54 protein-coding genes and 1 other RNA gene (2 of these 55 cut by a window edge) are annotated in these 55,008 nt (G+C 60.4%); 28 read left to right on the plus strand and 27 right to left on the minus strand.

Going from position 1 to position 55,008, the window contains the following annotated elements; genetic code table 11:
• The 5 genes from PseAD21_RS05470 to rsd form a co-directional block, all read left to right on the plus strand.
• A protein-coding gene (locus PseAD21_RS05470; protein ID WP_102354809.1) for a uroporphyrinogen-III synthase crosses the window boundary here: on the plus strand, position 1 shows a 1-nt sliver of it. The gene continues 767 nt to the left of window position 1, outside the view; just 1 of its 768 coding nucleotides falls inside the window; its start codon lies beyond the left edge, outside the window; the stop codon is cut by the window's left edge — 1 of its three bases falls inside, at position 1.
• A gap of 16 nt (positions 2-17) precedes the next feature.
• On the plus strand, positions 18-1,160 hold the full coding sequence (locus PseAD21_RS05475) for a uroporphyrinogen-III C-methyltransferase (RefSeq protein ID WP_102354810.1): 1,143 nt from the start codon (positions 18-20) through the stop codon (positions 1,158-1,160).
• Positions 1,157-2,395 (plus strand): heme biosynthesis protein HemY, encoded by a 1,239-nt coding sequence (locus PseAD21_RS05480; protein WP_102354811.1) that lies wholly within the window; start codon positions 1,157-1,159, stop codon positions 2,393-2,395. The genes PseAD21_RS05475 and PseAD21_RS05480 overlap by 4 nt, the downstream gene beginning before the upstream one ends.
• A gap of 218 nt (positions 2,396-2,613) precedes the next feature.
• Positions 2,614-3,165, plus strand: a complete 552-nt coding sequence (locus PseAD21_RS05485) for a disulfide bond formation protein B (protein ID WP_102354812.1) — start codon at positions 2,614-2,616, stop codon at positions 3,163-3,165.
• Positions 3,166-3,351: 186 nt separating this feature from the next.
• The gene (rsd, locus tag PseAD21_RS05490; protein WP_102354813.1) at positions 3,352-3,810 is read left to right on the plus strand and encodes a sigma D regulator; all 459 of its coding nucleotides are present in this window, start codon (positions 3,352-3,354) and stop codon (positions 3,808-3,810) included.
• 75 nt (positions 3,811-3,885) lie between these two features.
• Here the strand turns inward: rsd and PseAD21_RS05495 are convergent, their stop codons facing one another.
• Positions 3,886-4,551: an FKBP-type peptidyl-prolyl cis-trans isomerase gene (locus PseAD21_RS05495; RefSeq protein ID WP_102354814.1), complete on the minus strand. Its 666-nt coding sequence runs from the start codon at positions 4,549-4,551 to the stop codon at positions 3,886-3,888.
• A gap of 192 nt (positions 4,552-4,743) precedes the next feature.
• Between PseAD21_RS05495 and PseAD21_RS05500 the strand changes: the two genes are divergently transcribed.
• A complete protein-coding gene (locus PseAD21_RS05500; RefSeq protein WP_102354815.1) occupies positions 4,744-5,892 on the plus strand; it encodes an AlgP family protein in 1,149 nt (382 codons plus the stop codon).
• Here PseAD21_RS05500 and PseAD21_RS05505 read toward each other — a convergent pair.
• Positions 5,889-6,353 carry a TIGR02444 family protein gene (locus tag PseAD21_RS05505; protein ID WP_102354816.1) on the minus strand — a complete coding sequence of 155 codons (465 nt, stop codon included), beginning with the start codon at positions 6,351-6,353 and terminating at the stop codon, positions 5,889-5,891. The genes PseAD21_RS05500 and PseAD21_RS05505 overlap by 4 nt on opposite strands.
• Before the next feature lie 50 nt (positions 6,354-6,403).
• On the opposite strand from PseAD21_RS05505, the gene PseAD21_RS05510 reads away from it, so the two are divergent.
• The 3 genes from PseAD21_RS05510 (at position 6,404) to PseAD21_RS05520 (ending at position 9,749) form a co-directional block, all read left to right on the plus strand.
• Positions 6,404-8,314, plus strand: coding sequence for an ATP-binding cassette domain-containing protein (locus PseAD21_RS05510; RefSeq protein ID WP_102354817.1), 1,911 nt, complete (start codon positions 6,404-6,406; stop codon positions 8,312-8,314).
• On the plus strand, positions 8,314-8,895 hold the full coding sequence (locus tag PseAD21_RS05515) for a mechanosensitive ion channel family protein (protein ID WP_102354818.1): 582 nt from the start codon (positions 8,314-8,316) through the stop codon (positions 8,893-8,895). Before PseAD21_RS05510 ends, PseAD21_RS05515 begins: the two co-directional genes overlap by 1 nt.
• Positions 8,896-9,116: 221 nt before the next feature.
• A complete protein-coding gene (locus PseAD21_RS05520; RefSeq protein WP_102354819.1) occupies positions 9,117-9,749 on the plus strand; it encodes a LysE family transporter in 633 nt (210 codons plus the stop codon).
• Between the two features lie 202 nt (positions 9,750-9,951).
• Here the strand turns inward: PseAD21_RS05520 and PseAD21_RS05525 are convergent, their stop codons facing one another.
• From PseAD21_RS05525 to PseAD21_RS05545, 5 genes are all read right to left on the minus strand, one after another.
• Complete coding sequence (locus PseAD21_RS05525; RefSeq protein WP_102354820.1) at positions 9,952-10,695, minus strand: penicillin-binding protein activator LpoB; 744 nt, start codon at positions 10,693-10,695, stop codon at positions 9,952-9,954.
• Positions 10,696-10,698: 3 nt separating this feature from the next.
• Positions 10,699-11,286, minus strand: a complete 588-nt coding sequence (lpoB, locus tag PseAD21_RS05530) for a penicillin-binding protein activator LpoB (RefSeq protein ID WP_102354821.1) — start codon at positions 11,284-11,286, stop codon at positions 10,699-10,701.
• Between the two features lie 36 nt (positions 11,287-11,322).
• Positions 11,323-11,697, minus strand: a complete 375-nt coding sequence (locus tag PseAD21_RS05535; protein ID WP_025113270.1) for a YcfL family protein — start codon at positions 11,695-11,697, stop codon at positions 11,323-11,325.
• Between the two features lie 15 nt (positions 11,698-11,712).
• Positions 11,713-13,107 (minus strand): COG3014 family protein, encoded by a 1,395-nt coding sequence (locus tag PseAD21_RS05540; RefSeq protein WP_102354822.1) that lies wholly within the window; start codon positions 13,105-13,107, stop codon positions 11,713-11,715.
• Between the two features lie 196 nt (positions 13,108-13,303).
• Positions 13,304-14,713, minus strand: coding sequence for a COG3014 family protein (locus PseAD21_RS05545; protein ID WP_102354823.1), 1,410 nt, complete (start codon positions 14,711-14,713; stop codon positions 13,304-13,306).
• A 194-nt stretch (positions 14,714-14,907) separates the two neighbouring features.
• Between PseAD21_RS05545 and PseAD21_RS05550 the strand changes: the two genes are divergently transcribed.
• From PseAD21_RS05550 to PseAD21_RS05560, 3 genes are all read left to right on the plus strand, one after another.
• Entirely contained in the window at positions 14,908-15,807 is a 900-nt protein-coding gene (locus tag PseAD21_RS05550; protein WP_102354824.1) for a LysR family transcriptional regulator, read from the plus strand.
• Positions 15,808-15,891: 84 nt separating this feature from the next.
• A complete protein-coding gene (locus tag PseAD21_RS05555) occupies positions 15,892-17,787 on the plus strand; it encodes an FTR1 family protein (protein WP_102354825.1) in 1,896 nt (631 codons plus the stop codon).
• A 106-nt stretch (positions 17,788-17,893) separates the two neighbouring features.
• Positions 17,894-18,349 (plus strand): YaiI/YqxD family protein, encoded by a 456-nt coding sequence (locus PseAD21_RS05560; RefSeq protein ID WP_025113275.1) that lies wholly within the window; start codon positions 17,894-17,896, stop codon positions 18,347-18,349.
• Between the two features lie 130 nt (positions 18,350-18,479).
• Here PseAD21_RS05560 and elbB read toward each other — a convergent pair whose 3' ends face one another.
• On the minus strand, positions 18,480-19,148 hold the full coding sequence (elbB, locus tag PseAD21_RS05565) for an isoprenoid biosynthesis glyoxalase ElbB (protein ID WP_102354826.1): 669 nt from the start codon (positions 19,146-19,148) through the stop codon (positions 18,480-18,482).
• Between the two features lie 114 nt (positions 19,149-19,262).
• Here elbB and PseAD21_RS05570 point away from each other — a divergent pair, with 114 nt between their 5' ends.
• A complete protein-coding gene (locus PseAD21_RS05570) occupies positions 19,263-20,498 on the plus strand; it encodes a sterol desaturase family protein (RefSeq protein WP_102354827.1) in 1,236 nt (411 codons plus the stop codon).
• Here the strand turns inward: PseAD21_RS05570 and PseAD21_RS05575 are convergent.
• Positions 20,479-21,126, minus strand: a complete 648-nt coding sequence (locus PseAD21_RS05575) for a DedA family protein (RefSeq protein ID WP_102354828.1) — start codon at positions 21,124-21,126, stop codon at positions 20,479-20,481. The two genes, PseAD21_RS05570 and PseAD21_RS05575, sit on opposite strands and share 20 nt — an antisense overlap.
• Positions 21,127-21,334: 208 nt before the next feature.
• Here PseAD21_RS05575 and hemB point away from each other — a divergent pair, with 208 nt between their 5' ends.
• Both hemB and ppk1 read left to right on the plus strand, forming a co-directional pair.
• The gene (gene hemB, locus PseAD21_RS05580) at positions 21,335-22,348 is read left to right on the plus strand and encodes a porphobilinogen synthase (RefSeq protein WP_102354829.1); all 1,014 of its coding nucleotides are present in this window, start codon (positions 21,335-21,337) and stop codon (positions 22,346-22,348) included.
• Positions 22,349-22,366: 18 nt separating this feature from the next.
• Complete coding sequence (ppk1, locus tag PseAD21_RS05585) at positions 22,367-24,592, plus strand: polyphosphate kinase 1 (protein ID WP_102354830.1); 2,226 nt, start codon at positions 22,367-22,369, stop codon at positions 24,590-24,592.
• A 247-nt stretch (positions 24,593-24,839) separates the two neighbouring features.
• Here ppk1 and ppx read toward each other — a convergent pair whose 3' ends face one another.
• The 5 genes from ppx to PseAD21_RS05610 all read right to left on the minus strand — a co-directional run bounded on the left by ppx (position 24,840) and on the right by PseAD21_RS05610 (position 29,409).
• The gene (gene ppx, locus PseAD21_RS05590; protein WP_102354831.1) at positions 24,840-26,342 is read right to left on the minus strand and encodes an exopolyphosphatase; all 1,503 of its coding nucleotides are present in this window, start codon (positions 26,340-26,342) and stop codon (positions 24,840-24,842) included.
• A gap of 220 nt (positions 26,343-26,562) precedes the next feature.
• Positions 26,563-27,300, minus strand: a complete 738-nt coding sequence (locus tag PseAD21_RS05595; RefSeq protein ID WP_102354832.1) for an amino acid ABC transporter ATP-binding protein — start codon at positions 27,298-27,300, stop codon at positions 26,563-26,565.
• Positions 27,287-27,937 (minus strand): amino acid ABC transporter permease, encoded by a 651-nt coding sequence (locus PseAD21_RS05600; RefSeq protein ID WP_102354833.1) that lies wholly within the window; start codon positions 27,935-27,937, stop codon positions 27,287-27,289. Before PseAD21_RS05600 ends, PseAD21_RS05595 begins: the two co-directional genes overlap by 14 nt.
• Positions 27,934-28,602 carry an amino acid ABC transporter permease gene (locus tag PseAD21_RS05605; protein WP_102354834.1) on the minus strand — a complete coding sequence of 223 codons (669 nt, stop codon included), beginning with the start codon at positions 28,600-28,602 and terminating at the stop codon, positions 27,934-27,936. The genes PseAD21_RS05600 and PseAD21_RS05605 overlap by 4 nt, the downstream gene beginning before the upstream one ends.
• A gap of 21 nt (positions 28,603-28,623) precedes the next feature.
• Positions 28,624-29,409: a transporter substrate-binding domain-containing protein gene (locus PseAD21_RS05610; RefSeq protein WP_102354835.1), complete on the minus strand. Its 786-nt coding sequence runs from the start codon at positions 29,407-29,409 to the stop codon at positions 28,624-28,626.
• Between the two features lie 256 nt (positions 29,410-29,665).
• Here PseAD21_RS05610 and PseAD21_RS05615 point away from each other — a divergent pair, with 256 nt between their 5' ends.
• The 6 genes from PseAD21_RS05615 (at position 29,666) to PseAD21_RS05640 (ending at position 37,022) form a co-directional block, all read left to right on the plus strand.
• Positions 29,666-30,373: a FadR/GntR family transcriptional regulator gene (locus tag PseAD21_RS05615; protein ID WP_102354836.1), complete on the plus strand. Its 708-nt coding sequence runs from the start codon at positions 29,666-29,668 to the stop codon at positions 30,371-30,373.
• A 120-nt stretch (positions 30,374-30,493) separates the two neighbouring features.
• Entirely contained in the window at positions 30,494-30,823 is a 330-nt protein-coding gene (trxA, locus tag PseAD21_RS05620; protein ID WP_003206727.1) for a thioredoxin TrxA, read from the plus strand.
• 248 nt (positions 30,824-31,071) lie between these two features.
• Entirely contained in the window at positions 31,072-32,331 is a 1,260-nt protein-coding gene (gene rho / locus PseAD21_RS05625; RefSeq protein ID WP_003229334.1) for a transcription termination factor Rho, read from the plus strand.
• Between the two features lie 186 nt (positions 32,332-32,517).
• On the plus strand, positions 32,518-34,518 hold the full coding sequence (locus PseAD21_RS05630; protein WP_102354837.1) for an acyltransferase family protein: 2,001 nt from the start codon (positions 32,518-32,520) through the stop codon (positions 34,516-34,518).
• 69 nt (positions 34,519-34,587) lie between these two features.
• Positions 34,588-36,054, plus strand: coding sequence for a 4-hydroxy-3-polyprenylbenzoate decarboxylase (gene ubiD, locus PseAD21_RS05635; RefSeq protein ID WP_102354838.1), 1,467 nt, complete (start codon positions 34,588-34,590; stop codon positions 36,052-36,054).
• The gene (locus PseAD21_RS05640) at positions 36,054-37,022 is read left to right on the plus strand and encodes a CDP-6-deoxy-delta-3,4-glucoseen reductase (protein WP_102354839.1); all 969 of its coding nucleotides are present in this window, start codon (positions 36,054-36,056) and stop codon (positions 37,020-37,022) included. Before ubiD ends, PseAD21_RS05640 begins: the two co-directional genes overlap by 1 nt.
• Positions 37,023-37,056: 34 nt before the next feature.
• On the opposite strand, the gene PseAD21_RS05645 is transcribed toward PseAD21_RS05640, so the two are convergent.
• Positions 37,057-37,533 (minus strand): sn-glycerol-3-phosphate transporter, encoded by a 477-nt coding sequence (locus PseAD21_RS05645; RefSeq protein ID WP_102354840.1) that lies wholly within the window; start codon positions 37,531-37,533, stop codon positions 37,057-37,059.
• A gap of 354 nt (positions 37,534-37,887) precedes the next feature.
• On the opposite strand from PseAD21_RS05645, the gene PseAD21_RS05650 reads away from it, so the two are divergent.
• Complete coding sequence (locus tag PseAD21_RS05650) at positions 37,888-38,556, plus strand: gamma-glutamylcyclotransferase (RefSeq protein WP_102354841.1); 669 nt, start codon at positions 37,888-37,890, stop codon at positions 38,554-38,556.
• Here the strand turns inward: PseAD21_RS05650 and glpT are convergent.
• Positions 38,532-39,881, minus strand: a complete 1,350-nt coding sequence (gene glpT, locus PseAD21_RS05655) for a glycerol-3-phosphate transporter (RefSeq protein WP_102354842.1) — start codon at positions 39,879-39,881, stop codon at positions 38,532-38,534. The genes PseAD21_RS05650 and glpT overlap by 25 nt on opposite strands.
• A 226-nt stretch (positions 39,882-40,107) precedes the next feature.
• Here glpT and PseAD21_RS05660 point away from each other — a divergent pair, with 226 nt between their 5' ends.
• On the plus strand, positions 40,108-40,737 hold the full coding sequence (locus PseAD21_RS05660; RefSeq protein WP_102354843.1) for a flagellar basal body-associated protein FliL: 630 nt from the start codon (positions 40,108-40,110) through the stop codon (positions 40,735-40,737).
• 178 nt (positions 40,738-40,915) lie between these two features.
• Positions 40,916-41,530, plus strand: a complete 615-nt coding sequence (locus PseAD21_RS05665; RefSeq protein ID WP_102354844.1) for an energy transducer TonB — start codon at positions 40,916-40,918, stop codon at positions 41,528-41,530.
• A gap of 45 nt (positions 41,531-41,575) precedes the next feature.
• Here PseAD21_RS05665 and PseAD21_RS05670 read toward each other — a convergent pair whose 3' ends face one another.
• From PseAD21_RS05670 to PseAD21_RS05680, 3 genes are all read right to left on the minus strand, one after another.
• Complete coding sequence (locus PseAD21_RS05670; protein ID WP_102354845.1) at positions 41,576-41,851, minus strand: bacteriocin immunity protein; 276 nt, start codon at positions 41,849-41,851, stop codon at positions 41,576-41,578.
• On the minus strand, positions 41,848-44,148 hold the full coding sequence (locus PseAD21_RS05675; protein WP_102354846.1) for an S-type pyocin domain-containing protein: 2,301 nt from the start codon (positions 44,146-44,148) through the stop codon (positions 41,848-41,850). Before PseAD21_RS05675 ends, PseAD21_RS05670 begins: the two co-directional genes overlap by 4 nt.
• Before the next feature lie 173 nt (positions 44,149-44,321).
• Positions 44,322-45,299 (minus strand): NADPH:quinone oxidoreductase family protein, encoded by a 978-nt coding sequence (locus PseAD21_RS05680; RefSeq protein WP_102354847.1) that lies wholly within the window; start codon positions 45,297-45,299, stop codon positions 44,322-44,324.
• Between the two features lie 150 nt (positions 45,300-45,449).
• Between PseAD21_RS05680 and PseAD21_RS05685 the strand changes: the two genes are divergently transcribed.
• Positions 45,450-45,857, plus strand: coding sequence for a flagellar basal body-associated protein FliL (locus tag PseAD21_RS05685; RefSeq protein WP_027610485.1), 408 nt, complete (start codon positions 45,450-45,452; stop codon positions 45,855-45,857).
• A 16-nt stretch (positions 45,858-45,873) separates the two neighbouring features.
• Here PseAD21_RS05685 and PseAD21_RS05690 read toward each other — a convergent pair whose 3' ends face one another.
• The 4 genes from PseAD21_RS05690 to PseAD21_RS05705 form a co-directional block, all read right to left on the minus strand.
• Entirely contained in the window at positions 45,874-46,992 is a 1,119-nt protein-coding gene (locus PseAD21_RS05690; protein WP_102354848.1) for an ABC transporter permease, read from the minus strand.
• Positions 46,992-49,715: a ribosome-associated ATPase/putative transporter RbbA gene (gene rbbA / locus PseAD21_RS05695; RefSeq protein ID WP_102354849.1), complete on the minus strand. Its 2,724-nt coding sequence runs from the start codon at positions 49,713-49,715 to the stop codon at positions 46,992-46,994. The genes PseAD21_RS05690 and rbbA overlap by 1 nt, the downstream gene beginning before the upstream one ends.
• Positions 49,712-50,677: an HlyD family secretion protein gene (locus PseAD21_RS05700; protein WP_102354850.1), complete on the minus strand. Its 966-nt coding sequence runs from the start codon at positions 50,675-50,677 to the stop codon at positions 49,712-49,714. Before PseAD21_RS05700 ends, rbbA begins: the two co-directional genes overlap by 4 nt.
• 123 nt (positions 50,678-50,800) lie before the next feature.
• The gene (locus PseAD21_RS05705) at positions 50,801-51,250 is read right to left on the minus strand and encodes an EVE domain-containing protein (RefSeq protein ID WP_102354851.1); all 450 of its coding nucleotides are present in this window, start codon (positions 51,248-51,250) and stop codon (positions 50,801-50,803) included.
• Positions 51,251-51,447: 197 nt separating this feature from the next.
• On the opposite strand from PseAD21_RS05705, the gene PseAD21_RS29720 reads away from it, so the two are divergent.
• A complete protein-coding gene (locus PseAD21_RS29720) occupies positions 51,448-51,603 on the plus strand; it encodes a hypothetical protein (protein ID WP_003229308.1) in 156 nt (51 codons plus the stop codon).
• Positions 51,604-51,638: 35 nt separating this feature from the next.
• Here PseAD21_RS29720 and PseAD21_RS05710 read toward each other — a convergent pair whose 3' ends face one another.
• The 4 genes from PseAD21_RS05710 to PseAD21_RS05725 form a co-directional block, all read right to left on the minus strand.
• On the minus strand, positions 51,639-52,244 hold the full coding sequence (locus tag PseAD21_RS05710; protein ID WP_102354852.1) for a 5-formyltetrahydrofolate cyclo-ligase: 606 nt from the start codon (positions 52,242-52,244) through the stop codon (positions 51,639-51,641).
• An 80-nt stretch (positions 52,245-52,324) separates the two neighbouring features.
• A non-coding RNA gene (gene ssrS, locus PseAD21_RS05715) (6S RNA) lies at positions 52,325-52,503 on the minus strand.
• A gap of 30 nt (positions 52,504-52,533) precedes the next feature.
• On the minus strand, positions 52,534-52,851 hold the full coding sequence (locus PseAD21_RS05720) for a cell division protein ZapA (RefSeq protein WP_008055229.1): 318 nt from the start codon (positions 52,849-52,851) through the stop codon (positions 52,534-52,536).
• The gene (locus PseAD21_RS05725) at positions 52,848-53,057 is read right to left on the minus strand and encodes a TIGR02449 family protein (protein WP_007911197.1); all 210 of its coding nucleotides are present in this window, start codon (positions 53,055-53,057) and stop codon (positions 52,848-52,850) included. Before PseAD21_RS05725 ends, PseAD21_RS05720 begins: the two co-directional genes overlap by 4 nt.
• A 125-nt stretch (positions 53,058-53,182) precedes the next feature.
• Between PseAD21_RS05725 and PseAD21_RS05730 the strand changes: the two genes are divergently transcribed.
• Entirely contained in the window at positions 53,183-53,743 is a 561-nt protein-coding gene (locus PseAD21_RS05730) for a YecA family protein (protein ID WP_102354853.1), read from the plus strand.
• A 27-nt stretch (positions 53,744-53,770) separates the two neighbouring features.
• Positions 53,771-55,008, plus strand: partial view of a Xaa-Pro aminopeptidase gene (gene pepP, locus PseAD21_RS05735; protein ID WP_102354854.1) — the 5' portion only. It continues 97 nt past the right edge of the window; 1,238 of the gene's 1,335 nt are visible here — the first part of the coding sequence; it begins with the start codon at positions 53,771-53,773; the stop codon falls past the right edge of the window.

Raw genomic sequence — 55,008 nt, forward strand, 5'->3', positions numbered from 1 at the left:
ATGCAAAGGATGGATACGTGAGCGAAACAGCCTTGCCTAAAGATGATGTCCAGCCTGTGATCGATGCCCAGGTTGAAACTCCACCGCCGGCCAAGGAGCCGCGCCGAGGCAACGGACTGGCCATTGTCGCCCTGTTGCTCGGCGCTGCCGGCGTGGCGATCGGTGGCTGGGGTGTCTGGCAGGTGCGTCACCTGCAGACCAACACCGCACAACAGTCGGGCCAGGTGCAGGCGTTGAACGATCAGGCCCAGAGCCTCAAGCTCAACGAGCAGCGCCTGACCGAGCGCCTCGCGCAGTTGCCGGGGGCCGACGAACTTGCTGATCGCCAGCGTCTGGTGACGCAGTTGCAGGGTGATCAGCAGCGCCTCAATCAGCGTCTGGAAACCGTCCTCGGCGCCAGCCGCAAGGACTGGCGCCTGGCCGAGGCCGAGCATCTGCTCCGTCTGGCCAGTCTTCGTCTGTCGGCCTTGCAGGACATCAGCAGCGCCCAGGCGCTGGTGCAGGGTGCCGACGAAATCCTCCGTGAACAGAATGACCCGGGCTCGTTCGTAGCACGCGAGCAAGTGGCAAAAACCCTGGTCGCCCTGCGCAGCACCGAGCAGCCGGATCGCACTGGCTTGTTCCTGCGCATTGGCGCCTTGCGTGATCAGGTCATCGAGCTGACCGAACTGGCGCCGGAGTACAAGGATCGTGGCGAATCGCTGCTGGGTCTGACCGCTGACGGCGATGGCGCCAGTCGTTGGGCGCAGTGGTGGGATCAGGTTTCGCGTTACATCCGCATCGATTTCAACGCTGACAAGAACGTGAAGCCACTGCTGGCCGGGCAGAGTCTGAGTCAGGTGCGTCTGGCCCTGAGCCTGGCACTGGAGCAGGCGCAGTGGGCCGCGCTCAATGGTCAGGCGCCGGTTTACACCCAGGCGCTGACCGAAGCGCGGGACGTGCTCAGGGGCAATTTCAATCCGGACAATCCGCAGAGCAAAATCATGCTCGAACAGGTCGCCGAGCTGAGCCAGCAACCGGTCACGGTCAAGACGCCTGATCTGACCGGCACGCTGAGTGCGGTGCAGGGTTATCTGGAGCGACGTAACGTCAACGCTGAAGAATCGGTCAAACCGTTCGCCAAACCTGCCGCCAACACCGCGCAGGAGACCACGCCATGAAACGCCTGTATGTGATCGTGTTTCTGGTGATTGCCGCGACGGCGGCACTGGGCCTGGCGATTGCCGAGCACTCCGGGTACGTGCTGATTGCCTACAAGAGCTTCCGCTACGAGTCGAGCCTGTGGGCCACGCTGGCGCTGATCGCGGTGTTGTGGCTGCTGATCTGGGGTATCAAGGCGCTGGTCGAACTGGTCATGACCTCCAGTGGCGTGGTCAATCCCTGGTCGCGGCGTAACCGCAGTCGTCGGGTGCAGGTGGCGATCGAACACGGTCAGCTGGATCTGGCCGAAGGGCGCTGGGCCAGCGCGCAACGCCATCTGTATCGCGCCGCCGAAGCCGAGCGCCAACCGCTGCTGTACTACCTCGGTGCCGCCCGCGCGGCCAACGAACAAGGCAAGTACGAGGAGTGTGATCAGTTGCTCGAGCGTGCGCTGGAGCGCCAGCCTCAGGCCGAGTTGGCGATTGCCTTGAGTCATGCGCAATTGCAGACCGATCGCGGTGACACCGATGGCGCACTGGTGACCCTGCAAGCGATGCACGAGCGGCATCCGCATAACGTGCAGACCCTGCGTCAGTTGCAGCGCTTGCATCAACAGCGTGGCGACTGGTCGGCGGTCATCCGCCTGCTGCCGGAACTGCGCAAGGACAAGGCTCTGCCGCCGGCTGAACTGGCTGAACTGGAACGTCGCGCCTGGGGCAACAACCTATCCCTGGCTGCGCACCGCGACGAAGACGGCAAGGTCGGTCTGCAGTCACTCAATCTTGCCTGGGAGCAACTGAGTTCCGCCCAACGCCAGGAGCCGGCGCTGGTGCTGGCGTATGCCGAGCAACTGCGTCAGCTGGGTGCTCAGGTCGAAGCCGAGGAAGTGCTGCGCAGCGCTCTCAAGCGCAAGTACGACAGCCATCTGGCGCGACTCTATGGTCTGGTGCGCGGCAGCGACCCGGCGCGTCAGTTGCACACCGCCGAAGGTTGGCTCAAGGAACATCCGGGCGATCCGAGCCTGCTGCTGACCTTGGGACGGCTTTGTCTGCAGGCCAGTTTGTGGGGCAAGGCGCGGGATTATCTGGAGAGCAGCCTGCGGGTGCAACGCAACCCGGAAGCCTGCGCAGAGCTGGCGCGCCTGCTCGCGCAACTGGGTGACACCGAGCGCAGCAATGAGTTGTTCCAGGAAGGTCTCGGACTGCTGGATGAGCGTCTTCTGGCCGCGCCATTGCCGGTGCCGGTTCACGCCTGAAGTCACGAGGGAGGACGCTCCCTCGTTAAGCTCCAGCGAGCGAATAATTACCTTTTGTTGGCGTCCTGGGTGAAGTCCTACAACGGACTACACCTATTCCTCTGGCCCCTGTCGGGTTTTCCCTACACTTCTGTTGAACTGTCGGCAGGGACCCGCCTTGAAAGGCTGACAAGCTTTCCTCTACCGTAACTGCCTGTCTCTACTGTTACGGAAAAGCCATGTCGTTGGCCTGTTCACGCTCCTTGTTTTTCACGGCTTTCACTGCAGGGGCCCTGGCCCTGGGAGCTTCCTATTACCTCGAATATGCGGTCGGGCTGACGCCGTGCAGCCTGTGCCTCGCGCAACGGTTCTTCATGGCGTTGCTGACGGTCTGTTGTGGGCTGGCGGCGGTGCATGGCCCACGGCGTGTTGGCCTGTCGCTCTACTGGATGATCACGTTTTGCGTCAGCCTGGGCGGCACCACCGCCGCCTGGCGGCAGGTGTTGTTGCAGAGCGATCCGCTGGTACAAATGACGAGCTGCGCGCCCGACTCCGAAGCGCTGTTCAGCAACCTGCCGTGGTTGTGTGCAACGGTGCGGATGTTCAAGGGCGGTGTCGATTGCGCAGAAATTTCCTGGACGCTGTTCGATTTGAGTATCCCGGAATGGAGCCTGCTGTTCTTTGTGGCGATGTCGATTCTGGCGGTGTACCAATTGCTGCGGCTGGTCTGGAGCGCTCTGCAACGACCGCTCAGCGGCGAAGCGTCGCAGCGTATGCTGGTCAGGGATTAAACACTTGTATGAACTTTATCTCCTGCGTACCTTGAAGCCATAGGCGTGCGGGCATAATCTGGCCCGCACGTGTCATTGGATTTATGTTGCTCGATGACGCTCTGCCCGGTCGGCCTCCAAGCGATAAAAGCCAGAAGAGGGGCGCGGGTGTAGAGCAGCATGACCCACAAGGGAAGAGAGATCGCCATGCTCGAAAGTTGTCAGAATGCTCAGGAACGCTGGGGTGGAGTTCATCTGCTGATCGACCGCTGGTTGCAAGAGCGTGAAGAACTGATCGGTGCCTACGACAAGCTCGGTGCGCAACCTGAGGCGCTGTCCGAGAACCGCAAGCCCTTGCAGGAGTTCTGCGGTGTGCTGGTCGATTACGTCTCGGCCGGGCACTTCGAGATCTACGAACAGCTGACGGGCGAAGCCAAGGCGTTCGGTGACACGCGTGGTCTGGAACTCGCCGAGACGATCTATCCGCGCATCGACGTCATCACCGAGAAGCTGCTGGCGTTCAACGATTTGTGCGACGAGGGCAAATGCGTCGCCGAGAAGTTCAAGGAACTGGGTGGCCTGCTTCACGAGCGCTTCGAGCTGGAAGACTGTCTGATTGAAGTGCTGCACACGGCACACAAGCAGGAAGATACAGCTCAGGCCTGAATGGTTTTTCGCAGGCAAAAAAACGCGGTGCGCCGAAAGCGCACCGCGTTTTTTATGTCTGCGAGTCGGGGTTTATCAGCTCGTAGCGCCGCGTAACTCGACTTCAAACACCAGCGGCGTAAACGGCGCAATCAGATCCCCTGCACCGTCGGCGCCATACGCTTGATCCGATGGAATCACCAGTCGCCACTTGGCACCCACCGGCATGTTCTGCAACGCGGTACGCCAGCCGGTAATCACGCTGTCGAGGCTGAACCATTGCGGCTGAGTGTTCTGATCGAACACCGTGCCATCCGGTAGTCGACCGACGTACAGCACCTGTACTTTTCCATCCGGACCGGCCTTGGCGCCATTACCCGGAGTCAGCTCAGTCAGCAGGATGCCGTCGGCCAGTTCCTTTACGCCCGGCTTGGCTTTTTCGGCGGTGAGAAAACGTTGCTCGTTTTCCATCGCGGCATCGCTCGAAGGCAGCGCTGAATGTTCGGCGTTTTGCGATTCATGATCGGCCAGGATCTGCTCGATCCGTGCTTCGCTCAGTGCCAGTGGCTTGCCTTGATAGGCCTGCTGCAAACCGTCGACCAGTGCCTGGATCTGCAATTGCGGGACTTCCTGGCGCAGTCGTTCACCGAGGCTGGCGCCAAGGCTGTAGGCCAGGTCGTGGGCATCGTTCGCGGTGGTTTTTTCGTCGGCGTGAGCGGCGGAAAAAATCATGCAGAGGGATAAAAAAAGGTAGCGCGACATGGGCACTCTCCGTCCTGAGATGCGGGCGATTATGCCAGCGCGAACGTCTGCAACGGTGAACTGCTTTTGTCTTTGTGCAGAACATTTTCACTTCGTTGCAACGCAACGGTTTCGTTACTGTCAAGATGACCTAGCGGCGGTAGCAGCAGAGGTCTAGTATGAGCCGCACTCACGTCAGCCAGGAGGTAAACCATGTCGGCCACCAAGAAGCCTGTAAACACTCCGTTGCACTTACTCCAACAACTCTCGGGCAGCCTGCTCGAGCATTTGGAAAACGCTTGCTCCCAAGCCTTGGCTGATGCTGAAAAACTGCTCGCCAAACTGGAAAAACAACGCGGCAAGGCGCAAGAAAAACTGCACAAATCCCGCACCAAATTGCAGGACGCAGCCACTGCCGGTAAAGCCAAGGCACAGAACAAGGCCAAGGCGGCAGTGAAAGAACTTGAAGACCTGCTCGATGCGCTGAAGGATCGTCAGTCCGATACCCGCAGCTACATTCTGCAACTCAAGCGTGATGCCCAGGAAAGCCTGAAACTGGCCCAGGGTGTCGGTCGCGTGCAAGAAGCCGCCGGCAAGGCGCTGACCTCCCGCGCAGCCAAACCTGCTGCAGCGCCTGCGAAGAAAGCGGCAACCAAACCTGCTGCAGCGAAAGCCCCTGCCAAAACCGCTGCTGCCAAGCCAACGGCCAAACCAGCCGCCAAGGCGCCAGCTAAAGCAGCGGCCAAACCTGCTGCAAAAACCGCGGTGAAAAAACCTGCTGCGGCCAGCGCTGCAAAACCTGCCGCACGTACTGCCGCCGCCAAACCGGCTGCTGCAAAACCAGCTGCCAAGCCAGCCGCAAAACCTGCTGCACGCAAAGCTGCACCGGCAAAAACCGCCGCGGCTAAACCGGCTGCAAAACCTGCAGTAAAACCCGCCGCCAAAACTGCAGCGGCAAAACCGGCAACCAAGCCGGCGGCCAAACCGGTTGCTGCAAAACCAGCTGCCAAAGCCGTCGCCAAACCTGCCGCCAAGCCTGCCGCTAAAACCGCTGCCAAGCCCGCCGCAAAACCTGCCGCCGCAAAACCGGCGACCGCTGCCGCCAAGCCTGCTGCCAAACCAGTAGCCGCCAAGCCAGCAGCCAAACCAGCTGCCAAACCTGTCGCGAAAAAACCGGTCACTGCCAAACCAGCTGCCGTCAAACCAACTGCCGCGAAACCGGCGACCGCACCTGCCGCCAAGCCAGCCGCTCCAGCGCCGGCCGCTGCACCTGCTTCCGCCGCTTCTACCTCGACCACCACGACTGCGCCAACGCCAGCCGCTGCGTCGAGCGTCACCAGCAACCCGACCAGCGCTTCCTAAGTGCCGGTTGCCGCGACGCGCAGCACTTGCAGCGCGTCGCGGTTCGGGCTGGCGGCCGTTGCCGCCAGACGCTCAAGCCATTGCCCCGACGCGGATGCATCCTGTAACGGCCAGTCCTGAGCGACCTGTTCCAGTTGCCACAACAGATGCCGCTCGGCTTCCAGCTCCAGCGCTTTCATCTGTTCACGCAGGCCCTTGAGTACCGGATCATCTTCGGCCAGGGTTTTCCATTGAGTGCGTAGCGCGCGCAGTGGCTGCACCACCTCCCTATCCCAAGGCCCCACCAGCGTTCTCAGCTGTTCTACGCGCTGTTCGTCACAGGCCACGCCACGTTGCTCCAGCCACGCACCGCACAGCAACAGGCACACATTGGCTCCCGCCGTTTGCAGTTGCAGGCAGGCAGGTTCCACACCCGGGCGGGCGTAGGTGGCAAGGGAAAAGCTCCACAGGTCAGAGGACATCGTGCTACTCGCGCCAGTTGTGAGCGAAGCTGGTAGACTCCGCCGCCATTATGATCCGACTTCAGAACCTGACTTTACAGCGTGGCCCGCAACGTCTGCTAGAAGACGCCGAGCTGACCCTGCACGCCGGCCACAAAGCTGGCCTCATCGGTGCCAACGGTGCCGGCAAATCCAGCCTGTTCGCCTTGTTGCGCGGCGAGTTGCATCCGGACTCGGGCGATTGCCTGTTGCCGGCCGACTGGCGCATCGCGCACATGCGCCAGGAGGTCGACACGCTCGAACGCTTGGCGGTCGACTATGTGCTCGATGGCGACCTGCGTCTACGCGAAGTGCAACGTGACCTCGCCGCCGCAGAAGCGGCCCACGATGGCACGGCTCTGGCGCGTCTGCACGCCGAACTCGACAGCGCCGACGGTTATACCGCCGATGCGCGTGCGCGCAAATTGCTGGCCGGTCTCGGTTTCACCAACGAGCAGATGGATCGTCAGGTCGCAGATTTCTCCGGTGGCTGGCGGATGCGTCTGAACCTGGCGCAGGCCTTGATGTGTCCGTCGGACCTGTTGTTGCTCGACGAGCCGACCAACCACCTGGACCTCGACGCGATCATCTGGCTCGAAGAGTGGCTGAAAAGCTACCCGGGCACCTTGCTGCTGATCTCCCATGACCGCGACTTCCTCGATGAAGTGGTCGATCACGTGGCCCACGTCGATCAGCGCAAACTGACCCTGTACCGGGGCGGCTATACCGCGTTCGAACGTGCTCGTGCCGAACGTCTGGCCCAGCAACAACAGGCCTACGAGAAGCAGCAGGCGCAACGTGCGCACATGGAAAGCTACATTGCTCGCTTCAAGGCCCAGGCCACCAAGGCCCGTCAGGCGCAGAGCCGGATCAAGGCACTGGAGCGCATGGAAGAGCTGTCGGCGGCCCACGTCGATTCGCCATTCGATTTCGTGTTCCGCGAATCGACCAAGATCTCCAGCCCGCTGATCGACCTGTCCGATGCGCGTCTGGGTTACGGCGATAAAACCATCCTGGAGAAGGTCAAGCTGCAACTGACCCCGGGTGCGCGGATCGGCTTGCTCGGGCCGAATGGCGCCGGTAAATCGACCCTGATCAAGAACCTCGCCGGCGAGCTCGAGCCGCTGGCCGGGCGTCTGACCCGTGGCGAAAACACCGTGGTCGGCTACTTTGCCCAGCATCAGCTCGACTCGCTGGATTCCAAGGCCAGCCCGCTGCTGCACTTGCAGCGACTGGCGCCGACCGAGCGCGAGCAGACCCTGCGCGACTTCCTCGGCGGTTTCGACTTCCGTGGCGCGCGCATCGACGAACCGGTGCTGAATTTCTCCGGCGGCGAAAAAGCGCGTCTGGCCCTGGCGTTGATCGCCTGGGAACGGCCGAACCTGTTGCTGCTCGACGAACCGACCAACCACCTCGACCTGGAAATGCGCTTGGCGCTGACCATGGCACTGCAGGAATTCAGCGGCGCGGTACTGGTGGTGTCTCACGATCGGCACCTGCTCAAGAGTACCACCGACAATTTCTACCTGGTCGCTGATGGCAAGGTCGAAGAGTTCGATGGCGACCTCGAAGACTACGCCCGCTGGCTGGTGGAGTACCGTCAGCGCAACGCGCCGGTCAGCAACACCCCGGTCAACCCGGACAAGACTGACAAGAAGGCTCAGCGTCAGGCCGCTGCTGCGTTGCGTCAGCAACTGGCACCGCACAAGCGTGAAGCCGACAAGCTCGAAGCCGAGCTGGGCAAGCTCCACGAAAAACTCGCCAAGGTTGATGCCAGCCTCGGTGACAGCGACATCTACGAGCCAGCGCGCAAGAACGAGCTGCGTGATCTGCTGGCCGAACAGGCCAAGCTGAAAGTGCGCGAAGCCGAACTGGAAGAGGCGTGGATGGAAGCCCTCGAGACGCTGGAAAGCATGCAAGCGGAGCTGGAGGCGCTGTCCTGATGGAAGCGTTCAAGCTGCCGCTGCCGGCGGAGTGGGTCGAGCCGGTCTGGTTTGCGGTGCAGATTCTGCTGATCCTGCTGGCCGGTTATCTGGCCCAGCGCTTCGTTGCCAAAGGCCTGACTCGCCTGGGTGAGCGCTACCCGTTCCCGCCGCAGTTGCTGATGCCGCTGCGCGGCGGGCTGCGCTGGCTGATCATGGGCAGCGCGCTGATCTTTGTGCTGGAACGACTCGGCGTGTCGGCCACGGTGCTGTGGACGGCGCTGTCGGGTTTCGTTGCGGTGGCGGCGGTGGCGTTCTTCGCCATGTGGAGTGTGCTGTCGAACCTGCTCTGCGCGATCCTGATCTTCACCGTCGGCCCGTTCCGTCTGGGAGATGTGGTTGAGCTGGTGGACACCACCGACAAGCCTGGCGTCAAAGGCCGGGTGGTGGCGATCAATCTGCTGTACACCACGTTGATCGAGGCTGAGGAACTGGGTACCGGCAGCGCCATGGTGCAGGTGCCGAACAGTCTGTTCTTCCAGCGCTCGGTGCGGCGCTGGCGCGGTAGCGATGTATTTCCTTCCAGCGGTTTCGAGAAGTAGATTCCCCGGGCGATTGATCTGACGCCTTCGCGAGCAGGCCCGCTCCCACAGTGTCCTGGGTGGAACACACAATGTGTGAACACCAAAGATCCTTGTGGGAGCGGGCTTGCTCGCGAAGGGGCCCTCAGTAGCACCTGCAACATTCAGCAAAAAATCGGTAGTCATCCATTCAAACCCGGATTAGCTTAGGCATTTGTCACGAGCATGAGTCGAGGTGTGCGATGGAGCTACAAACATGGCTGGCGTTTTTCGCCGCCTGCTGGGTGATCAGTCTGTCCCCGGGCGCCGGCGCCATTGCGTCGATGTCCAGCGGTCTGCAATACGGTTTCTGGCGCGGCTACTGGAACGCCCTTGGCCTGCAAATCGGCCTGGCGGTGCAGATTGCGATTGTCGGCGCCGGCGTTGGCGCGATCCTGACTGCTTCGGCCACGGCTTTCCACGCGATCAAATGGTTCGGTGTGGCTTACCTCGTGTATCTGGCGGTCAAGCAATGGCGTGCGCTGCCCATGGACATGAGCGATGACGCGGCGGTACGGCCGATCGGCAAACCTCTGGCGCTGGTGTTCCGCGGTTTTCTGGTGAACATCAGCAACCCCAAGGCGCTGGTGTTCATGCTGGCGGTGCTGCCGCAGTTCATCAATCCGCACGCACCACTGCTGATACAGTACCTGGTGATCGGCGTGACCATGATCTGCGTTGATCTGATCGTCATGGCCGGCTACACCGGTCTGGCGTCGAAAGTGCTGCGGCTGTTGCGCACGCCGAAGCAGCAGAGGCGCATGAACCGCACGTTTGCCGGGCTGTTCATCGGTGCGGCGGCGTTCATGGCGACGTTGCGTAAAGCGGTGGTGTGACGCCTGCGGGCACAAAAAAGGCGACCTGATGAGGTCGCCTTTTTTATTATTACGTATCGCTCTAGTGAACTCAGTTGTAGTGAGGGGATTCATCCCCGATGGACTGCGTAGCAGTCCCAATCTCTTTTTTGCTCAAGAGCGGGGCCGCTTCGCGGCCCATCGGAGATGAATCCCCTCGCCACAGAGTTCCGTGCTCACTCGGTCAGTGCAAGATCACCGGCGCCGTATCACGCGGCAGGTTGTTGCGCTGTTGCGGCTCACGCGGCTGCTCGTAACCGCCACCACCGAGCTGTTGGCTCAGTTGCCCGGCGACGTCCTCGCCCAGTGCCTTGGACACGTCACGCACCACCCGAGGTCGGTTCAGCGAGATCTTGATGTCGCGGCCGTTCACCAGTTTGGTGTCCTGCGCTTCGCCCATCGCCGTGAAGGCCGACGTGATCTCGTAGGTCTTGGTGTTGATCAGACTGAAATCCGCCACCAGCGTCAGGCCCAGCACCGCCGAATAGCTGTCGGTGTGCGCCAGCTCGTTCATGTCCTGGGTGAAGTCGATGTCGGACACGGTGCCGAACAGCACATAGTCGGCGCCTTTGAAGTTGCCGGCCTTGATGCGCTTGATCACGTCATAGACGTTACCCTTGGACGACGCAGTGTACGGCGTGCCTTGCACCAGCTGGAACATGCCGGTACGCAGGATTTCACCCTTGATGTCGCCAGTGAATTTACGCAGCTCACCCTGCTCGATGTAGCTGGTGGTCGCTTCCAGCTCGTTGTAGTTCGAAGAACCACTGGAGCTGTAGTAACCCTCACGGTAATTGTTCTGCGCTGAAACGATGTGGATGTATTGTTCCACGCGCTCCTGATACGCCAGATCCGTCACCGCGACTTTCGGGGCCGCTTGCACGCTGAACGCGCAAGCCAGGGCCATCATGCCAATCCATGTGCGCATTGATTAACGCTCCGTGGTTTTGCGGATCTCTTTTTCGTCCATCCACTCGGCCAGACCGCTTTCAACGTCGATCAGTTGCAGGCTGAATTTGTAGAAGACGTCCTTGTAATCGCTGCTGCGCTTGACGATCGAGCTGATCGAACCTTCGATGCGGTACTTGGCGGCAACCATGTTGCCGGTCTTGGCCACGGTGCTCTTCTTGTACAGGCCGCTCTGGTTTTGCAGCTTGAGCTGGTCAACCTGGCTTTGCATCGCGTTGTTGTCGCTGGCGAAGCGGGCAACACCGGTTTTCATCAGCTGAGTCTTGATGCTGGTGGTGATTTCGCGGGTATCGATGTACTCGCTGGTCTTGTTCTTCACATCGTAGACCTGCACCACCGGGCGGCCCTGCAGGATGCCGGACTGGGCCAGCGAGCGGGTCATCGATTCGGCGATCATTTGCAGGTCGGTCGAACCGAATTCGTTGGTCACGGTTTCAACCGCTTTGGTGTCGCCGTAGCTGATGTTCTTGCTGCCCAGGGTTGGCGAAGTGTTGGCGCAACCGGAAGCCAGCAGGGCGAGGACAGCGATCATGGAAAAGCGTGCAAACATGGGAATGCTCTCTAAAACAGGAATAGGGTGGCGGGCTTAAGGCGTCTTGAGTTCCAGACGGAAATCCACGGCTTTCGGGGTCGGGGCGATGCCCTGGATGAAGCTGGTCTGGGCGCCGTACATCATCTGGCTTTTCCAGACTTCTTCCTCGGCGATCGGGAAACCTTCCGGGCCAAGCCAGGCGAAGCGGTAGTAGAACGTCTTGTTGCTGTTGAGGGTGTTGGTCAACTGCACATTGACGGTCATGAAGCCGTTCTCGCGGGCCACGCGCATGGCGCCGACCGCGATGTGTTTCTGCGGGCCCATGGCCACGACCTTGCTTGCGGCGCTGCCCGGCTCCGGTGGTGGCGGGGTGGCGCAGCCGCTGGCCAGGACGGCGAGGGCGGCAACGGCGATGAGTTTGAAGCGCATGCAAAGACTCCGTTCTTAAGGTTGTTTGAGGCTGGCGACGTTGGTCGCGCCGGCGCTCGGGATGACGTGGGCGGCGACGCCCGCAGCGAACACCTGGTTGCCCACGGCGCGCAGGCTGATCACCTGATAACGCTGATCGACGGTGACCTTGACCACTGAACCGCCGACGGCGCTCGGCAGACTTACTTGGTGCTCGCCTTTCTTCAAGCGCAGACGCACCACCTGGGTGTTGTCCGGCAGGGTGCGCCACGTACGGGTATCGGCACCTTCCAGCACTGCTGAAGAGATACCCACGGCCAGACCGGCCAGCGGGTTGGTTTCGTTGATCTTCTTCTGCGCCACACCTTTGGTGATTGCACGCACAGTGGTGCGCACGATGATCCCCGGCATGTCATCGCGCAGGGCGCGGCGCGACATGGCGGTGGTGCTGTTGAGGGCAGTCAGGTTGACCTGCTGGCCATCGACGCCAATCTGCGCGAACGGCGCGGTGGAGGTGTCAGGCTTGATGATCGGGAACGACAACGGGGTGATCACCACGTTGTTGGAGATCGGCAATGGCAGCGGCACGCGGATCGAGTCGCGCGATGGCGCCAGACCGCTTTGCACCACGATCAGGATGTCGCTGTCGTCGGACTTGGACGGCTTGTCGAGATTGACCAGCGCCTGTTCCAGCAGCGGGGTGTTCGGACGCAGTTCAGCCGCCTTGCGGTAGCCCGGTGCAGCCAGGTCTTTCTCGCCCAGGGCTTCGTAGACGAAGCCGGCCAGGTAATGGCTGAACGCACTCTGGTAGCTGTTTTTCAGGCTGACCACTTCTGGCGCATCGAGGCTGGCAACCGGGTAACCCTGCAGATCCTTGTACTGGGTCTTGATCCCTTCTTTCTCGGCCTCTTCTTCGCTCTTGAGGTATTCCTTGTCGCGCAGGTCGGCGATTACCGCTTCACGTTCGTGAGTCTTCTTGATGGCGGTGCGGGCGCCGTCGAAATCATTGACCGCCAGCAGGTTGAGGGCCATCTGCGTGGTCAGCATGACTTTTTCATAGTCGTAGCCTTCGTAGCGGCGGACCTTGTCGTTGACGATGAAGCTGCCGAACTGGGCCAGGTATTTGCCGGAGTCGAGCTTGACCGCGTCTTCCCACTGACCGACCACCTGGTCGGCGCTGGTCCAGGCGTTCTGGCTGCCGGACAGGTCGCCCTTGGCGCGCAGCAACTCACCTTTCTCGAAGTAATAGAGCAGGTCTTTGTCCGGGCCAGTGTTGTTCTTTTCCAGCAGGGTCAGTGCGGCGTCGACGTTGCCGGTGGCCAGTTGCTGGTTGGTCTGGGCCAGTTCCGAATCGTAGTTGCGAAACGCCGAACAGCCGGACAGCAGAGTGACAGCGCTGAGCGCGATCAAGGTGGGAGCACGGAATGCCATGGGGGTACTTCTTCCCTGAGCTTGAAACTGCAGCAGCCACCTGTGCTGGTCGGGCTGATGTGACCCATCGACAGTGGCGCTGGCCTCCTGCCAATTCCTCATAACCAGAGGAGCTTTTATGCCGTATCGCGATAGCGAGGGCGCGGCATTATAAGCGGGTGCTGCTGGCCATGTAATAGCTTTTTGATCGCACTTGTTAGTTTTGTGCCATTACTTGTTTCAGGTCCGATACGCGGGTTTCCAGCACAGGGATGGCCTGAAAAGCGCTGCCATTCGCGTAAATCCGCTCGCCCAGCACCCGCAGACCGATCATCTGGCGGTTCTGGTCGATGCGGATTTTCAGTGGCGCTGTGGCATTCGGCAGACCGATCAGATGTTCGCCCTTTTTCAGGCGCAGGCGCACGACCTGCGTCAGGTTGGGCAGGGTGCGCCAGGTGCGAGTGTCCGCCTGCTCGAAACCGTCCCACTGGGTCACATAGGACGCTTTGCCCGGGTTACGTCGGTTGTCCGTGCCCTGAACGTCCGCTGCAAGAAACGCCCGGTAGGTCGTGCGCTGGATAATCCCGGGCATGTCGTCACGCAGCGTGCGCAAGGACATGTCGGTGATGCTGTTGACCGCGATCAGCTTTTTTTGTCGACCATCGATACTGACCTGACTGATCGGCGGGGTGGTGGTGTCCGGCACCATCACCGGAAACGAAATGTTGGCGACGATGACTTGCCCGTCCGCCAGTTTCACCGGGTAAGGCACGCGTACCGAACTGCGCGCAGGCGCCAGGCCACTTTGCACGATGATCAGAACATCGCTTTCGTCGGTCTTGAGTTCGGGGCTGTCGAGATCGCGCAATGCCTGTTGGAAAAACGCCATGTCCGGGCGTAATTCGATGGCCTGTCGATAGCCGGGCGCAGCGAGGTCCTTTTCACCCAGTGCTTCATAGGTGAAGCCGGCGAGATAGTGACTGAACGCACTTTGGTAACCGTTTTTCAGGGCAATCACTGCAGGCGATTCGAGCATCACCACCGGATACCCCTGCAAATCCTTGTAATGCACGCGTGCGCCCTGAGCCTTGGCTGCTTCCTCGACTCTTTCGTATTCCAACTCCCGTTGCCGGGCGATCAGCGCTTCGCGTTCGTGGGTTTTCTTGATATCGGCGCGGGCGCCGTCGAAGTCATTCAGCGCCAGTTGGTTGAGGGCCATCTGCGTGGTCAGCATGACTTTTTCATAGTCGTAGCCATCGTAGCGGCGCAGCTTGTCATTGATGATGCTGCCCCAGTGATCGCCCATTGCGGCTAGCAGTTTGTCGCCGGTGGTTTCGATCGTGTCCTGGCGCTCGATGATCATCTGCTCGGCGCTGCGCCAGGTCGTCTGGCTCTGTGCGAATTCGCCGCCGGCACTGAGAATGGCGCCCTTTTCAAAGTAGTAGAGCAGGTCCTTTTCCGGGTCAGGATTGTGCGCTTCGATCACTGAGAGAGCGCCGTCGATGTTGCCGGCCTTGAACTGGTCGATGGTCTGTTGCAGTTCCAGATCGTAGTTGCGATACGCCGCGCAGCCGCTCAGTTGCACAACGGCGGCGATCAACAGGGGCAGCAGCAAGCGATGGCGCATGAAGAGGGTTCATCCTTGAGCGGAAAATGCGACGAGGTGGCGCATTATAGGGTGCAGTAGTGGCTAAGTGATGTGTCGTTTTTGTTTGCCAGTTGCACCGATCAAGTCTGGCGCGCTGCCGACTTACCGGTGGGATGGTCGACGGGATTGAGCTAGCCTTGCCGGCCTGACGCTTAACGAACTGCAGGACTTCGATGAATCAACTGCAAGCCATGCGCGCGTTTCGTAGCATTGTCGAGTGTCGCGGATTCAGCGCCGCCGCCGAGCGGCTCGACACCACCCACTCGACCATTTCCCGGCAATTGCAACAGCTGGAAAGCGAACTCGGCACGCGTCTGATCAACCGCAATACCCGGCGCTTCAGTCTGACTACGGCGGGGCAACAGTATTACGCGGCGTGCGTGGACATCCTCGAGCGCCTCGATCAGGCCGCGCTGGCGGTGGGGCAGGCCCATGAAAGCCCCAGCGGTGTGTTGCGCGTCAGTGCGCCGATGGTGATCGGCACCCTGGAACTGGCGAGCTGGCTGCCAGCGTTTCACCAGCGCTATCCCGAGATCGAGGTGGACCTGTCCTGCGATGACCGTTTTGTCGATCTGATCGCCGAGGGCTTCGACGTGGCGCTGCGCATCTGCGGGCCATTGGCCGATTCGTCATTGGTGGCGCGCCTGCTGACCGTCTCGGACCTGTTGCTGGTGGCGTCGCCGGCCTATGTCGCCCGCAACGGCCTGGTCCGCCAGGTACGTGAGCTCGCCGAACACCAGTTGCTGGCGTTTGCCGGGGGCAGCGAGTGGGTGCTGACCGATGCGCGCGGGGCGACCACGCCGGTACGGGCAGACGGTCGGTTCAAGGCTGATTCGATCAGTTCGTTACACGCTGCGGCGCTGGCCGGGGTCGGCATTGCGGCGTTTACCCGGGCCACGGTACAGGACGATCTGCTGGCGGGCCGACTGGTGCAGATCCTGCCCAACTGCGGCCTCGGTCAACGGCACTATTACGCGCTTTATCCCCATGCCCGGCATGTGGCGCTCAAGGTGCGGGTCTTTGTCGAATTCATGCTCCAACACTATCTACAGGCATCGGTGCCACTGCGCTAAAGCGGTTCTACGTCGACAAAGCTTGAGCGAAAGGCGTTCGAAGTGAACAATATGTAACTTCGCATTTCCATTTGAGACTCATTCATGACTGCCTCGTCCCGATTCCTGGCCTGGCTGGTGTTCCCGTTGTTTGCCCTGAGCAGCTTCAACCTGCTGGCCGACACCGTGGAAGGCGCCCCGCAGGCGCTGCACCTGCTCGATTACATCAGCGCCGACTACCCACCGACGGTCGCGGCGGGCAAGGTCGTTGACGATGGCGAGTACCGCGAGCAACTGGAATTCACCCAGGTGCTGCAAGGGCTGATCACAGGTCTGCCGGCCAAGCCGGAGAAGGCCGCGCTGGAGCAGGGCGTCGAGGCTCTGCACGCCGCCATCACCGCGAAACAGGACGGCGCCGAAGTCGCCCGGCAGGCCCGGCAACTGGGGGCGAAACTGGCGGTGGCGTATGAAGTCAGCCAGGCACCGATCATCACGCCGGATCCGACCCGGGGTGCGCCGCTGTATGCGCAAAACTGCTCGGTGTGCCACGGTGCCAACGGTGCCGGCGACGGTCCGGCGGGGCTCGGCATGACGCCGCCACCGGCCAATTTGCGCGATGCAGCGCGGATGGACCACCTGAGCCTGTACGCGATCTACAGCACCCTCGGTCAGGGCGTCGAAGGCACCGACATGCCGGCGTTCGCCGATCAACTGGACGACCGTCAGCGCTGGGACCTGGCGACCTACATCGCCGGCTTCAGTGCCGACCCGGCAGCGGCCAGGTCCGACAAGACCTACAACATCGCCGATCTGGCCCGCCAGACCCCGGCCGAAGTGCAGTCCGCCGCAGGCGTGCAAGTCGCCGCAACCTTCCGCGCCCAGCGCGCGCAGCCGCCGCAGGTCAAGCGCGGCCCGGCGCAGTTGCTCGACTACACCGCCGCCACGCTGGACAAGAGCCTGGCCGCGTACCGTGCCGGTGATCACGATCAGGCCTATGACCTGTCGGTAGCGGCGTATCTGGAAGGCTTCGAACTGGTTGAAAGCTCGCTGGATAACGTCGACGCCAACGTGCGCAAGGACACTGAAAAGTCGCTGATGGCCTACCGTCAATCGCTGCAGGACGGTCTGTCGGTGGCACAGGCCGAGCAGCGTCTGGACGCGGCCAAGGAAAAATTGAAGGCGTCTGCCGAACTGCTCGGCAGCGATGGCCTGAGCTGGTCGCTGAGCTTCATTTCCGGCCTGCTGATTCTGCTGCGCGAAGGCCTCGAAGCGATTCTGGTGCTGGCGGCGATCCTCGCCTTCCTGCGTAACACCGGCCAGCAGTCGGCGGTGCGCAGCGTCAACATCGGTTGGGGCCTGGCGCTGTTGGCTGGTCTCGGCACCTGGGCGCTGGCGGCATACGTGATCGACGTCAGCGGCTCGCAGCGTGAACTGCTTGAAGGCGCGACCGCGCTGTTCGCCAGTGTCATGGTGTTGTGGCTCGGCGTGTGGATGCACGATCGGCGCCACGCGGCGGCCTGGCAGGATTACATCAAACAGAGTCTGGTGGGCGGCGGCGGGCGTTTCGGCTTCGCGATCCTTGCCTTCTTCTCGGTGTACCGCGAGCTGTTCGAAGTGATCCTGTTCTACGAAACCCTGTGGTTGCAGGCAGGCCCGGCCGGGCATGACGCGGTGCTGGCCGGTGGCGCCACGGCGCTGGTGCTGTTGGTCGGTCTGGCCTGGGTGATCCTGCGCGGCTCGGCGAAACTGCCGCTGGCGCTGTTCTTCAGCATCAACGCCGGCCTGCTGTGTGCGTTGTCGGTGGTGTTCGCCGGTCATGGCGTGAAGGCGTTGCAGGAAGCCGGGATCTTCGGCACGCGGCCGGTGGCGTTCTTCGACTTCGACTGGCTGGGGATTCATGCCGACGCCTATTCGCTGACGGCGCAGGCGGTGGCGATTCTGGCGATTGCCGTGTTGTATGGGCGTAGCCGGATGGCCGAGAAGAAGCGGGTGACTGCTTAAGAGCATTCGCTGCGCTCATATTCGCGGGCAAGCCCGCTCCCACAGGTTTAGCGTTAACCTTGCGGGAGTGGCCTTGCCCGCGATGCTTTTAAAAGAGGAAAAGAACATGCGTGTATGGATCGATGCCGACGCCTGCCCTCGGGCTGCCAAGGATCTGGTGGTGAAGTTCGCCCTCAAGCGCAAGTTCGAAGTGGTGCTGGTGGCGGGGCAGCCGCAGATCAAACCGGGGCTGGCGATCGTCAAACTGATCGTGGTGCCGAGTGGCCCGGATGCGGCGGACGATTATCTGGTCGAGCACGCGGTGCCCGGTGAACTGGTGATCTGCAGCGATATTCCGCTGGCTGATCGTCTGGTGAAAAAAGGCGTGGCGGCGCTGGACCCGCGCGGCAAGGAGTTCGACGCGCAGAACATGGGCGAGCGCCTGGCGGTGCGCAACCTGTTCACTGACCTGCGCGAACAGGGCCAGATCAGCGGCGGCCCGGCGCCGTTCGGCGAGCGCGAGAAGCAGGCGTTTGCCAATGCGCTGGACCGCATCCTCACCCGGCTCACCCGCAAACCCTGAACATTACACAAATCCCTTGTGGGAGCGGGCTTGCTCGCGAAGGCGTCGTATCAGACAACATTGATTTGAATGACGCACCGCTTTCGCGAGCAAGCCCGCTCCCACATTTTGTTCTGCATGCCGTCAGAGATCAGGCATCGTTTTCGTGGGTCAATTCCAGAACGCGGTCGACCAGTTTATTGATCCCCGAAGCCGCCTCACTGATGTTCTGCGCCAGCATGTACGCCGGGGTCGTCACCAGTTTGCGTGCCTTGTCTTCGATGATGTCGCTCACCGCGCAGTTTTCGTGGGTGGCGCCCATCTTGTTCATGGCGGTCGCGGTGTCGGCGTCATTGCCGATGGTGCAGGTCACGCCCGGGCCGTAGATCTTCGCTGCCAGCGCCGGCGAGATGCACATCAGGCCTACCGGTTTACCCGCTTCGGCAAACGCCTCGGCCAGTTCCAGCACCTGCGGCTGCACGCTGCAACCGGCGCCTTCGACGGCGAAGTTAGAGAGGTTCTTCGCTGCGCCAAAACCGCCGGGCACGATCAGCGCGTCGAAGTCGTCGACGTCGGCTTCGCGGATGTCCTTGATGTTGCCGCGGGCAATGCGCGCCGACTCCACCAGGACGTTACGCGTCTCGGGCATTTCTTCACCGGTCAGGTGATTGATCACATGCAATTGCGCAATGTTCGGGGCGAAGCACTGCACCTGCGCGCCGCGTTGATCCAGGCGCAGCAGGGTGATGACGCTTTCGTGGATCTCGGCGCCGTCGTACACGCCGCTGCCGGACAGGATCACTGCAACTTTTTTGCTCATGGGTTTCTCTCCAGATTCATGGCGCTAAATGTCCACTAATTTGTCGCGCGTTGCCATAGGGTGATTGGGCGGCTACACCTAGGATCTGTCCATAGAATCCGACCGGGGCGCGCCATGGACTTCATTCTGTATGCAGTGCCGTTTTTCTTCGTGCTGATCGCCGCTGAACTGATCGCCGACCGCTGGCGCGGGGTGAGCCACTATCGCCTCGCCGACTCGGTGAACAGCCTCAGCGCCGGGGTGTTGTCGACCACCACCGGGCTGTTGACCAAAGGCGTGGGGCTGCTGACGTATGCGTTTGCCCTGGAACACCTGGCGCTGCTCAGGCTGCCGGCGGACAGTGTCTGGGTCTGGGTGTTGGCCTTTGTGTTCTATGACTTCTGCTATTACTGGCTGCACCGCCTGGGCCACGAGCGCAACATCCTCTGGGCCGCGCACTCGGTGCATCACCAGAGCGAGGAGTACAACCTCTCCACCGCGTTGCGACAGACCAGTACCGGGTTCCTGCTGGGCTGGATCTTCTACCTGCCGATGGCCGTGTTTGGGGTGCCACTGCTGGTGTTCGTCAGCGTCGCGGCGATGAATCTGCTGTATCAGTTCTGGGTTCACACCCGGCACATTCCCAAGCTTGGCTGGTTCGAGTGGTTCTTCGTCACGCCATCCAATCATCGGGCCCACCATGCACAGAACGCTCTCTACATGGATCGCAACTACGGCGGGGGGTTCATTCTTTGGGATCGGCTGTTCGGTACATTCCAGGAAGAGGACGACAGCGAACCGGTAATTTTCGGCGTGACCACGCCGCTGGCGAGTTGGAACCCGCTGTGGGCCAATGTGCAGTTCTACGCGCAATTGTGGGACGACGCGCGCCGCGCCGAAAACCCGTGGGACAAGCTGCGGATCTGGTTCATGCGCACCGGTTGGCGTCCGGCGGACGTGGCGGCGAAGTACCCGCTGAGCAAGCCGGACCTGAGCTGCTTTCGTAAATTCGAGGTGCCGCTCGACAGCCGTCGAAAGGGCTACGTGGCGCTGCAGTTCTGCGTCTATATCGCGCTGGGCAGTTACCTGATGGGGCAGGCGCCGCATCTGCCGATCGCCGCGCTGGTGCTCGGCTGGGGCGCTGTCGCATCGGGTTTGTTTGCGCTGGGCGTGGCCCTGGAGAACCGCCCGTGGGCGTTGAAGGTGGAGCTGCTGCGGCTGGGGTCAAACGTGCCGCTGGTGTGGTTGGCGCCGCTGGTCGGGCTATGGCCGGCCAGCCCGTTGGCCTGGGCTGGCCTGCTCGGTTACAGCCTGCTCAGTGGCATCGGGCGGTATGGCTGTCGCCAGCGCGTTACTCGGCTGGCGTCTTAGGTTCGGGTTTGGCTGTTTCTGTCTGATGCAGATGCGCGGTTTTTGCGGCTTGCTCGTCGGCGTAAACCTGCTTGGCCAGTCGCGCATTCTTGAACCGGCGACGCAGCCACAGGCCTGCACCCAGCACCAGCAGCGCGCCGAGCACCCACAGTTCGTACTTCTTGATGCTGCCGAGCATGCCTTCGAGTACCGCGCCGAAGTGGTAGGCGGCAGCTGCCAGGGCCGTGGCCCAGATCGCCGCACCAATACCGTTGAGCAGCAGATAACGTCCCGGCGGATAACCCGACAGGCCGATCGCCACCGGCATCACCGTGCGCAGACCATAAACGAAGCGGAAGCTCAGCACCCAAATGTCCGGGTGCTTGCGGATGTGTTCCAGCGCGCGGTCGCCCATCATCTGCCAGCGCGGTTTGCGCGCGAGTAATTTGCGCCCGTGCTTGCGCCCCAGGAAGTACCACAGCTGATCGCCGGCATAGCTGCCGAAGAACGCCACGACCACCACCAGGTTGATGTCCATGTATCCACGGAACGCGAGGAAGCCTGCGAGTACCAGGATGGTTTCGCCTTCGAAGAACGTGCCGAGAAACAGGGCAAAGTAGCCGAAGTCATGCAAAAATTGTTGGAGCATTGTCTGGGTGCTGGCGAAATGAACGCGCAGCCTAACCCTTCGGACACATTCATGAAAGTGTCGAAATGTGTCTCGACGTGAACATTTCCTACAATGACAATGGATTGCGACTACCTGTCACAGGGGTGCACATAACTGTAATACGACCGTCATAATGGCCGCTTATAACTGTCACGCTCGCCCGTTTGCGCGGGCTCAGGAGTCTGCCGTGAGCTTTACCCCTGCCAACCGTTTGTTCCCCGCCACCCGTTTGCGCCGCAATCGCCGCGATGATTTTTCGCGTCGGCTGGTACGGGAAAACGTGCTGACGGTCGATGATCTGATCCTGCCGGTGTTCGTGCTTGACGGTGAAAACCGTCGCGAAGCCGTGGCCTCGATGCCCGGTGTCGAGCGCCTGACCATCGATCTGCTGCTCGAAGAAGCGGCCAAGTGGGTCGATCTGGGGATTCCGGCGCTGGCGCTGTTCCCGGTCACTCCTGTCGAATTGAAATCCCTCGACGCCGCCGAGGCCTGGAACCCGCAGGGCATCGCCCAGCGCGCCACTCGTGCCTTGCGCGAGCGTTTCCCGGAGCTGGGGGTGATCACCGACGTCGCGCTTGACCCGTTCACCACCCACGGACAGGACGGCATTCTCGACGAAGAAGGTTATGTGCAGAACGACATCACTGTCGACGCACTGGTGCGTCAGGCGCTGTCCCATGCCGAAGCCGGCGCTCAGGTTGTGGCACCGTCGGACATGATGGACGGGCGCATTCAGGCGATCCGCGAAGCGCTGGAGATTGCCGGTCACGTCAATGTGCGGATCATGGCCTACTCCGCCAAGTACGCCAGCGCCTATTACGGACCGTTCCGCGATGCAGTGGGGTCGGCGGCGAATCTGGGCAAGGCCAACAAGGCCTCGTATCAGATGGACCCGGCCAACAGCGACGAAGCGCTGCACGAAGTCGGCGCGGACTTGTCTGAAGGCGCGGACATGGTCATGGTCAAACCCGGCATGCCGTACCTGGACATTCTTTTGCGGGTAAAAGATGCCTTCAAAGTGCCGACCTTCGTCTATCAGGTTAGCGGCGAATACGCCATGCACATGGCGGCGATCCAGAATGGCTGGTTGAGCGAGGCGGTGATTCTCGAATCACTGACCGCCTTTAAACGTGCCGGCGCTGATGGCATCCTGACTTACTTTGCTGTCCGCGCCGCTCAATTGTTACGAGAGCAGAAATAGCCCTCCCAGGAACATTCGATGAATACCGAAGGACTCACAGAAGTTGCAGTAAAAGAAGCTCAGCCGGTGGTGGAACAAATCACCGAAACGCCGCCGGAACTGGAGCCAGCGCCACCCGCGCCGGTTGCCGAACCTGCAGCAGCGGCACCGGTGATCGCGATTCCCGGCCTGGATGACAGCAGCCTGTACATCCATCGCGAGCTCTCGCAACTGCAATTCAATATCCGCGTGCTGGAACAGGCGCTGGACGAGTCCTATCCGTTGCTGGAGCGACTGAAGTTCCTGCTGATCTTCTCCAGCAACCTCGACGAATTCTTCGAGATTCGCGTCGCCGGCCTGAAGAAACAGATCACCTTCGCTCGGGAACAGGCGGGTGCTGACGGTCTGCAACCGCATCAAGCGTTGGCGCGGATCAGCGAGCTGGTACACGGTCACGTTGACCGCCAGTACGCGATCCTCAACGACATCCTGTTGCCGGAGCTGGAAAAGCACCAGGTGCGTTTCATCCGTCGCCGTTACTGGACGACCAAGCTCAAGACCTGGGTGCGCCGTTATTTCCGCGACGAGATCGCGCCGATCATCACCCCGATCGGCCTCGACCCGACGCACCCGTTCCCGTTGCTGGTGAACAAGAGCCTGAACTTCATCGTCGAGCTGGAAGGCATCGACGCCTTTGGCCGCGATTCCGGTCTGGCGATCATCCCGGCACCGCGCCTGCTGCCACGGATCATCAAGGTCCCGGAAGAAGTCGGCGGCCCGGGCGACAACTATGTGTTCCTGTCGTCGATGATCCACGCCCACGCCGATGACCTGTTCCAGGGCATGAAGGTCAAGGGCTGCTATCAGTTCCGCCTGACCCGAAACGCCGATCTGGCGCTCGATTCCGAAGACGTCGAAGACCTTGCGCGTGCCCTGCGTGGCGAGTTGTTCTCGCGTCGTTACGGCGATGCGGTGCGCCTGGAAGTCGCTGACACTTGCCCGAAACACCTCTCGGACTATCTGCTCAAGCAGTTCAACCTGAGCGAGAGCGAGCTGTATCAGGTCAACGGCCCGGTCAACCTGACACGGTTGTTCAGCATCACCGGTCTGGACAGTCATCCGGAGCTGCAATACACGCCGTTCACTCCGCAGATCCCGAAACTGCTGCAGAACAGTGAAAACATTTTCAGCGTGGTCAGCAAGCAGGACATCCTGTTGCTGCACCCGTTCGAGTCGTTCACCCCGGTGGTCGACCTGCTGCGCCAGGCGGCGAAAGACCCGCACGTGCTCGCTGTGCGCCAGACCCTGTACCGCTCCGGCGCCAACTCCGAGATCGTCGATGCGCTGGTCGATGCCGCGCGTAACGGCAAGGAAGTCACGGCGGTCATCGAGCTGCGTGCGCGCTTCGACGAAGAGTCCAACCTGCAACTGGCCAGCCGTCTGCAAGCGGCCGGTGCGGTGGTGATCTACGGCGTGGTCGGCTTCAAGACCCACGCCAAGATGATGCTGATCCTGCGTCGCGAGGCCGGCGAGATTGTGCGTTACGCGCACCTCGGCACCGGTAACTACCACGCCGGCAACGCCCGTCTGTACACCGACTACAGCCTGCTGACTTCCGACGACGCGTTGTGTGAAGACGTCGGCAAGCTATTCAGTCAGTTGATCGGCATGGGCAAGACGCTGCGCATGAAGAAGCTGCTGCATGCGCCGTTCACCCTGAAGAAGGGCATGCTCGACATGATTGCCCGCGAGACCCAGTTCGCCCTCGACGGCAAACCGGCGCACATCATCGCCAAGTTCAACTCGCTGACCGATCCGAAGATCATCCGCGCGCTGTACAAGGCCAGCCAGTCCGGTGTGCGCATTGATCTGGTGGTGCGTGGCATGTGCTGCCTGCGTCCGGGCATTGCCGGGGTTTCGCACAACATCCACGTGCGCTCGATCATCGGCCGCTTCCTCGAGCACACCCGGGTGTTCTACTTCCTCAACGGTGGCGAGGAGCAGATGTTCCTCTCCAGCGCCGACTGGATGGAGCGCAACCTCGACAAGCGCGTCGAGACTTGCTTCCCGGTGGAAGGCAAGAAGCTGCTGACCCGTGTGAAGAAAGAGCTGGAGCTGTACCTGACCGACAACACCCACAGCTGGAGCCTGCAGTCGGATGGCCGCTACATCCGCAACACGCCAACCGGCAATCAGAACCCGCGCAGTGCGCAGGCGACGTTGCTGGAACGCCTGGGTAGCCCGATTCTTCCGGTGAGCAGCTAAAGCCAAGAGCAAGAGCCCCTCACCCTAACCCTCTCCCGGAGGGAGAGGGGACTGACCGAGGTGTCTTACGCTATACGCCGACCTGAACTTCTGAGTCGAACTCAGGCCTTGAAGCCAATGGAGATCGGCTCCCTCTCCCTCGGGAGAGGGCTGGGGTGAGGGGGAAGGTTCACCTCCGCCCTCAAGTCGAACCGTATAAAAAAAGGCGATCCAGAAGGATCGCCTTTTTTTGCGCCTGAGATTTAACTCAGTGAACAGTAAGCACAATCCCCACCCGCGTCAGCCAATCCGCCTCAAGCCCGAAATCCGCCTGAGTCAGCTGATTCTCATCCAGCCAGTTCTCCGGAAACTCCACATCCAGGTTGTCACCCTTCGCATGCAGCACCACCTGCGGCATCGCCTGAGTCCCGCGAATGTGGTGGAACAGGATCGCGAAGCGCAGCAGCACGCAAAGGCGGATCAGCTTGTCGCCGTCGTCACCGAACTCGGCGAACTTGTCCTTGGGGATGTTGCGGCGATGGCCACGTACCAGCAAGGCGAGCATCTGCTGGTCTTCGCGGGAGAATCCGGCGAGGTCCGAGTGTTCGATCAGGTAGGCGCCATGTTTGTGGTAGTGGTAGTGCGCGATGTCGAGCCCGACTTCGTGGACTTTCGCCGCCCAGCCCAGCAGTTCGCGCCAGATACCGTCATCCAGCTCCCAGTCTGCGGCGACCTGATCGAAGGCGTGCAGCGCCTTGCGCTCGACTCGCGCCGCTTGTTCCAGATCGACGTGGTAACGCTCCATCAGCGAGGTCAGGGTGCGTTCGCGCACGTCTTCGTGATGATGGCGGCCCAGCAGGTCGTAGAGCACGCCTTCACGCAGCGCGCCTTCACAGTGATCCATGCGTTGCAGTTCGAGGGCGTCGAAGATCGCTTCGAGAATCGCCAGACCCGCCGGGAAAATCGCCCGACGGTCAGGCTTGATGCCTTCGAAATCGATCTTGTCGACGTCACCCAGCTTGAACAGGCGGCGCTTGAGCCAGGCCAGGCCTTCGGCGTTGACTTCGCCGGTGCCATGCCCGCCGGCCTTCAGCGCCAGGCCGATGGCGCGGATGGTGCCCGAGGAGCCGATGGCTTCATCCCAGGTCAGGCGGTGCAGGGCGTGCTCGATGCTCATGATCTCCAGCCGTGCCGCGGTATACGCCTGGGCGTAACGGGCCGGGGTGATCTTGCCGTCCTTGAAGTAACGCTGGGTGAAGCTGACGCAGCCCATTTGCAGGCTTTCGCGCAACAAAGGCTCGAAGCGCTGGCCAATGATGAATTCGGTACTGCCGCCGCCGATGTCGGCCACCAGACGTTTGCCCGGGGTGTCGGCGAGGGTGTGCGAGACGCCCAGATAGATCAGGCGCGCTTCTTCACGGCCGGAGATGACTTCCACCGGGTGACCGAGGATTTCTTCGGCGCGGTGGATGAATTCCAGGCGGTTGCGCGCTTCGCGCAGGGCGTTGGTGCCAACGATCCGCACGGCGCCCAGGGGCATGCCGTTGATCAGTTGGGCGAAGCGCTTGAGGCAATCAAGCCCGCGCTGCATGGATTCTTCGTTGAGATGGCGCTCATCGTCGATGCCGGCGGCAAGCTGAACCTTCTCTCCGAGGCGCTCCAGAATACGGATTTCACCGTTCTGGGCCTTGGCCACGACCATGTGAAAGCTGTTGGAGCCCAGGTCGATTGCGGCGATCAGGGACAGATTCTTGGCTTTGGATTGCGGCATGGTCTGGGGGTCTCGGTCGATAACCCCGACATCGTGCCACGATCAAACGCTGACGCCAACGCGCATGGTTCAAACCGCCGGAGCGAGCACCCCGAACCTGATCGTTCCCAGGCTCTGCGTGGGAATGCCTCACCGGACGCTCTGCGTCCGCTTTTGGGACGCAGAGCGTCCCTGGCTGCATTCCCACGCGGAGCGTGGGAACGATCAGGGTGAGTCAGATTCAGGCTGTCGCTTCCACCGTACCAATGAAATTCGCCAGCTCCGCCGTCTGCGGATTGGCAAACAACACCTTCGGATCCCCCACCTCATGCACCTTGCCATGGTGCATGAACACCAGTTTGTCCCCGACCTCCCGGGCGAAGCGCATTTCGTGGGTGACCATGATCAGCGTCATGCCTTCCCGGGCCAATTGGCGCACCACGCTGAGCACTTCATTGACCAGCTCCGGGTCCAGCGCCGAGGTGATTTCGTCGCACAGCAGCACTTTCGGCGACATCGCCAAGGCCCGGGCAATTGCCACACGCTGCTGCTGGCCACCGGAGAGTCGGTCCGGAAACGCATCGAATTTCTCCCCCAGGCCGACGCGCTCGAGCATCTTGCGCGCCAGTTCGGCCGCCTTGGCCTTGGACACTTTCTGCACCACTTGCGGGGCGAGCATCACGTTCTCGCCCACGGTCAGGTGCGGGAACAGGTTGAACTGCTGGAACACCATGCCGACTTTTTGCCGCAGGCTGCGCAGATCGGCGCGGGCGGCGTCGAGGTATTCGCCGTCGACTTCGATCACCCCGTCGTTGATCGACTCCAGACCGTTGAGGGTGCGCAGCAGGGTCGATTTGCCCGAGCCGCTGCGGCCGATGATCGCCACCACCTGGCCTTCCTCGACGCTCAGGTCGATGCCTTTGAGCACGTGGTGATCGCCGTAGTATTTATGCAGGGCGGAAATTCTAAGCAGAGGCATGCAGTCTCCTTTCCAGGTAGCGCGCACTGAGCGACAAGGGGTAGCAGAGCAGGAAGTAGCCGAGGGCGACGAGGCCGTAGACCATGAACGGTTCGAAGGTAGCATTGGCGAGCATGCCGCCGGTTTTGGTCAGCTCGGTGAAGCCGATGATTGAGGTCACCGCGGTGCCTTTGACCACTTGCACCGAGAAGCCCACGGTCGGCGCCACGGCAATCCGCAGCGCTTGCGGCAGGATCACGTAGCGCAATTGCTCCAGCGGGTTCAGCGCCAGGCTTGAAGAGGCTTCCCATTGGCCATGGGGAATTGCTTCGACGCAACCGCGCCAGATCTCCGCCAGATAGGCGCTGGTAAACAGCGTCAGGGCAATCGCCGCCGCCATCCACGGCGAGATTTCGATCCCGGCCAGCGCCACGCCGAAGAACACCAGAAACAGTTGCATCAGCAGCGGCGTGCCCTGGAACAGTTCGATCCAGGTGCGGGCGATGTTGCTCGGCAAAGGGTTTTTCGAGATGCGCATGACCAGAATCAGCAGCCCGACGACCCCGCCACCGATGAAGGCCACCAGCGACAACGCCAGCGTCCACTGCAGACCGGTGAGCAGATTGCGCAGGATGTCCCAGAAGGTGAAGTCGCTCATCGGCTGCTCCTCGCGATATAGCGGCGGCCGACCCAGTTCAGCAGTTGCCGGATCAGCAGCGCCATGCACAGGTAAATCAGCGTGGTCAGCGCATAGGTTTCGAAGGCGCGGAAGTTGCGCGACTGAATGAAGTTGGCGGCGAAGCTCAACTCCTCGGTGGCGATCTGCGAACACACCGCCGACCCGAGCATGACGATGATGATCTGGCTGCTCAGGGCCGGCCAGACCTTGCCCAGCGCCGGCAGCAGCACCACGTAGCGGAACGCTTCGAACCGGCTCATCGCCAGCGCGGCCGCGGCTTCCAGTTGCCCGCGCGGGATCGCCTGGATGCCGGCGCGAATGATCTCGGTCGAATACGCACCGAGGTTGATCACCATCGCCAGTACCGCCGCCTGCCATTCGGAAATCTGCACCCCGAGCGAGGGCAGGCCGAAGAATATGAAGAACAGCTGCACCAGAAATGGCGTGTTGCGGATCAACTCGACGTAGACGCCGAAGATTGCCGAGAACGGGCGGATGTTCCACGCCCGCACCAGCGCGCCGACAATCCCGACGCCCACCCCAAGCAACGCGCCGATGGCCGTCAGCTCAAGGGTGAACAGCGCGCCGCGCAGCAACAGATCGGTGTTTTCCACCACCGGCATGAAATCGAACTGATAAGCCATGAAGGTCTCCCGCGCAGTCGATCAGAGATCGGCCGGCAGCGGCTCTTTCAGCCAGGTCTGAGAATTCTTTTCCAGTGCGCCGTCAGCCTTGGCGGTGGTCAGGATGTCGTTGACCTTGGCCAGCAGCGCCGCTTCGTTCTTGTTCACGCCGACGTAAACCGGTGAATCCTTGAGCTTCACTTTCAGCGCCGGCACGCGTTTCGGGTTTTTCTCGCTGATTGCGACCATCACCACGTTGCCGCTGGCGATCAGGTCGACTTGCCCGGCGAGGTAGGCGGCAATGGTCGAGTTGTTGTCTTCGAAGCGCTTGATGGTCACGCCCTCGGGGGCGACCTTGGTCAGCTCGATGTCTTCGATGGCGCCACGGGTGACGCTGATGGTTTTGCCCTTGAGGTCGTCGAGCGTGGTGATTGCGGCATCAGGCGGGCCAAATACCGCGAGGTAGAACGGCGCGTAGGCGTGGGAGAAGTCGATGACTTTTTCGCGCTCAGGGTTCTTGCCCAGGCTTGAGATCACCAGATCGACTTTGCCGGTGGTCAGGAACGGGATGCGGTTGGTGCTGTTGACCGGGGTCAGTTCGAGTTTGACCTTGAGCTGCTCGGCCAGCAGTTTCGCCGTGTCGATGTCCAGGCCGCGAGGCTTCATGTCCGGGCCGACCGAGCCGAATGGCGGGAAGTCCTGAGGCACCGCGACTTTCAGTGTGCCGCGTTTGACCACGTCGTCCAGGCCGTCGGCGTGAGCGGGGATATGGCTGAGCATCAGGCTGGAAAACAGCGCGGCGAGGAGGGCTCGGTAACGCAGGGTCATGGCAAATCTCCGGATCGGCGGGAAGTTAAATCTGCGTTCGGACAGAGCATGTGCCGTGCCAATACGTGGCTTTCGCCACGGCAGACCACGGTTTCAGCGGGTTTGTTCGGTCTTACTGGTCTGAACAGTCAGGTCGTTTTTCGCACTGCCATGGCGCATCGGCCTCGATCACCGAACCCCGCTGGGGCATGACTTGCCGGACTCGGCGAATAGCTTTACAACTAGCCGCACATTGGCCTGACGCATCTGAAAAACCATGAATTCGATTTCCCGTGCGGTACCCGAAGTGGCGCTGCAAGCGATCCGCAAACTGATCACCGACCAGGGTTTCGGCGCGGGCGACGCCTTGCCGTCACAGCGCGATCTGGCGCTGCAACTTGGCGTGAGTCGGGCGTCATTGCGCGAGGCGCTGTCATCGCTGAGTGCGCTGGGCGTGGTCAGCATTCAGCCGGGCAAGGGTGTTTTCGTGCAGGCTCCGGTGGAGTTGTCGCGCGGCGACAGCGCACCGGGCTGGTCGTTTGCGGCGCAGGCCTCGCCGCTCGATATTTTTCAGCTGCGCTATGCGCTGGAAGGGTTTGCGGCCGGGTTGGCGGCGGTAACCTTGAGCACGTTCGATCTGGATGCGCTGGAGGACAACGTTGCGGCGATGCGTGAGCAATTGAAGGCGGGTGACTTCGAGGCGGCAGCGACGCTCGACTTTGAATTCCACCAGCGCATTCTGTTGGCCAGCGGCAATCAGGCGATGCTGAGCATCCTTACCGCCAGTGCCGAGATCTTTCTCGAGAGCCAGAAGCTACCGTTCATCCGCGCCGAACGGGCCATGGAAACCTGGCAGGAGCACCGCAAGATTCTCCGCGCACTGGCGCGCCGGGCGTCCGCCGCTGCCCAGAAAGCCATGCAGGAGCACGTGCGCAACGCGGCACTGCGTACCGGGATTGCCTTCATCGCCCCCGCCACCGCGTGACTTGAGCTATACCCAGACTCATGGGGCGCCATAGCAAGACTCAATCATCTGCGGCTTCCTGAACAAGGGAAGGGCGGATATGATGGGCCACGTTTTTTTGCTTACAACCTGGAGAATTCCATGAGCAGCGATCTGATCAAACACGTTAGCGACGCCAGCTTCGAAGCCGACGTACTCAAGGCCGAAGGCGCTGTACTGGTCGACTACTGGGCTGAATGGTGCGGCCCTTGCAAAATGATCGCTCCGGTTCTGGACGAGATTGCCGAGACCTACAAAGGCAAGCTGACCGTTGCCAAACTGAACATCGACGAAAACCAGGAAACTCCGGCCAAGCACGGCGTACGTGGTATCCCGACGCTGATGCTGTTCAAGAACGGCAACGTTGAAGCGACCAAAGTCGGCGCCCTGTCGAAGTCGCAACTGGCTGCTTTCCTCGACGCCAACATCTAAGCGTCGCTGTAAATCGCCGAAAAAAAGCCTCGCAAATTGCGGGGCTTTTTGCGTATTCAGGGCTAGACGCTCCGAAACTCAGGTGGTACATTCGGCCCCGCACTGGTTTCTCCACTGCCCCCTGCTAGCCGTCGCCGACGCACTCCTTTTCGAACAAGTTCGCGATCCTGTCGCCTTCTCCGCGGCGCGGCCTCATTAAGCCAAAAGCTTAATTTCCCCCCCTCCATAAATGATTACGTCATTCCTATATGAATCTGACTGAACTCAAGCAAAAGCCGATTACCGAACTGCTCGAATTGGCCGAACAGATGGGCATAGAAAATATGGCCCGTTCGCGCAAGCAGGACGTGATTTTCTCCCTGCTCAAAAAGCACGCGAAAAGCGGCGAGGAAATCTCCGGTGATGGCGTGCTGGAGATTCTCCAGGACGGCTTCGGCTTCCTGCGCTCCGCTGACGCTTCCTACCTGGCCGGTCCGGACGATATCTACGTCTCGCCAAGCCAGATCCGTCGTTTCAACTTGCGCACCGGTGACACCATCGTTGGCAAGATCCGCCCTCCAAAGGAAGGCGAGCGTTATTTCGCCCTGCTCAAGGTCGACACGATCAACTTCGATCGTCCGGAGAACGCGAAAAACAAGATTCTCTTCGAGAACCTGACCCCGCTGTTCCCGACTGTGCGCATGAAGATGGAAGCCGGCAACGGTTCCACTGAAGACTTGACCGGTCGTGTGATCGACCTGTGCGCCCCGATTGGCAAAGGCCAGCGTGGTCTGATCGTTGCACCGCCCAAAGCCGGTAAAACGATCATGCTGCAGAACATCGCAGCGAATATCGCCCGTAATAACCCTGAAGTTCACCTGATTGTGCTGCTGATCGACGAACGTCCGGAAGAAGTAACCGAAATGCAGCGCACCGTGCGCGGCGAAGTGGTTGCCTCGACTTTCGACGAGCCGCCGACCCGCCACGTTCAGGTTGCCGAAATGGTGATCGAGAAGGCCAAGCGCCTGGTCGAACACAAGAAGGACGTGGTGATCCTGCTCGACTCCATCACCCGTCTGGCCCGTGCCTACAACACCGTGATCCCGAGCTCCGGCAAGGTCCTGACCGGTGGTGTCGATGCTCACGCCCTGGAGAAGCCAAAGCGTTTCTTCGGTGCTGCGCGCAACATCGAAGAAGGCGGCTCGCTGACCATTATCGCCACCGCACTGGTTGAAACCGGTTCGAAAATGGACGAAGTGATCTACGAAGAGTTCAAGGGTACCGGCAACATGGAACTGCCGCTGGACCGCAAGATTGCGGAAAAGCGCGTGTTCCCGGCCATCAACATCAACCGTTCCGGCACCCGCCGCGAAGAGTTGCTGACCGCCGACGACGAACTGCAGCGCATGTGGATTCTGCGCAAGCTGCTGCACCCGATGGACGAAGTCGCAGCGATCGAGTTCCTGGTCGACAAGCTGAAAACGACCAAGACCAACGACGAGTTCTTCCTGTCGATGAAGCGCAAGTAACATCGCAGGTAGTACCCGAAAATGGCATCCCGTACGGGATGCCATTTTTTTTGCCTGAATTATGGGAGGTTCGTGATCTGTTAAGGTCTGTCACTGGGCAAAAACAACAAGCAGCATTCGTGAGCCTCTTCGAGTCAGAGGCTCAAGCTGTACAAAAAACAACCATCTGATTGGCATTAAAGATTTATGAGCACACTCGCTTATCGAAGGGATATCGACGGCTTGCGCGCAGTCGCAGTGATCGCCGTGGTGCTGTTCCACTTTGGCGTCCCGGGGTTTACCGGCGGTTTTGTCGGCGTGGACGTGTTCTTCGTGATTTCCGGCTACCTCATTACTTCGATCATCTGGAACCAGCGTCAGGCGGGTCGTTTCAGTTTCGTCGAGTTCTGGGCGCGGCGTGCGCGGCGGATTCTGCCGGCGCTGTTCGCGATGATCATTGCGGTGCTGGCGGTGGGCTGGTTCCTGCTGGCTCCCAAGGACTATGAAGAGCTAGGGCGCTCGGTGCGTTACCAGGTGACGTTCGTCTCGAACATCCTGTTCATGCGCCAGGACGGCTACTTCGATGTCGCCTCTGACCTGAAACCGCTGCTGCACACCTGGTCGCTGGCGGTGGAAGAGCAGTTCTACATTGTCTTTCCGCTGCTGCTGACGTTGCTCTCGAGCCGGCTGAAACACTGGCGGCTGGCGCTGTTCGGCGTGCTGCTGGTGTCGTTCGGGCTGAGTGTGTGGGCAATCAATCATCACCCGGAAAAAGCCTTCTTCCTGCTGCCGATGCGGGCCTGGGAGTTGCTGGCCGGGGCGATGCTGGCGATTGCGCCGAAACACGCCTGGCGCTTGAAACCGCTGGCCGCCCAGGCCTTGAGCCTGCTGGGCATGGGGCTGATCCTGCTGGCGGTGTTCGTCTACGACAAGTCGACGCCGTTCCCGGGGGCCACCGCATTGTTGCCGGTGCTGGGCGTAGTGCTGCTGATTCTGGCCAATGGTCATCGTGAAACAGTGGTTGGTCAATTGTTGAGCAGTCGGGTGATGGTCGGCCTCGGTCTGATTTCCTATTCCTGGTATTTGTGGCATTGGCCGGTGTTCGTTTTTTCCAGCTACGCCAGTGTCGATGAACCGGGCGTGCTCGATACGGCTGGCTTGATCCTGTTGACGCTGGTACTCGGTTATCTGTCGTGGAAACTCGTCGAAACCCCGTTCCGTGAGCGGCGTTTGCTGGCCGGGCGTCGCCAGGTATTGCTCGCGGGTTTATGCGGCATTCTGGTGCTCGGTCTGGCCGGGCAATCCCTGCGCTGGACCGATGGCCTGCCATGGCGCCTGTCCGAGCAGGCTCTGCAATACGCCAAGGGCCGCGAGTGGCGACCGGAGTTGATGGCGTGTCTGGCGGACGACAAGACCCCTGACGACAAGCTGTTCTGCCATTACGGCGTGACGGATCTGCCGACCCGCGCGATGGTCTGGGGCGACAGTCACGCCACCGCGTTGATCCCGGTGTTCGATGACGGTGCCAAGGCCCATGGCGTTAGCGTGATCCTGGCCAGTTCCCCGGGGTGTATCCCGGTCGATGGGCTGGAACATGACGGTGTTTGTGCGCGCTTCAACAAGCGGGTCGAGCAGGGGCTGAAGGCGCAGTCGGTCAGCGATGTGGTGCTGGTCGCGCGGTGGAGCCTGTATCTGTACGGCGATGCCAAAGGCGATCTGGGCCACGTATTGAGAACACCTGATGGCCGTTACGACCGCGCCGACGCCGAGCGGCGTCTGGCTGAAGGTCTGCGGGCACGGGTGGCGCAATTGCGCGCTGGCGGGCATCGCGTGTGGCTGGTGAAAGAGGCGCCGTTGCAAGCCTTCAGCCCGCCGTATCGGCTGACGCGTCTGGCGATGCTCGATCGTCCGGTCAATGACGTCGGTCTGGACGTCGAGGTGCACCACAAGCGCCAGGTGTTCATCAGTCAGTTGTTCGCGCTGCTGGCGCAGGTTGACCCGGCCGTGCATGTAGTCGATCCGGCGCCGCGCCTGTGTGATGACAAGGGCCTGTGCCACGCTGAACTCGGCGGTTATTCGCTGTACACCGATGACAATCATCTGTCCGAAGTCGGTGCGCGCTTCGTGGCGCCGCTCCTCGAGCCGCTGTTTATCGGCCTGCAAGCCCGGGAAAACCTTGGAAAAGCACAGACGAATGCAGCCAAGTAGGCAGCGACAGGCTGCCACAGGCCGGCATAGCAGGTAGGATGTACGCCTATTTTGAGGGTGCCATCGTCAATGAAATTCAAGGATCTTCGGGATTTCGTGCAGCAGCTTGAGCAGCGCGGAGAGTTGAAACGCATCCAGATTCCCGTCTCGCCGGTGCTGGAGATGACCGAGGTGTGCGACCGCACACTGCGGGCCAAGGGCCCGGCGCTGCTGTTCGAAAAGCCCACCGGCTATGACATCCCGGTGCTCGGCAACCTGTTCGGCACCCCCGAGCGGGTCGCCATGGGCATGGGCGCCGAGTCGGTCAGCGAGCTGCGCGAAATCGGCAAGCTGCTGGCCTTCCTCAAGGAGCCGGAGCCGCCGAAGGGCTTGAAGGATGCGTGGTCGAAACTGCCGATCTTCCGCAAGATCATCGCGATGGCACCGAAAGTCGTCAAAGACGCGGTGTGCCAGGAAGTGGTTATCGAAGGCGACGACGTCGACCTGGCGATGCTGCCGGTGCAGACCTGCTGGCCCGGCGACGTCGGCCCGCTGATCACCTGGGGCCTGACCGTCACCAAAGGCCCGAACAAGGACCGTCAGAACCTCGGCATCTACCGTCAGCAAGTGATCGGCCGCAACAAGGTGATCATGCGCTGGCTCAGCCACCGTGGCGGCGCGCTGGATTTTCGCGAGTGGTGTGAGAAGCACCCGGGTCAGCCGTTCCCGGTGTCTGTAGCGTTGGGCGCTGACCCGGCGACCATCCTCGGCGCCGTGACGCCGGTGCCGGACAGCCTTTCCGAATACGCCTTCGCCGGTCTGCTGCGCGGTAACCGCACCGAACTGGTCAAGTGCCGTGGCAACGACCTGCAAGTGCCGGCCACTGCCGAGATCATCCTCGAAGGCGTGATCCACCCGGGCGAGATGGCCGACGAAGGCCCGTACGGCGACCACACCGGTTACTACAACGAAGTCGACAGCTTCCCGGTGTTCACCGTCGAACGCATCACCCACCGGATCAAACCGATCTACCACAGCACCTATACCGGTCGTCCGCCGGATGAGCCGGCGATCCTCGGCGTGGCGCTGAACGAAGTGTTCGTGCCGATCCTGCAGAAGCAGTTCCCGGAGATCACCGACTTCTACCTGCCGCCAGAAGGCTGCTCGTACCGCATGGCCATCGTGACCATGAAGAAGTCGTATCCGGGGCATGCCAAGCGCGTGATGCTCGGTGTCTGGTCGTTTTTGCGACAATTCATGTACACCAAGTTCGTTATCGTCACTGACGACGATATCAACGCCCGGGACTGGAACGACGTGATCTGGGCCATTACCACGCGCATGGACCCCAAGCGCGACACGGTGATGATCGACAACACGCCGATCGACTACCTCGACTTCGCCTCGCCGGTTTCCGGCCTGGGCTCGAAAATGGGCCTGGATGCCACCCACAAGTGGCCGGGCGAAACCACTCGCGAGTGGGGTCGCGTGATCGTCAAGGACGACGCCGTCACCCAGCGGATCGATGCCATCTGGAATCAGTTAGGAATAGATTGATGCGTGTAACCCTGCAGCCCTCCGGAGCGGTGCTTGAGATACGGCCCGGCGAGCGGATTCTCGATGGCGCTCGGCGCCTGGGCTACGAATGCCCGCAAAGCTGTCGCAACGGCAATTGCCATGTATGTGCGGCGCTGCTGGTGGAAGGCCGGGTCGAGCAGGCCGGCAAGGTGCACGACCACGGCGAGTTCTACACTTGCATAGCCGAGCCGCTGGAAGACTGCATCCTGCTGTGGGATGGCGTGCTCGCGCTGGGAGAACTGCCGGTGCGCAGCCTGTCGTGTCAGGTCATCGAATGCCGGGACGTCGGCGGCGACACCTGGCGCGTGCGCTTGCGGGCGCCGGCCGGCAAGTCGCCGCGCTATCACGCCGGGCAGTACCTGATGATCGAGCGCGAAAGCGGCGAGAAGTCGGCGTTCTCCATGGCCTCGGCACCGCACGGCGGGCGTGACCTGGAAATCCACGTACTGGCGCGCGAGGCCAGTGCGTTGAGCCTGATCGAGCAACTGCAACGCAACCCGCTGGTGCGCGTCGAGCTACCATTCGGCGACACTCATCTCGCCGAACTGCCCGACGGTCCGCTGGTGCTGATCGCCGCCGGTACTGGCATGGGCCAGATCCACAGCCTGATCGAACACTGCCGCGCCAACGGCTTCAAACACCCGGTGCATTTGTACTGGGGTGTACGTCGTCCGGAGGATTTCTACGAAATCGAACACTGGGATGAGTGGCTGAGGCTGCCCAACCTGTTCCTGCACAAAGTGGTCAGCGACCAGTGCGGTTGGGAAGGGCGCTGCGGGATGTTGCACCAGGCCGTGTGCGAAGACTTCGCGGATCTGAAGGCCCTGCATGTCTACGCCAGCGGCTCGCCGGCAATGGTCTACGGCACGCTGGATGCGCTGGTGGAAGCCGGGATGGATGCGCACCAGATGCGCGCCGATGTATTTGCCTACGCGCCACGCTCTTGAGCCGCGCGAATTGAGCCGAGCCTGAGCCCCACCCCTAGAAACGTACGCCGGTAGTCACCATCGCCGCGTTGGCGCCGAGGAATACCAACTCGGCGGCCAATGGGCCGTAGTGAGTACCGATGGACGGAATGATCACCGGCGCAACGCCGTAGCGATTCAACGGGATCTTGTCCTTGTAATCACCGCGATAACCCTGCAACAGCCCACCGGTGATTTTCAGATAAACCGGATACTCGCTGCTGTCATAGCGTTTGCCGACATACGCATAGTTCGAGCGCTGGCGGAACGAATTGCGGAAAGTTGCCCCGCCCCATACCCAGCCGGAAGCCTGATTGCGTTCGATGCCGATCAAGTCCTGATGATTATTGTGTTCGGGGTCGGGCGAGTAATGTCGGGTATAGACACTGGTCTGTGCGTACCAGAAGCCCTTGTCCTTCTGTGAGTCATCCTCGGCCAAAGCCTGGCCGGTCTGAATCAACAACAATGCGGCTAACAGCCTTGGTTTTTTCATGATGCAGCCTCGGTCAAACGGGATGGCTTGCGCCAGAGGAAGGCCGTTATACGTAGGCGTTCAGCGACGGGAAAGACAGAAAGTCCGACATTTTAGTAGGAAGTTTCCTGCATTTTCTTGAACCGATCCTGAACAAGCGAAGGCTTATGCATATTTCATTCGGGTATTTAAGATATTTTGGCAATGGTATTAGGCTATATAAAACCCGTTAGCCGAGGCTGATAATTGCGCTTTAGTGCTATCGGGCAGGTCATACATCCTTTAGCACTTTTCGTTTTACAGTTACTGCTATATGTTCTATCAAGCGAATTGTGCTTACATCTTGTAATACTTGCGGGGCCGAACACTTCCGTCATGACAGCCATTGAATCTGCTTTTGTGAATCTGGCTTACCCTCCGCGGCTCGATCTGGGGCCGCAGCTGACACACGAACAACTTCTCGTCTCGATGCAATCGACCATGGCGCGCCACAAGGGCGGGCCGGTGTGGCTGTTTGCCTACGGTTCGCTGATCTGGCGCCCGGAATGTACGGCGGTGGAGCGGGTGCGCGGGCGAGTCCATGGCTACCATCGCGGCCTGTACCTGTGGTCGCACGAGCATCGCGGGACGCCGGAAATGCCCGGGCTGGTGTTTGGTCTGGATCGCGGTGGTTCGTGCAGCGGCTTCGCCTATCGGCTGCCGGAAGAAAATCTCGACGGTGCGCTGTACGCGCTATGGAAACGCGAAATGCCGTTCCCGTCCTATCGCCCACACTGGCTCAACTGCCGGCTCGAAGATGGCAGTCAGGTGCAGGCTTTAGGATTTGTCTTGGAGCGACACCTGCCCAGCTATGCCGGTAACTTGCCGGATCATGTGCTGAGCCAGGTGTTTGAAAGCGCTTGCGGGCGGTACGGCACGACTCGCGATTATGTCGAGCAGCCCGCCCACGCCCTGCGCAGCCACGCCATGCCGGATCGAAATCTGGAGGCGCGGCTCAAGCGCTGCAAGTCAAAGGTCGATCAGGCGAGCGCCTCACGGCTCTGACTGGCGACGTTCTTGTGCCACAAGGTCGGAGCCAGGCAAACCATCGCCATGATGCAGCCGCCCACCAGCAGCACGAAGCCGCCGTCCCAGCCGAAATGGTCCACGGTGTAGCCCATCGCTGCACTGGCCGCGACCGACCCACCCAGATAACCAAACAGACCGGTGAAGCCTGCTGCAGTACCGGCGGCTTTCTTCGGTGCAAGTTCCAGTGCCTGCAAACCGGTCAACATCACCGGGCCATAGATCAGGAAGCCAATGGAGAACAGCGCGATCATGTCGATGGTCGGGTTGCCAGGCGGGTTGAGCCAGTAGACCAGCGTCGCCACGGTGACCAGCGCCATGAATACCATGCCGGTCAGGCCACGATTGCCACGGAAGATCTTGTCTGACATCCAGCCACACAGCAGCGTGCCTGGAATACCGGCCCACTCGTAGAAGAAGTACGCCCACGACGTGGTGTCCACGGTGAAGTGCTTGGCTTCCTTCAGATACGTCGGGGCCCAGTCCAGTACGCCATAGCGCAGCAGGTAGACGAAGACGTTGGCCATGGCCACGTACCAGAGCATTTTGTTGCGCAGCACGTACTTGACGAAGATTTCCTTGGTGCTGAATTCGTCTTCGTGGCTGGCATCGTAGCCTTCGGGGTAATCGTTCTTGTACTGCTCGATTGGCGGCAGGCCAACCGATTGCGGGGTGTCGCGCATGGTCATGAACGCGAACGCCGCCACACCCAGGGCCACTGCAGCCGGCACGTAGAATGCCGCATGCCAGTCATTGAACAGGCCCATGCCGAGCAGGAACAACGGACCGATCAGGCCACCACCCACGTTGTGCGCCACGTTCCATACCGACACCACGCCGCCGCGCTCTTTCTGCGACCACCAGTGCACCATGGTCCGACCGCTCGGCGGCCAACCCATGCCCTGAGCCCAGCCGTTGATGAACAACAGAATGAACATCATGGTCACGCTGGACGTGGCCCACGGTGCAAAACCGAAGACGAACATCACGCCTGCCGAGATCAGCAAGCCGAACGGCAGGAAGTAACGTGGGTTGGAACGATCGGACACCAGGCCCATCAAGAACTTCGACAAGCCGTAAGCGATCGCGATGGCTGACATTGCCACACCTAACTGACCCCGGGTGTAGCCCTCGTCGATCAGGTACGGCATGGCCAGCGAGAAGTTTTTGCGCAGCAGGTAGTAACCGGCGTAACCAAAGAAGATACCGGCGAAGATCTGCCAGCGCAGGCGTCGGTAAGTACTGTCTATTTTTTCTTCAGGCAATGGAGCCTGATGTGCGGCAGGTCGAAAGAAAGCAAACATTCAAGAGCTCCAGATTTCTTGTTTTGACTGCGGATGCGAATGTTACAGTTTCGTTACCGAAAATAGCACCGGTTCGCATCGGCAAAACAGCGGAAAATGTTGGAAGTCGCATGTTCTTTTACGAACCTGTCGCTCAGCTGTAAGAACGGGGCGTTTTCACCACTTTTGAACATGGTGTGGCATAGACTCGCGGCCAGTTCAGCCGATTGATCAGCAGAGATAAGAAATGCCACTGAAGGTTCGCAGATTGATGCCGAGGTTTTTGGTGGCGGCGGGGCTCGCCCTTGTCATGCTGGGTTTGATTGTCGTCGATCATCCTTCCCATTCCGGCCTGCGCAACGCGACGGTGCTGATCATTCGGCATGCGGAAAAACCGGATGTGGGATCAGTGCTCAATGCTCGAGGCGAACAGCGTGCGGCCGCCTACGTCGACTATTTCAACCCGCTGAAACTCGACGGCCAGACTCTTGTTCCCCAGCGCTTGATCGCTGCTGGCGACACCCCGGAGAGTGCACGCTCACGGTTGACCCTGACGCCATTGGCCCAGCGTCTGAACCTTGCAATTGAGCAGCCCTACGTCAATGGTGATCTTCATCAACTGGTCAAACTGTTGCGCAAGAGCAATCAGGCGCAAACGGTTCTGATCGCCTGGCACCACGGCCATATCAACAAACTGATCAAAGCCTTTGGCGGCGATGCCACCGCATTGATGGGGCAGGAAAAATGGCCGGATGATGTCTTCGACTGGCTGATTGTCCTGCGCTTCGATGACAAGGGACGGCTTATCCCATCTCGCAGCCTGAAGGTGCAAGAGCATCTGTTGCCGGGTGACGTTGCCGGGCCGAGCGGCGGCTAAACGTCCGTCAGAAAATTTACCTGCTGCCATTTGCCCAGCGGTTTCGTCAGGTTTCCCATCGGGATCAGGAAATGTCCTGCACCCAAAAGCGAAGCTGCGCCATTCAGTTAAACGGCCGCGCTCCGTAACCTTTGTGCTGTTGCCGGATAAGGCATCTCACTAGGGAAGGGGCGCGAACATGCGGTGGTTTTTTGCTGGGCTTTTGTTGACGATCTTCAGTCTGGCGCTGGCGGCAGAAGGGTTGCTCATCCCTGAACACAACCCCAAGCCGATTTACCCCAGAGCGTTGCACAGGGCCGGGATCGATGGCGAGGTCAAGGTCAGCTTCATCGTCAAGGCGGATGGTTCGGTCAACGGGATCAGCATTGTGCACAGTGATCATCCAGAACTGGCGGAAGCAGCCCGGGAGGCGATAGCGCAGTGGCGATTCAAGCCCTGGACGGTCGATGAAGGTCGGCCGGCGGAACAGCCGGTGCTGGCGCCAATGCTCTTCCGGCTTCATCAGGATCAGCCGATCCACCTCAACCAGTGGCTGCAGACAGTGAAATGTCGAGTAATCAACGATAGCTTCAGGAACCTGCCAGAGTACGCGTGGGTTGATGCGCAGATATTCAATGACACCCGTGCATACGTCTCCAACGTCATCCACAAGAGCCAGTTGGCGAATGAACAGCGTCTGGCGATCATTGCAAAGATCAACCGGCGCGTCCCCATGATCGTCAGAGGTTGCCGGGAAAACCCGATGCGCAAATACATGAGTTTTTTGTCGCGGGAGGTTCGGGAATTGCTTTGATTCGAGATTACACAGCGTCGATGTCAGCGACGCTGTGTTTTTGTATTACTCAGGTTTGAAGCCGGGTTTTCCGTTTGCTTTGCGCCATTCTTTGATTTCTTGGAGCGCGCCCTCTGGGCTATCTTCGCGCCCATTCATAGGGCGCGTGAGCACTAGTCGCTTCCGTGGATGCTCTATGATTTTCTCGAAGTGTCGCATTCTCCTGCTTGAATAGGCGCTAAATGCCTCGCCCGTCAGGCCACTGTCATTCTCGAAAAAGCCTCTTAAGAAGTTCAAGAATTCAGCCTCGGTGTAATCTTCTAACTTGTCTTTGAGGATCATTGTTGAGTACCTTTTTTATGAAGCTCTATGTGTGCCTTTGGGGTCAGAATGCTTAAATTCTCCAAGTCGTATACTGCTCCGCCGTCTGCAATTCTCTGCTTGTGGTGTAACTCGATTTTTTCTCTTCCGCCTACACTGTCAAGAGGTTCAGAAAAAGGCGCGGCACCATACCTCATTTGCTCTAAATCGACTTTACCAAACTGCTGGCTCAGGACGGGGTCAGTTGCTACCGATTTCCAGAAGCGATCCCTGAAACTATCAAAGTTTCTGAAGTCCTGACCACGTAGCCGGTCCGCTATCTGCGTAGGAACTGGCGCGCCTTCCGAGCCTGCTGCTGTATCCAGCCAATTCTCTCCAACATTTTGGCCTCTGCCGGTAACAGTCCCCGGCTCAAAGCGCGCGCCAGCCCGGCTGACCATCACATAGATTCGGTCGATGCCGGACTCAGGCGGAAACGTCAGAATGTAATCATCAGAGTCGCTTTCATCACATGTGGGATGTTCGTCATGTCGACCTTCCAACGGCGTGATCCGTGCACCGGGGTAAATCTTGATTTCTGACTGGCTTACAGGCAGCTCTATTGATCCGAGTCCGTCGCTTCCAGGAGCATGGTTAGGTGTCCAGGTCAGTGTTCTGGGGTCCAGGCCTTCTGTTGTGAAGGTGTAGAGGTTCCAGTCGGGGTTATAAGTTGCTTTCCTATTCCGTACTTTGGGAGATAGATCGTCGCCCGTTCGGGAAAGAAAAAGCTGGGTGTGATTTTCAGAGAAAGTGGATACAACCCGAAACGGCAAAGTCGAAATTTTGCCTCGGCCCACCGCGATTGGTTGTTCGCTATTTGGGGCGAGTTGCGCAAGTGGTATGGTCAACGCGACCGGATGTCGCTGGAGTTCACCGTTTCCTAGTGAAGGAGAGTGGAATACGGATTCGACGAGCGTTACAAGTGGGCTGCGACTTAGCGTTTTTGCCGATTTTTTCAGTAGATCGAGTGCTCCGGATAGTGAAAACTGCAGGTTTTCGTATCCTGCAATCAATCCCTCCGGCGTTGCCAGGAGTGGGCGAATTATTGCCTGGGAGCCTTCAGAGTGTTTGAATCTGGCGTTCTCCGTTGCCCTTGTTTGTTGGTCCATCTGATCAATTTCAATCTCTAGATTTCGTAGTACGTTTTCTTGTCTTGAGATTTGAATTTTCTTTCTAGAACTCCCAGTGGCCTCGTGGGCTTGCTTGGAAAGTTGATGCAAAAATAATAGTCTTTGGTGTTTTTCCTTCAACCATGGATTTTTTCCATCTGTCTCAATAGGACGGGTTTGGTCTGAAAATTTGAGCTGCAGGTCGAATAGGTCGATTTTGTTTTTTACGTTTTTCTGTTTTTTTTGCTTCTCTTTTTTGAGTTTTTTGGCTTGCTCCGATAGAACTCTATTCTCCTCGGCCTTTTTTTCGGCCTCTGCTTTTTCTTGCTCAATCCTGGCTGTTTTTTGTGCAGCAATTTCTGCCGCCGCTTTCCGTTCGGCGAGCTCTGCTTGCTGTGAGGCTGCCCTGGCTGCATGTTCGATCTGGGCTTTCGCTTGTGCAGCTTCTGCTGCCACTCTGAACGCGTGCTGCGCCTGTGCTTCCGCTTCTGCTTTCAATCTGGCTAAACGTTGTGCGTCCTCCTGCGCGTGGGCTTGAGGCAGTTGAGCAGACAGTTGATGGAGTCTGTCAGTAAGCTGTCTGATTTGCTCCGCATTCCTGTGTACCGCGTATGCCGCTGTATAGGAGTCTGTCCATCGGTGCAGGACTTCTGATGCGGGGATTCGAAGGTAAGAGTCAACAAGGTCTCGCTGAGTCCGTACAAGTGGATCCCCTCCGTAAAACGCGTTCGCTCTTGCCTGATTGTGATTGCGCTCAGAGGTTTTTGCATGGATCAAATGATTTAATGCTGTTAGTTGGCGGTTGATTGCCGCTACAGGCGAAAGTCCATGAAGCCCCCCAAGATTGGCAGTGACTGTATTGATGTCTAGCTGAAGATGGGTAGCAATCTGGCTGGATTTTATTTGATGTTCATGTGCGATTGCAGGTTTGCTAGCTTCAATGTTCTGAACGGTTTGCGAAATTAAAACAGCTTGATTGATGTCTTCGATATCTTGTTTTGAAAGCTCACTGAACAAATCAGATCCAGTTCTGCTTCTGTTCCTTGTTCGGCCAGTACGGTCGTAGCCACCGCCTTCAGAGTTGGGCAGGTGCGTGTGTGTTTTGTAAGGGTTTACTACAGTTGTATCTATGGGTAATGGTTGGCCCGGTCGCCAGTTTTGATCACTCATACAGTTACTCCTTGTGTCTGTATGGAGTCAAATTACTGTCATTTTATGAAATGGCTGCGGTATATAGTTACTACCCAGTTGATCATTATTGATGCTAGTGGCTTTGTTTTGTAAAAAAATAAAAAATGCCGGATTAATCTCGTGAATCAATCCGGCCTTAACGATGAGGGTTTTCAGCGCACCTGCACCACCACCTTGCCCACCGCCTTGCGCTGCCCCAGATCATTGATCGCCTGCGCCGCGTTGCTCAGTGGATACACCTGCGACACCAAGGGTTTGAGCTTGCCTTCGGCGAACCAGCCGAACAGTTGCTGGAAGTTCGCCGCGTTGTCCTGCGGCTGGCGTTGGGCGAAGGAACCCCAGAACACACCGAGTACCGCCGCGCCTTTGAGCAGGGCGAGGTTGACCGGCAGTTCCGGGATGCGCCCGCTGGCGAAGCCGACCACCAGCAGCCGACCATTCCAGGCGATGGCGCGGATGGCCTGGTCAAACAGGTCGCCGCCGACCGGATCGTAGATCACGTCGGCGCCCTGGCCGTCGGTAAGGCGTTTGATTTCATCCTTGAGATTGGCTTCGCTGTAGTTGATCAGTTCGTCGGCGCCGGCTGCCTTGGCCACGGCGAGTTTCTCCGCGCTGCTGGCGGCAGCGATGACGCGGGCGCCCATGGCTTTGCCGATTTCCACTGCCGCGAGGCCGACGCCACCGGAAGCGCCGAGCACCAGCAGGGTTTCGCCCGGTTGCAGGTTGGCCCGTTGTTTAAGGGCGTGCATCGAGGTGCCATAGGTCATGCTGAACGCGGCGGCGGTGTTGAAGTCCATCGACGGCGGGATCGGCAGGACGTTGTAGCCCGGCACCGCGACCTGTTCGGCAAAGCTGCCCCAACCGGTCAGGGCCATGACCCGGTCGCCGACCTTCAGGTGGCTGACCTTTTCGCCCACGGCGCTGACCACACCAGCCGCTTCGCCCCCTGGGGAAAACGGGAAGGGCGGCTTGAACTGGTATTTGCCCTCGATGATCAGCGTGTCCGGGAAGTTGACCCCGGCGGCGTGCACCTCCAGCAAGATTTCGTTCTTCTTCAGGGCAGGACTGGCGACGTCTTCCAGCACCAGCGATTCGGCAGGGCCGAAGGCTTTGCACAGCACGGCTTTCATCAGGGCTATTCCTTTGGGAGTGATGGCCGATAAGTGTAGGTGTGTCAGTCAACGGGTCAACGAGCATGCCCGACCCTGATAGTCAGCCATAAGCTTGTGCTTGCGCGGCGGGTCGTTATGCTAGGCCGCAAACCGGATAAGGAGCGAATTGTGAAAGCGTGGATCATGTTGTTGCTGGCCCTGTCTCTGCCTGTGGCAGCGCTGGCCGAAGAAGCCAAAGAAGGCGAGGCGCCGAAGGTCAACTACATCACCTTGAGTCCGCCGTTCGTGGGCAACTACGGGCTGGACGGCACGCCGAAGCTGAAGGTCTACAAGGCCGACGTGGCGCTGCGTGTGACCGGCGAAGAGGCGACCAAACTGGTCAAGGCCAACGAGCCGCTGATCCGCAATCAACTGGTGGCGCTGTTCACTCAGCAGACGACCGAGGCGATGGGCAGCATCGAAGGCAAGGAAAAGCTGCGTCAGGAAGCCCTGAAGCAGACCCAGCAAGTCATGAATGACGAGACCGGCAAGCCGGTGGTTGAAGACCTGTTGTTCAACAACCTGATCATTCAGTAACCACGCTGGCTGCTGTTCAGGACGCCAGGCTTTTGCGAAAGCGCGCCAGCGCGATGAGGAAGAACAGCAGGCCGATGGCCGTCAGCGCCAGCAAGTCTGGCCAGACCACGCTCAGCCCGGCGTCGCGAAACAGAATCGCGGCGCTGAGGCTGACAAAATGCGTGGACGGTGAGCCCTGCATGACCCACTGCAGCCATTGCGGCATGCTGTCCAATGGCGTGCTGCCGCCCGACAGCAGCAACATCGGGATGATCACCGGAATCGCCAGCAGGCCGAACTGCGGCGTCGAGCGCGCCAGTGTCGCCAGAAAGATGCCCAACGCGGTACTGGCAAACAGGTAAACCGCGGTCACCAGCAAAAACAGGCTCATCGAGCCGGCCAGCGGCACACCCAACAGGCCTTTGACCACCACCTCCAGCGACAGCCAGGTGCATAGCGCCACCACCAGCAGGTTGCTCCAGATCTTCGCCAGCATGATTTCCAGCGCCGTCAGCGGCAGCACCAGCAAATGGTCGAGTGTGCCATGTTCGCGTTCGCGCAGCAGCGCCGTGCCGGTCAGGATGATCGCCAGAATGGTGATGTTGTTGACGATCTGAATCACCGCGAGAAACCAGCCGCCCTCCAGGTTGGTGTTGAACAGCGCGCGGGTGGTCAGTTGAATCGGCGTCTTGGTCGCGGCATCGTTCTGGCCGCCATAGGCCTGCAGCTCACGCTGGAAGATCCGGCCGATGTAACCGGCGCCCATGAACGCCTGGCTCATGGCAGTGGCGTCGACGTTGACCTGAATGGCCGGTTGCCGCGCCGCCAGCAGATCGGTTTGAAAACCTGCCGGAATGTTGATCACGAAGGTGTACTGGCCGCTGTCCATGACCTGATCCAGTTGCGGGTAGGGCAGCAGCACCGGCGTCTGGAACTCCGGAGGTTGCAGGGCCTGGGCCAACTGGCGCGAGAGGGCGCTGTGATCTTCGTCGACGATGGCCACGCTGGCATTGTGCACGCCGATCACCGATCCGGCGGCGGGCATGTAGATCGCCACGGTGAAGGCGTAGAACAGGAACAGCAGCAACACGCTGTCGTGGCGCAGGCTGGTCAGTTCCTTGAGTCCCAGGCGCAGGATGTGCGTGAACTTGTGCATCAGGCCTCCTGCTTTTTCAGCATGATCAGGCTCAGCCCGGTGAACCCGACAAAGAACCCGAACAGCGCCAGGCACTGCGGCCACAGTTGCCGCAAGTCCAGCGCTTTGGTGAACGTGCCCACCGCAATGTCGAGGAAGTGGCCCGCCGGAAACAGCATGCCCATCACCGCTGCCGCCCCCTCCAGCGAAGAGCGCGGCACGATCAGCCCGGAGAACTGGATGGTCGGCAGGCTGGTGATGATCATGGTGCCGAGGATCGCCGCGATTTGCGTGCGGGTGAACGCCGAGATCAGCAGGCCCATGCTAGTGGTCGCCAGCACATACAGCAGGCCGCCGAACGTCAGGGTCAGCAGGCTGCCCTTGAACGGCACGCCGAACAGCCAGCGGTTCATCGCCACCAGCAGCGCGAGATTGACCAGGCTGATCAGCAGGTACGGCGCCTGTTTGCCCAGCAGAAACTCCAGGCGGGTCAGGGGCGTGGCGTAGAAGTTGGTGATCGAGCCCAGTTCTTTTTCGCGCACGATGCCGAGCGCGGTCAACATCGCCGGAATGAACGCCAGAATCAGCGCCATGACCCCGGGGCCGATGGCGTTGACGCTGACCACATCCTGGTTGTAGCGAAAGCGGGTTTCCAGGTTGGCAGCCGCTGGGTGACTCATTGCAGGGCTGCTCTGCTCGGCAAGTTGTTGCAGATTGGCCAAGTGCACGGCTTCGACATAATTGCGGCTGGTCTCGGCGCGAAACGGCATGCCGCCATCCAGCCACGCCGCCACCGCAGGCTGGCGTCTGGCGTACAGGTCGCGGCCAAATCCGGGCGGGATTTCCAGCGCCAGTTTGATTTCCGAGCGTTGCAGGCGGCGGTGCAGCTCTTGAGCGTTGTGGATGGTCGGCCGTTCATCGAAGTAACGCGAGCCACGAAAGGCTTCCAGATAGGTTCGGCTCTGCGGTGTCTGATCCTGGTCGTACACGGCGAACGCGAGGTTTTCCACGTCCAGGGAAATCCCGTAGCCGAAAATCACCATCATGAAAATCGCCCCCGCCAGCGCAAACGCCATGCGTACCTTGTCGCGCAGCAGTTCCTTGCCTTCGCGGCTGGCTACCGCCAGCAGGCGACCGAGGCTGAAACCGCGCTGCTTGAGCGGGGGCGCCGCGCCCGTTGGTGCTGTTGGCGATTCACTCGCGGGAGGCGACTGGGCAGTGTCCTGAGCCTGTTCCAGGCACGTTACGAAAGCCGCTTCCAGCGTCTCTCCGGCGAACTGCCGTTGCAGCGCCGCCGGGGTGTCGCAAGCGAGGACTTTGCCGGCGTGCATCAGCGAGATGCGGTCGCAGCGCTGGGCTTCGTTCATGAAGTGAGTGGAGAGGAAAATCGTCACGCCTTGCTCGCGGGACAGTTCAATCAACAGTCGCCAAAAGTCATCACGGGCTGCCGGGTCGACGCCGGAAGTCGGCTCATCGAGGATCAGCACTTCCGGGCGATGCAAGACGGCCACTGCCAGCGACAGGCGTTGGCGCAGCCCCAGAGGCAGGGCGCCGGACGGTTGATCGGCGACGCTGAGCAGGTTGAAGCGTTGAATCAATGCGTCGATGCGTTGCGCGCTTTCGGTCTTGGGCAAGTCGAACAGTCGAGCGTGCAGGTCAAGGTTCTGCCGCACGCTGAGTTCGCCATACAGCGAAAAGCTCTGGGACATGAACCCGACCCGCTTGCGCGTGGCCAGATCCTTGGCGTCCACCGGATTGCCTAGCAGTGTCGCGCTGCCCTCGCTGGCCGGCATCAGTCCGGTCAGGACTTTCATGGTGGTGGTCTTGCCGCAGCCGTTGGAGCCAAGAAAGCCGAAAATCTCGCCGCGACCGATGGCGAAGCTGACGTGATCCACCGCCGTGAAATCGCCGAAACGCAGTGTCAGGTCATGGGCCTCGATGGCAATGTCGCTGGTGCCGCCAGTACGTGGCGGAATCACCAGCGGCTGAGCGTCATGTTGGCTGTCGCCCTGGAAATGTGTGAAAGCTTCATCGAGTTTGCCGCTGGGGGTGACAGCTGCCAGCTCGCGGCTCAGGCCGGTTGCAATCAACTGGCCGTTGTCGAGCATCAGGCAATGCTCGAACTGTTCGGCTTCTTCCATATAAGCCGTGGCGACCAGCAGGGTCAGTTGCGGGCGCTCGCGCCGCACGTCGTCGATCAACTCCCAGAAGCGCCGGCGTGACAGTGGGTCGACGCCGGTGGTCGGTTCATCGAGGATCAACAGGTCTGGCTCATGGATCAGCGCGCAGCACAGGCCCAGTTTCTGTTTCATGCCGCCGGATAACTTGCCGGCGGGACGCTCGGCGAATTTCAACAGGTCAGTGGCCAGCAGCAGGTTGTGCATGCGCTGCTCGCTGTCGCCTTTCGACAGGCCGAACAGCGTGGCAAAGAACTGGATGTTTTCGCGGATCGACAGTTCGGGATACAGGTTGCCGCCCAGCCCCTGGGGCATGAAGGCGATGCGTGCATACAGCGTGTCGCGGTGGCGGCGCTGCTGAATCGGCCCGCCGAGGACGTCCAGTTGCCCCTGTTGCAAGGCCTTCACCCCGGCGATCAGCCCCAGCAGGCTGGACTTGCCCGCGCCATCGGGACCGATCAGCCCGCAACGGGTGCCGGCGGGCAGGCTGAACGTGATATCGCTCAGGGCTTGCTGCTTGCCGTAGCGGTGCGCGATAGCGTTCGCCTGAACCGCGAGGCTGTTCATTGCAAATTGGCCGGCCAGACGATCGGCGCGGTGCGTACATAACCGGCGCCGGGCATGCCCGGTTTGGCTTGCGGCACGGCGCTGGGTTGCAACAGGCGCAGCTTGACGCGGAACACCAGTTTTTGCCGCTCGTCGCGGGTCTCGACCTCTTTCGGAGTGAACTGCGACTTGCCGGCGACGAAACTGATCTTCGCCGGCAACGGCTTGTCGGGCAGGGCGTCGAGCAGCACCCGGGCTTCATCGCCCACCGCCAGACGTCCGGCCACGGAGGCTGACAGGTAGAGGTTCATGTACTGGTCGTTGGGGTCGATCAACAGCAACACCCGGCCGCCTGCCCCCAGCACTTCGCCGGGTTCGGCCATGCGCAACTGGATCACCCCGTCAATCGGCGCGCGTAACTGACTGTCGTCGATCTCACTGGTCAGCTGCGCGACCTGGGCCTGTGCCGCACCGATCGCCGCACTGACTGCCGATACCTGGGCGCGGGCCGCTGTCACCGCAGCGTTGCCGGTGCCGATGCGCGACTGCAATTGATCGATGATCTGGGCGCTGACGTAACCGTGCTTGAACAGCGATTGCGAACGCCCCAGCTCTTGCTGGGCCAACAGCAATTCACTCTGGCGCAATTGCACATTGGCCTGGGCGGCGTTGAGGTTTTCCCGGGCGCGCAAGACTTCGGCTTCGGCCTGAATGCGCTGGGCTTCGAGGGTGCGGGTGTCCATGCGGGCGAGCAGTTGGCCCTTGTTGACCTTGTCACCTTCATCCACCAGCACCTCGGCCAGGCGCCCGGGTGTCTTGCTGGCGATCTGCACCTCGGTGGCTTCCAGCCGCCCGTTGCCCATCGACAGACCCTCGACCAGTCTGCTGCTGATCGACATCCAGTAACCGACCCCGCCGGCGGCGGCGAGTAACACCAGAAGCGAACCGGCGTATAAAAATGAAGAGCGGCTGTGCGTCGACATGGGGGCATCCTGCGGCTGTGGCGTCCAGTCTGACTGCTCAAGCGTTCCATTCGCTTGATGTCAGTCAAATGAGCGTCAAGCCTAGCCCCTTTTGCCGGTAAAAAAACCGTGACCGGGGAGTTCTCAGCGCAAGCCGAGTACGGTGGCCCACTGTTCGGCCGTCACGGGCATAACCGACAGGCGACTGCCTTTTTGCACCAGCGGCATTTCGGCCAGCGCGGTCTGCTGCTTCAGATAATCGAGCTTCAATACCTGGGCAAACGTTTCGACGTGCGCAACATCGATCGCGCTCCAGGCATTTTTCTCGGGTGTGGCCTTGGGGTCGAAGTAATGGCTCTCTGGCTCCAGTGCGGTGGGATCCGGGTACGCCGCCTGAATAATCTTGCCGATTCCGGCGATCCCTGGCTCCGGGCAGCTGGAATGATAGAAAAAGAATTCATCCCCCACCGCCATCGCCCGCAGGAAATTACGCGCCTGATAGTTGCGAACCCCATCCCAGCGCGCTGTGCCGAGTTTCTCCAGACCTTTGATCGAGAGTTCGTCGGGCTCGGATTTCATCAGCCAATAGGCCATGTCTTGTGCTCCTCAAGCGGTCATTGGGCAGGTTGTCGGGCAATTTTATGACAAACCGACGGTCGGTTGACGTCAGCATTTGCGCCCGGGTTCACGTTGTCGCAAAATGCCGGCCTTTAAAGCTTGACGCTGCTGCACGGCCTACGAATGGAAACCGCTGCTGTCATCGTGATGATGTGCCTTGAGGGGGGCAATCGATGAAACGCAAACCGGATTTGCTTTGGACTTTGGTTATTTTGTTCGGCCTGGGCGTCGTGACCACCGGTTATGCGCAAAGTCTGTGGACAAGCAAGACCGATGCTCCGGTTGAAGTCGCGCAACAGGTCCAACAGTCGACCGCCTTCAAACGCTGAAACTGCCTCTGCGACGCCGCTGATCTGCGCGGCGTCTAGTCTGCGAAATACCACGCCTTGTCTGTCACCGTGCCCTGCAACGGTACGTCCCAGCTTGCCTGCGCCAGGCGCTCGACCTTCTGACATTCATGGGCCAGCCCCAGCAGCGTCGGCTTGCGCCAGTTTTTGCGCCGGGCCAGATACGCCAGGCTGCGGTCGTAGAACCCGCCGCCCATCCCCAGGCGTCCGCCGACATCGTCAAACCCCACCAGTGGCAGCAACACCAGGTCCAGCGTCCAGATCTTGCGTTGCCGGGCCAGATTGGCGTGCGGTTCGAGAATGCGGAAGCGATTGGGCTTGAGTTTGTCGCCGGGGCGAATGCGCTGGAAGACCATTTTGGTTCGCGGCCAGGCGCTGAGCACCGGCAGGTAGGTGGCCTTGCCACGACGCTGGGCTTCGCGCAGCAGCAGGCGCGGGTTGATTTCACCGTCGGTGGGCAGATACAGAGAAATGTGTTTCGCCCGGCGGAAGTGCGGGTTTTGTGCCAGTTGGCGGAACAGGCCTTTGGCGGCCTGACGTTGCTCGCTCGGCGTCAGCGCGCGGCGCGCCTTGCGCAGCAGGCGGCGGAGTTGCGGGCGGGGCAGCAGCGCAGGTTCGGTCATGGTTCGGCTTCGGCAGTTGAGGGCGAAAACGCACGCATAAAAAATCCGACGCGGGCAAAAACCGGCATCGGATTCGAATCAGGCTCCCCGGATGAACCGCTGTCAACTTAGCCCTTGAACCCGAAAGTTCAAGGTGGAGGATGCAGTAGACTTTAAGGCTTTCCGTCTGGCGGACATGCACACCAGCCCAACGTGCAACCTCCAGGGTAGTGCGAATCGGCTCAGGGACATCGTCAACTGGCAAGCACCCCAGGGAGTGCCGCGAGTATACCTCAAGCGGCCTGGCGAATCAGCCCTTGGTGACGTCCGGATCGGTGGCCAGCACCAGATCGACACGATCGAGCAAGTCGCGCACCTGTTCACGGGTCGAGCCGCTGGCCTGGATGTCCGGGCGCTCTTCTTTGTGCAAGAGGTCGTGGGTGATGTTCAGCGCGGCCATCACGGCGATACGGTCGGCGCCGATGACTTTGCCGCTGCTGCGGATCTCGCGCATCTTGCCGTCCAGGTAGCGTGCGGCACTGACCAGATTGCTGCGTTCTTCCTGCGGGCAGATGATCGAATATTCTTTGTCGAGGATCTGCACGGTGACGCTATTGCTTGAACTCATGAGTCTTGCTCCAGGGCCTTGAGGCGCGAAATCATCGATTCGACCTTACGCCGGGCGATTTCGTTTTTTTCAATGAGGTGAGCGCGTTCCTCGCGCCAGGTCTTTTCCTGAGCTAGTAAGAGTGCGTTTTGACTCTTAAGTTGCTCCACTCGACCAATCAGCAGTTCGAGTCTGGCCATCAGCGCTTGCAGGTCGGTGTCTTCCATTGTGTCCACGTGTTCGTCTGATGGGTGGTAGCTGGCGGACAGCCTTTAATAGTCTTGGCGAGTCTGTCGATGTAGGATACAAGGCCTTCATTCTAGACATAGCGCCGTCTGGCGCCTAGCTGCCCATGACCATTGCGAATTCCCCGTACCAAGCCTTTGCCACGCTGCTGACTTCCAGCGGCCATAACGTCTCGCCTGCCGAACTGCACGGCGTGCTGCTCGGGCGCAGTTGCGCCGGTGCCGGCTTCGATAACGAAGGCTGGCTGATCGACGCCGCCGAACTGCTCGAAGGCGACATTCAGGACAACGTCCGCAACGCCCTGATCGGCCTGCAAGAGATGGTCAAAGGCGAGCTGACCGGCGACGACGTCACCGTCGTTCTGCTGCTGCCGACCGATGATGCACCGCTGACCGACCGTGCCGCTGCACTGGGCCAATGGTGCCAGGGCTTCCTCAGCGGTTTCGGCCTGAACTGCCGCGACAGCAGCATGCTCAGCACTGAAGCCACCGAAGTGCTGCAGGATCTCGCAGCGATTTCTCAGGTGCAAGATGCTCTTGAAGAGTCCGATGACGGCGAAAACGACTACATGGAAGTCATGGAGTACCTGCGCGTCGCGCCGCTGCTGCTGTTCTCGGAAACCAAGAAAGCCGACGTGCCGCCAGCCGCCAAACCGTCGCTGCATTAATCGCGTGCCAGGGAAAGCCATCTGCCCATGACCCATATCCCCAAAGCGGAATACAGCCGTCGCCGCAAGGCCCTGATGGCGCAGATGGAACCCAACAGCATCGCGATCCTGCCCGCCGCCGCGGTAGCGATCCGCAACCGCGACGTCGAGCACGTCTACCGTCAGGACAGCGACTTCCAGTACCTCAGCGGATTCCCCGAGCCGCAAGCCGTCATCGTCTTGATGCCGGGGCGCGAGCATGGTGAGTACGTGCTGTTCTGCCGTGAACGTAATGCCGAACGCGAATTGTGGGACGGCCTGCGTGCAGGGCAGGAAGGCGCGATCCGTGATTACGGCGCTGACGACGCATTCCCCATTACCGACATCGACGACATCCTGCCGGGCCTGATCGAAGGCCGCGACCGGGTGTATTCGGCGATGGGCAGTAACCCTGAATTCGATCGCCACCTGATGGACTGGATCAACGTGATTCGCTCCAAGGCGCATCTCGGTGCCCAGCCGCCGAACGAATTCGTTGCCCTGGATCATCTGCTGCACGACATGCGTCTGTATAAATCGGCGGCAGAAGTGAAGGTGATGCGCGAAGCCGCACGGATTTCGGCTCAGGCTCATATCCGCGCGATGCAGGCCAGTCGGGCCGGGCTCTACGAGTACAGCCTCGAAGCCGAGCTCGATTACGAATTCCGCAAGGGCGGGGCGAAGATGCCGGCCTACGGCTCGATCGTCGCCGCCGGGCGCAACAGCTGCATTCTGCATTATCAGCAGAATGACGCGCTGCTCAAGGACGGCGATCTGGTGTTGATCGACGCCGGTTGCGAAATCGACTGCTACGCCAGCGACATCACCCGCACCTGGCCGGTCAACGGCAAGTTTTCCGCCGAGCAGAAAGCGATTTACGAGTTGGTGCTGGCCTCGCAGGAAGCTGCATTTGCCGAAATCGCCCCGAACAAAAACTGGAATCAGGCGCACGAAGCCACGGTCAGGGTCATTACCACCGGCCTGGTGCAGCTCGGGATCCTGCAAGGCGAGGTCGACGAGTTGATCGCGACCGAAGCCTATAAAGCGTTTTACATGCACCGTGCCGGCCACTGGCTGGGCATGGATGTACACGACGTCGGCGAATACAAGGTCGGCGGCGAATGGCGCGTGCTGGAGGTCGGCATGGCGTTGACCGTGGAGCCTGGCATCTACATTGCGCCGGGCAACCAGAACGTAGCGAAGAAATGGCGCGGCATTGGCGTGCGCATCGAGGATGACGTGGTAGT

This window comes from Pseudomonas sp. AD21 (genome assembly GCF_002878485.1).
GTDB lineage: Bacteria > Pseudomonadota > Gammaproteobacteria > Pseudomonadales > Pseudomonadaceae > Aquipseudomonas.

What these genes read in the sequence shown, in the direction of transcription:
- PseAD21_RS05480 (WP_102354811.1), top strand. Translation starts at nt 1,157, where the DNA reads ATGAAACGCCTGTATGTGATCGTGTTTCTGGTGATTGCCGCGACGGCG.
- PseAD21_RS05485 (WP_102354812.1), top strand. Translation starts at nt 2,614, where the DNA reads ATGTCGTTGGCCTGTTCACGCTCCTTGTTTTTCACGGCTTTCACTGCA.
- rsd (WP_102354813.1), top strand. Translation starts at nt 3,352, where the DNA reads ATGCTCGAAAGTTGTCAGAATGCTCAGGAACGCTGGGGTGGAGTTCAT.
- PseAD21_RS05495 (WP_102354814.1), bottom strand. Translation starts at nt 4,551, where the DNA reads ATGTCGCGCTACCTTTTTTTATCCCTCTGCATGATTTTTTCCGCCGCT.
- PseAD21_RS05500 (WP_102354815.1), top strand. Translation starts at nt 4,744, where the DNA reads ATGTCGGCCACCAAGAAGCCTGTAAACACTCCGTTGCACTTACTCCAA.
- PseAD21_RS05505 (WP_102354816.1), bottom strand. Translation starts at nt 6,353, where the DNA reads ATGTCCTCTGACCTGTGGAGCTTTTCCCTTGCCACCTACGCCCGCCCG.
- PseAD21_RS05510 (WP_102354817.1), top strand. Translation starts at nt 6,404, where the DNA reads ATGATCCGACTTCAGAACCTGACTTTACAGCGTGGCCCGCAACGTCTG.
- PseAD21_RS05515 (WP_102354818.1), top strand. Translation starts at nt 8,314, where the DNA reads ATGGAAGCGTTCAAGCTGCCGCTGCCGGCGGAGTGGGTCGAGCCGGTC.
- PseAD21_RS05520 (WP_102354819.1), top strand. Translation starts at nt 9,117, where the DNA reads ATGGAGCTACAAACATGGCTGGCGTTTTTCGCCGCCTGCTGGGTGATC.
- PseAD21_RS05525 (WP_102354820.1), bottom strand. Translation starts at nt 10,695, where the DNA reads ATGCGCACATGGATTGGCATGATGGCCCTGGCTTGCGCGTTCAGCGTG.
- lpoB (WP_102354821.1), bottom strand. Translation starts at nt 11,286, where the DNA reads ATGTTTGCACGCTTTTCCATGATCGCTGTCCTCGCCCTGCTGGCTTCC.
- PseAD21_RS05535 (WP_025113270.1), bottom strand. Translation starts at nt 11,697, where the DNA reads ATGCGCTTCAAACTCATCGCCGTTGCCGCCCTCGCCGTCCTGGCCAGC.
- PseAD21_RS05540 (WP_102354822.1), bottom strand. Translation starts at nt 13,107, where the DNA reads ATGGCATTCCGTGCTCCCACCTTGATCGCGCTCAGCGCTGTCACTCTG.
- PseAD21_RS05545 (WP_102354823.1), bottom strand. Translation starts at nt 14,713, where the DNA reads ATGCGCCATCGCTTGCTGCTGCCCCTGTTGATCGCCGCCGTTGTGCAA.
- PseAD21_RS05550 (WP_102354824.1), top strand. Translation starts at nt 14,908, where the DNA reads ATGAATCAACTGCAAGCCATGCGCGCGTTTCGTAGCATTGTCGAGTGT.
- PseAD21_RS05555 (WP_102354825.1), top strand. Translation starts at nt 15,892, where the DNA reads ATGACTGCCTCGTCCCGATTCCTGGCCTGGCTGGTGTTCCCGTTGTTT.
- PseAD21_RS05560 (WP_025113275.1), top strand. Translation starts at nt 17,894, where the DNA reads ATGCGTGTATGGATCGATGCCGACGCCTGCCCTCGGGCTGCCAAGGAT.
- elbB (WP_102354826.1), bottom strand. Translation starts at nt 19,148, where the DNA reads ATGAGCAAAAAAGTTGCAGTGATCCTGTCCGGCAGCGGCGTGTACGAC.
- PseAD21_RS05570 (WP_102354827.1), top strand. Translation starts at nt 19,263, where the DNA reads ATGGACTTCATTCTGTATGCAGTGCCGTTTTTCTTCGTGCTGATCGCC.
- PseAD21_RS05575 (WP_102354828.1), bottom strand. Translation starts at nt 21,126, where the DNA reads ATGCTCCAACAATTTTTGCATGACTTCGGCTACTTTGCCCTGTTTCTC.
- ppk1 (WP_102354830.1), top strand. Translation starts at nt 22,367, where the DNA reads ATGAATACCGAAGGACTCACAGAAGTTGCAGTAAAAGAAGCTCAGCCG.
- ppx (WP_102354831.1), bottom strand. Translation starts at nt 26,342, where the DNA reads ATGCCGCAATCCAAAGCCAAGAATCTGTCCCTGATCGCCGCAATCGAC.
- PseAD21_RS05595 (WP_102354832.1), bottom strand. Translation starts at nt 27,300, where the DNA reads ATGCCTCTGCTTAGAATTTCCGCCCTGCATAAATACTACGGCGATCAC.
- PseAD21_RS05600 (WP_102354833.1), bottom strand. Translation starts at nt 27,937, where the DNA reads ATGAGCGACTTCACCTTCTGGGACATCCTGCGCAATCTGCTCACCGGT.
- PseAD21_RS05605 (WP_102354834.1), bottom strand. Translation starts at nt 28,602, where the DNA reads ATGGCTTATCAGTTCGATTTCATGCCGGTGGTGGAAAACACCGATCTG.
- PseAD21_RS05610 (WP_102354835.1), bottom strand. Translation starts at nt 29,409, where the DNA reads ATGACCCTGCGTTACCGAGCCCTCCTCGCCGCGCTGTTTTCCAGCCTG.
- PseAD21_RS05615 (WP_102354836.1), top strand. Translation starts at nt 29,666, where the DNA reads ATGAATTCGATTTCCCGTGCGGTACCCGAAGTGGCGCTGCAAGCGATC.
- trxA (WP_003206727.1), top strand. Translation starts at nt 30,494, where the DNA reads ATGAGCAGCGATCTGATCAAACACGTTAGCGACGCCAGCTTCGAAGCC.
- rho (WP_003229334.1), top strand. Translation starts at nt 31,072, where the DNA reads ATGAATCTGACTGAACTCAAGCAAAAGCCGATTACCGAACTGCTCGAA.
- PseAD21_RS05630 (WP_102354837.1), top strand. Translation starts at nt 32,518, where the DNA reads ATGAGCACACTCGCTTATCGAAGGGATATCGACGGCTTGCGCGCAGTC.
- ubiD (WP_102354838.1), top strand. Translation starts at nt 34,588, where the DNA reads ATGAAATTCAAGGATCTTCGGGATTTCGTGCAGCAGCTTGAGCAGCGC.
- PseAD21_RS05640 (WP_102354839.1), top strand. Translation starts at nt 36,054, where the DNA reads ATGCGTGTAACCCTGCAGCCCTCCGGAGCGGTGCTTGAGATACGGCCC.
- PseAD21_RS05645 (WP_102354840.1), bottom strand. Translation starts at nt 37,533, where the DNA reads ATGAAAAAACCAAGGCTGTTAGCCGCATTGTTGTTGATTCAGACCGGC.
- PseAD21_RS05650 (WP_102354841.1), top strand. Translation starts at nt 37,888, where the DNA reads ATGACAGCCATTGAATCTGCTTTTGTGAATCTGGCTTACCCTCCGCGG.
- glpT (WP_102354842.1), bottom strand. Translation starts at nt 39,881, where the DNA reads ATGTTTGCTTTCTTTCGACCTGCCGCACATCAGGCTCCATTGCCTGAA.
- PseAD21_RS05660 (WP_102354843.1), top strand. Translation starts at nt 40,108, where the DNA reads ATGCCACTGAAGGTTCGCAGATTGATGCCGAGGTTTTTGGTGGCGGCG.
- PseAD21_RS05665 (WP_102354844.1), top strand. Translation starts at nt 40,916, where the DNA reads ATGCGGTGGTTTTTTGCTGGGCTTTTGTTGACGATCTTCAGTCTGGCG.
- PseAD21_RS05670 (WP_102354845.1), bottom strand. Translation starts at nt 41,851, where the DNA reads ATGATCCTCAAAGACAAGTTAGAAGATTACACCGAGGCTGAATTCTTG.
- PseAD21_RS05675 (WP_102354846.1), bottom strand. Translation starts at nt 44,148, where the DNA reads ATGAGTGATCAAAACTGGCGACCGGGCCAACCATTACCCATAGATACA.
- PseAD21_RS05680 (WP_102354847.1), bottom strand. Translation starts at nt 45,299, where the DNA reads ATGAAAGCCGTGCTGTGCAAAGCCTTCGGCCCTGCCGAATCGCTGGTG.
- PseAD21_RS05690 (WP_102354848.1), bottom strand. Translation starts at nt 46,992, where the DNA reads ATGCACAAGTTCACGCACATCCTGCGCCTGGGACTCAAGGAACTGACC.
- rbbA (WP_102354849.1), bottom strand. Translation starts at nt 49,715, where the DNA reads ATGAACAGCCTCGCGGTTCAGGCGAACGCTATCGCGCACCGCTACGGC.
- PseAD21_RS05700 (WP_102354850.1), bottom strand. Translation starts at nt 50,677, where the DNA reads ATGTCGACGCACAGCCGCTCTTCATTTTTATACGCCGGTTCGCTTCTG.
- PseAD21_RS05705 (WP_102354851.1), bottom strand. Translation starts at nt 51,250, where the DNA reads ATGGCCTATTGGCTGATGAAATCCGAGCCCGACGAACTCTCGATCAAA.
- PseAD21_RS29720 (WP_003229308.1), top strand. Translation starts at nt 51,448, where the DNA reads ATGAAACGCAAACCGGATTTGCTTTGGACTTTGGTTATTTTGTTCGGC.
- PseAD21_RS05710 (WP_102354852.1), bottom strand. Translation starts at nt 52,244, where the DNA reads ATGACCGAACCTGCGCTGCTGCCCCGCCCGCAACTCCGCCGCCTGCTG.
- PseAD21_RS05720 (WP_008055229.1), bottom strand. Translation starts at nt 52,851, where the DNA reads ATGAGTTCAAGCAATAGCGTCACCGTGCAGATCCTCGACAAAGAATAT.
- PseAD21_RS05725 (WP_007911197.1), bottom strand. Translation starts at nt 53,057, where the DNA reads ATGGAAGACACCGACCTGCAAGCGCTGATGGCCAGACTCGAACTGCTG.
- PseAD21_RS05730 (WP_102354853.1), top strand. Translation starts at nt 53,183, where the DNA reads ATGACCATTGCGAATTCCCCGTACCAAGCCTTTGCCACGCTGCTGACT.